This window comes from Streptomyces cavernicola (assembly GCF_029968035.1).
GTDB lineage: Bacteria > Actinomycetota > Actinomycetes > Streptomycetales > Streptomycetaceae > Streptomyces > Streptomyces cavernicola.
Window position 1 is genome coordinate 1 of sequence record NZ_JASCIQ010000001.1, and the last position, 56,183, is coordinate 56,183.

At 71.8% G+C, this 56,183-nt stretch carries 51 protein-coding genes and 1 pseudogene; 25 read left to right on the forward strand and 27 right to left on the reverse strand.

Annotated features, from left to right (window positions below; translation table 11 throughout):
- The 6 genes and pseudogenes from QIS96_RS00005 to QIS96_RS00030 form a co-directional block, all read right to left on the reverse strand.
- Window positions 1-393: pseudogene (locus tag QIS96_RS00005) on the reverse strand (chorismate-binding protein); the annotation flags it as partial.
- 129 nt (window positions 394-522) lie between these two features.
- Complete coding sequence (locus tag QIS96_RS00010; RefSeq protein WP_282540196.1) at window positions 523-1,158, reverse strand: MBL fold metallo-hydrolase; 636 nt, start codon at window positions 1,156-1,158, stop codon at window positions 523-525.
- A complete protein-coding gene (locus QIS96_RS00015; protein ID WP_282540197.1) occupies window positions 1,158-2,243 on the reverse strand; it encodes an S-(hydroxymethyl)mycothiol dehydrogenase in 1,086 nt (361 codons plus the stop codon). Before QIS96_RS00015 ends, QIS96_RS00010 begins: the two co-directional genes overlap by 1 nt.
- 164 nt (window positions 2,244-2,407) lie before the next feature.
- Window positions 2,408-3,973 (reverse strand): BCCT family transporter, encoded by a 1,566-nt coding sequence (locus QIS96_RS00020; protein WP_282540198.1) that lies wholly within the window; start codon window positions 3,971-3,973, stop codon window positions 2,408-2,410.
- A gap of 186 nt (window positions 3,974-4,159) precedes the next feature.
- Window positions 4,160-5,542 (reverse strand): MFS transporter, encoded by a 1,383-nt coding sequence (locus tag QIS96_RS00025; protein WP_282540199.1) that lies wholly within the window; start codon window positions 5,540-5,542, stop codon window positions 4,160-4,162.
- A complete protein-coding gene (locus QIS96_RS00030) occupies window positions 5,523-6,146 on the reverse strand; it encodes a mycothiol-dependent nitroreductase Rv2466c family protein (protein WP_282540200.1) in 624 nt (207 codons plus the stop codon). The genes QIS96_RS00025 and QIS96_RS00030 overlap by 20 nt, the downstream gene beginning before the upstream one ends.
- Before the next feature lie 41 nt (window positions 6,147-6,187).
- On the opposite strand from QIS96_RS00030, the gene QIS96_RS00035 reads away from it, so the two are divergent.
- On the forward strand, window positions 6,188-6,808 hold the full coding sequence (locus tag QIS96_RS00035; protein ID WP_282540201.1) for a MarR family winged helix-turn-helix transcriptional regulator: 621 nt from the start codon (window positions 6,188-6,190) through the stop codon (window positions 6,806-6,808).
- 41 nt (window positions 6,809-6,849) lie between these two features.
- Here QIS96_RS00035 and QIS96_RS00040 read toward each other — a convergent pair whose 3' ends face one another.
- From QIS96_RS00040 to QIS96_RS00070, 7 genes are all read right to left on the reverse strand, one after another.
- Window positions 6,850-8,058, reverse strand: a complete 1,209-nt coding sequence (locus QIS96_RS00040) for a D-alanyl-D-alanine carboxypeptidase family protein (protein WP_282540202.1) — start codon at window positions 8,056-8,058, stop codon at window positions 6,850-6,852.
- Window positions 8,059-8,273: 215 nt separating this feature from the next.
- Window positions 8,274-9,485, reverse strand: coding sequence for an amidohydrolase (locus QIS96_RS00045; protein ID WP_282540203.1), 1,212 nt, complete (start codon window positions 9,483-9,485; stop codon window positions 8,274-8,276).
- Window positions 9,486-9,548: 63 nt separating this feature from the next.
- On the reverse strand, window positions 9,549-10,739 hold the full coding sequence (locus QIS96_RS00050) for an ABC transporter ATP-binding protein (RefSeq protein WP_282540204.1): 1,191 nt from the start codon (window positions 10,737-10,739) through the stop codon (window positions 9,549-9,551).
- Window positions 10,736-11,776 carry an ABC transporter ATP-binding protein gene (locus QIS96_RS00055; RefSeq protein WP_282540205.1) on the reverse strand — a complete coding sequence of 347 codons (1,041 nt, stop codon included), beginning with the start codon at window positions 11,774-11,776 and terminating at the stop codon, window positions 10,736-10,738. Before QIS96_RS00055 ends, QIS96_RS00050 begins: the two co-directional genes overlap by 4 nt.
- Window positions 11,776-12,777, reverse strand: coding sequence for an ABC transporter permease (locus tag QIS96_RS00060; protein ID WP_282540206.1), 1,002 nt, complete (start codon window positions 12,775-12,777; stop codon window positions 11,776-11,778). Before QIS96_RS00060 ends, QIS96_RS00055 begins: the two co-directional genes overlap by 1 nt.
- A gap of 27 nt (window positions 12,778-12,804) precedes the next feature.
- Window positions 12,805-14,493 carry an ABC transporter substrate-binding protein gene (locus QIS96_RS00065; protein WP_282540207.1) on the reverse strand — a complete coding sequence of 563 codons (1,689 nt, stop codon included), beginning with the start codon at window positions 14,491-14,493 and terminating at the stop codon, window positions 12,805-12,807.
- A gap of 175 nt (window positions 14,494-14,668) precedes the next feature.
- Window positions 14,669-15,703, reverse strand: coding sequence for an ABC transporter permease (locus tag QIS96_RS00070; protein ID WP_408907097.1), 1,035 nt, complete (start codon window positions 15,701-15,703; stop codon window positions 14,669-14,671).
- A gap of 457 nt (window positions 15,704-16,160) precedes the next feature.
- On the opposite strand from QIS96_RS00070, the gene QIS96_RS00075 reads away from it, so the two are divergent.
- Together QIS96_RS00075 and QIS96_RS00080 are read left to right on the forward strand one after the other, a co-directional pair.
- Entirely contained in the window at window positions 16,161-17,648 is a 1,488-nt protein-coding gene (locus QIS96_RS00075) for a chlorohydrolase family protein (protein WP_282540209.1), read from the forward strand.
- Complete coding sequence (locus QIS96_RS00080) at window positions 17,645-18,349, forward strand: GntR family transcriptional regulator (protein ID WP_408907082.1); 705 nt, start codon at window positions 17,645-17,647, stop codon at window positions 18,347-18,349. The genes QIS96_RS00075 and QIS96_RS00080 overlap by 4 nt, the downstream gene beginning before the upstream one ends.
- 328 nt (window positions 18,350-18,677) lie before the next feature.
- Here QIS96_RS00080 and QIS96_RS00085 read toward each other — a convergent pair whose 3' ends face one another.
- Entirely contained in the window at window positions 18,678-20,018 is a 1,341-nt protein-coding gene (locus tag QIS96_RS00085; RefSeq protein ID WP_408907083.1) for a hypothetical protein, read from the reverse strand.
- Between the two features lie 113 nt (window positions 20,019-20,131).
- Here QIS96_RS00085 and QIS96_RS00090 point away from each other — a divergent pair, with 113 nt between their 5' ends.
- The gene (locus QIS96_RS00090; protein ID WP_282540210.1) at window positions 20,132-21,391 is read left to right on the forward strand and encodes a molybdopterin-dependent oxidoreductase; all 1,260 of its coding nucleotides are present in this window, start codon (window positions 20,132-20,134) and stop codon (window positions 21,389-21,391) included.
- Window positions 21,392-21,411: 20 nt separating this feature from the next.
- A complete protein-coding gene (locus QIS96_RS00095) occupies window positions 21,412-21,864 on the forward strand; it encodes a hypothetical protein (protein ID WP_282540505.1) in 453 nt (150 codons plus the stop codon).
- Window positions 21,865-22,450: 586 nt separating this feature from the next.
- On the opposite strand, the gene QIS96_RS00100 is transcribed toward QIS96_RS00095, so the two are convergent.
- A complete protein-coding gene (locus QIS96_RS00100; RefSeq protein WP_282540211.1) occupies window positions 22,451-23,074 on the reverse strand; it encodes a TIGR04282 family arsenosugar biosynthesis glycosyltransferase in 624 nt (207 codons plus the stop codon).
- Complete coding sequence (locus QIS96_RS00105) at window positions 23,071-23,820, reverse strand: glycosyltransferase family 2 protein (RefSeq protein WP_282540212.1); 750 nt, start codon at window positions 23,818-23,820, stop codon at window positions 23,071-23,073. Before QIS96_RS00105 ends, QIS96_RS00100 begins: the two co-directional genes overlap by 4 nt.
- Window positions 23,821-23,944: 124 nt before the next feature.
- Between QIS96_RS00105 and QIS96_RS00110 the strand changes: the two genes are divergently transcribed.
- Both QIS96_RS00110 and QIS96_RS00115 read left to right on the forward strand, forming a co-directional pair.
- Window positions 23,945-24,730: a response regulator transcription factor gene (locus tag QIS96_RS00110; RefSeq protein WP_282540213.1), complete on the forward strand. Its 786-nt coding sequence runs from the start codon at window positions 23,945-23,947 to the stop codon at window positions 24,728-24,730.
- The gene (locus tag QIS96_RS00115) at window positions 24,730-25,842 is read left to right on the forward strand and encodes a sensor histidine kinase (RefSeq protein WP_282540214.1); all 1,113 of its coding nucleotides are present in this window, start codon (window positions 24,730-24,732) and stop codon (window positions 25,840-25,842) included. The genes QIS96_RS00110 and QIS96_RS00115 overlap by 1 nt, the downstream gene beginning before the upstream one ends.
- Before the next feature lie 372 nt (window positions 25,843-26,214).
- Here QIS96_RS00115 and QIS96_RS00120 read toward each other — a convergent pair whose 3' ends face one another.
- Window positions 26,215-27,204, reverse strand: a complete 990-nt coding sequence (locus QIS96_RS00120; RefSeq protein ID WP_282540215.1) for an NAD-dependent epimerase/dehydratase family protein — start codon at window positions 27,202-27,204, stop codon at window positions 26,215-26,217.
- A 176-nt stretch (window positions 27,205-27,380) separates the two neighbouring features.
- On the opposite strand from QIS96_RS00120, the gene QIS96_RS00125 reads away from it, so the two are divergent.
- Window positions 27,381-28,346, forward strand: a complete 966-nt coding sequence (locus QIS96_RS00125) for a slipin family protein (protein WP_282540216.1) — start codon at window positions 27,381-27,383, stop codon at window positions 28,344-28,346.
- A gap of 74 nt (window positions 28,347-28,420) precedes the next feature.
- Here QIS96_RS00125 and QIS96_RS00130 read toward each other — a convergent pair whose 3' ends face one another.
- Window positions 28,421-29,011 (reverse strand): hypothetical protein, encoded by a 591-nt coding sequence (locus QIS96_RS00130; protein ID WP_282540217.1) that lies wholly within the window; start codon window positions 29,009-29,011, stop codon window positions 28,421-28,423.
- A 180-nt stretch (window positions 29,012-29,191) separates the two neighbouring features.
- Complete coding sequence (gene mgtE, locus QIS96_RS00135) at window positions 29,192-30,583, reverse strand: magnesium transporter (protein WP_282540218.1); 1,392 nt, start codon at window positions 30,581-30,583, stop codon at window positions 29,192-29,194.
- Window positions 30,584-30,987: 404 nt separating this feature from the next.
- On the opposite strand from mgtE, the gene QIS96_RS00140 reads away from it, so the two are divergent.
- Entirely contained in the window at window positions 30,988-31,902 is a 915-nt protein-coding gene (locus tag QIS96_RS00140) for a helix-turn-helix domain-containing protein (RefSeq protein ID WP_282540219.1), read from the forward strand.
- Between the two features lie 26 nt (window positions 31,903-31,928).
- Window positions 31,929-32,372, forward strand: coding sequence for a VOC family protein (locus QIS96_RS00145; protein ID WP_282540506.1), 444 nt, complete (start codon window positions 31,929-31,931; stop codon window positions 32,370-32,372).
- 85 nt (window positions 32,373-32,457) lie between these two features.
- Here the strand turns inward: QIS96_RS00145 and QIS96_RS00150 are convergent, their stop codons facing one another.
- The gene (locus QIS96_RS00150; protein WP_282540220.1) at window positions 32,458-33,198 is read right to left on the reverse strand and encodes a 4'-phosphopantetheinyl transferase family protein; all 741 of its coding nucleotides are present in this window, start codon (window positions 33,196-33,198) and stop codon (window positions 32,458-32,460) included.
- A 190-nt stretch (window positions 33,199-33,388) separates the two neighbouring features.
- Between QIS96_RS00150 and QIS96_RS00155 the strand changes: the two genes are divergently transcribed.
- Complete coding sequence (locus QIS96_RS00155) at window positions 33,389-33,823, forward strand: VOC family protein (RefSeq protein ID WP_282540221.1); 435 nt, start codon at window positions 33,389-33,391, stop codon at window positions 33,821-33,823.
- On the opposite strand, the gene QIS96_RS00160 is transcribed toward QIS96_RS00155, so the two are convergent.
- Together QIS96_RS00160 and QIS96_RS00165 are read right to left on the reverse strand one after the other, a co-directional pair.
- Window positions 33,807-34,538: a helix-turn-helix domain-containing protein gene (locus tag QIS96_RS00160; protein ID WP_282540222.1), complete on the reverse strand. Its 732-nt coding sequence runs from the start codon at window positions 34,536-34,538 to the stop codon at window positions 33,807-33,809. The genes QIS96_RS00155 and QIS96_RS00160 overlap by 17 nt on opposite strands.
- Before the next feature lie 84 nt (window positions 34,539-34,622).
- Window positions 34,623-35,834, reverse strand: coding sequence for a YihY/virulence factor BrkB family protein (locus QIS96_RS00165; RefSeq protein ID WP_282540223.1), 1,212 nt, complete (start codon window positions 35,832-35,834; stop codon window positions 34,623-34,625).
- Between the two features lie 17 nt (window positions 35,835-35,851).
- Here QIS96_RS00165 and QIS96_RS00170 point away from each other — a divergent pair, with 17 nt between their 5' ends.
- Together QIS96_RS00170 and QIS96_RS00175 are read left to right on the forward strand one after the other, a co-directional pair.
- Window positions 35,852-37,513, forward strand: coding sequence for an acyl-CoA dehydrogenase family protein (locus QIS96_RS00170; protein WP_282540224.1), 1,662 nt, complete (start codon window positions 35,852-35,854; stop codon window positions 37,511-37,513).
- 366 nt (window positions 37,514-37,879) lie between these two features.
- The gene (locus QIS96_RS00175; protein WP_408907084.1) at window positions 37,880-39,226 is read left to right on the forward strand and encodes a GAF domain-containing protein; all 1,347 of its coding nucleotides are present in this window, start codon (window positions 37,880-37,882) and stop codon (window positions 39,224-39,226) included.
- Here QIS96_RS00175 and QIS96_RS00180 read toward each other — a convergent pair.
- A complete protein-coding gene (locus tag QIS96_RS00180; protein WP_282540226.1) occupies window positions 39,223-41,229 on the reverse strand; it encodes an elongation factor G in 2,007 nt (668 codons plus the stop codon). The genes QIS96_RS00175 and QIS96_RS00180 overlap by 4 nt on opposite strands.
- A 194-nt stretch (window positions 41,230-41,423) precedes the next feature.
- On the reverse strand, window positions 41,424-42,521 hold the full coding sequence (locus QIS96_RS00185) for a M4 family metallopeptidase (RefSeq protein ID WP_282540227.1): 1,098 nt from the start codon (window positions 42,519-42,521) through the stop codon (window positions 41,424-41,426).
- Window positions 42,522-42,686: 165 nt separating this feature from the next.
- Between QIS96_RS00185 and QIS96_RS00190 the strand changes: the two genes are divergently transcribed.
- From QIS96_RS00190 to QIS96_RS00240, 12 genes are all read left to right on the forward strand, one after another.
- On the forward strand, window positions 42,687-43,250 hold the full coding sequence (locus QIS96_RS00190; protein ID WP_282540228.1) for a GNAT family N-acetyltransferase: 564 nt from the start codon (window positions 42,687-42,689) through the stop codon (window positions 43,248-43,250).
- A gap of 160 nt (window positions 43,251-43,410) precedes the next feature.
- Window positions 43,411-43,494, forward strand: a complete 84-nt coding sequence (locus QIS96_RS37785) for a putative leader peptide (RefSeq protein ID WP_408907098.1) — start codon at window positions 43,411-43,413, stop codon at window positions 43,492-43,494.
- Between the two features lie 148 nt (window positions 43,495-43,642).
- Entirely contained in the window at window positions 43,643-45,340 is a 1,698-nt protein-coding gene (locus QIS96_RS00195) for a nitrite/sulfite reductase (RefSeq protein ID WP_282540229.1), read from the forward strand.
- A gap of 88 nt (window positions 45,341-45,428) precedes the next feature.
- Window positions 45,429-45,644: a hypothetical protein gene (locus QIS96_RS00200; protein ID WP_282540230.1), complete on the forward strand. Its 216-nt coding sequence runs from the start codon at window positions 45,429-45,431 to the stop codon at window positions 45,642-45,644.
- Window positions 45,641-46,354, forward strand: coding sequence for a phosphoadenylyl-sulfate reductase (locus QIS96_RS00205; RefSeq protein WP_282540231.1), 714 nt, complete (start codon window positions 45,641-45,643; stop codon window positions 46,352-46,354). Before QIS96_RS00200 ends, QIS96_RS00205 begins: the two co-directional genes overlap by 4 nt.
- A complete protein-coding gene (gene cysC / locus QIS96_RS00210; RefSeq protein WP_408907085.1) occupies window positions 46,351-46,950 on the forward strand; it encodes an adenylyl-sulfate kinase in 600 nt (199 codons plus the stop codon). The genes QIS96_RS00205 and cysC overlap by 4 nt, the downstream gene beginning before the upstream one ends.
- Window positions 46,947-47,885 carry a sulfate adenylyltransferase subunit CysD gene (cysD, locus tag QIS96_RS00215; protein WP_282540233.1) on the forward strand — a complete coding sequence of 313 codons (939 nt, stop codon included), beginning with the start codon at window positions 46,947-46,949 and terminating at the stop codon, window positions 47,883-47,885. The genes cysC and cysD overlap by 4 nt, the downstream gene beginning before the upstream one ends.
- Window positions 47,886-49,271: a sulfate adenylyltransferase subunit 1 gene (locus QIS96_RS00220; RefSeq protein WP_282540234.1), complete on the forward strand. Its 1,386-nt coding sequence runs from the start codon at window positions 47,886-47,888 to the stop codon at window positions 49,269-49,271.
- Window positions 49,272-49,511: 240 nt separating this feature from the next.
- On the forward strand, window positions 49,512-50,645 hold the full coding sequence (locus QIS96_RS00225) for an ABC transporter substrate-binding protein (RefSeq protein ID WP_408907086.1): 1,134 nt from the start codon (window positions 49,512-49,514) through the stop codon (window positions 50,643-50,645).
- Between the two features lie 36 nt (window positions 50,646-50,681).
- The gene (locus QIS96_RS00230) at window positions 50,682-51,473 is read left to right on the forward strand and encodes an ABC transporter ATP-binding protein (RefSeq protein ID WP_282540235.1); all 792 of its coding nucleotides are present in this window, start codon (window positions 50,682-50,684) and stop codon (window positions 51,471-51,473) included.
- Window positions 51,460-52,380: an ABC transporter permease gene (locus QIS96_RS00235; RefSeq protein WP_282540236.1), complete on the forward strand. Its 921-nt coding sequence runs from the start codon at window positions 51,460-51,462 to the stop codon at window positions 52,378-52,380. Before QIS96_RS00230 ends, QIS96_RS00235 begins: the two co-directional genes overlap by 14 nt.
- A 6-nt stretch (window positions 52,381-52,386) precedes the next feature.
- Entirely contained in the window at window positions 52,387-53,244 is an 858-nt protein-coding gene (locus tag QIS96_RS00240) for a sirohydrochlorin chelatase (RefSeq protein ID WP_282540237.1), read from the forward strand.
- Window positions 53,245-53,306: 62 nt separating this feature from the next.
- Here QIS96_RS00240 and QIS96_RS00245 read toward each other — a convergent pair whose 3' ends face one another.
- From QIS96_RS00245 to QIS96_RS00255, 3 genes are all read right to left on the reverse strand, one after another.
- Window positions 53,307-54,368, reverse strand: coding sequence for a glycosyltransferase family 2 protein (locus tag QIS96_RS00245; RefSeq protein ID WP_282540238.1), 1,062 nt, complete (start codon window positions 54,366-54,368; stop codon window positions 53,307-53,309).
- Between the two features lie 677 nt (window positions 54,369-55,045).
- On the reverse strand, window positions 55,046-55,429 hold the full coding sequence (locus tag QIS96_RS00250; RefSeq protein WP_282540239.1) for a nuclear transport factor 2 family protein: 384 nt from the start codon (window positions 55,427-55,429) through the stop codon (window positions 55,046-55,048).
- Window positions 55,422-55,967, reverse strand: a complete 546-nt coding sequence (locus QIS96_RS00255; protein WP_282540240.1) for a DUF1697 domain-containing protein — start codon at window positions 55,965-55,967, stop codon at window positions 55,422-55,424. Before QIS96_RS00255 ends, QIS96_RS00250 begins: the two co-directional genes overlap by 8 nt.
- Window positions 55,968-56,183: the final 216 nt, after the last annotated feature.

The following is a 56,183-nucleotide window of genomic DNA, read 5'->3' on the forward strand; positions in this document are numbered from 1 at the left end:
AGCGGGATTGCCGCGGGCGAGCAGCGCGGTCAGCGCGTCCACGTCCGCGGCAGCCGGGTCGGGCAGCGGCGCGGACAGCACACGGCAGAGATTGGCCTGATACACCTCGCCGGCCGCGATGTGCTCGCGGATGCGGCGGACGCCCGCCGTGTACGCGGTCCGGTCGAGCGACGAGGTCCAGCCTCCGACGGGGCCGCGCCAGGCGCCGGGGGCGGGAGCGGGCACCGGCTCGCGGCGGACCGTGCCGAAGCGGGCGCAGACCAGGCGCCCCTCGAACTCGGCGGCCACGGCCCAGAAGCCGGAGGAGTCCAGAGCCGCGGGATCACTGGTGACGTCGAGCAGATCGGTGGCGACGAGCCCGCCGAAACGGGCCAGCGGGGCGGAGCGGTACACGGTCGTGATCCTGTTGCCGGAGGTTGTTCGGGGCGCGGCGTGCGAGGCGGGGCGTTCGGTAGAGGTCGTTCGGTGCAGGCGAGTGCGGGGGACGGTCACCGCCGTCCCCCGCACTCGCCAGGGAGGGGTTCACCAGCCTCGGGTCGCCCACTCCTCCAGGTGCGGGAGTTCCGCGGCGATGGTGGTCGTGTCGCCGTGCCCGGTGTGCACCACCGTCTCGCCGGGGAGCGGGAGCAGCCGGTGGCGGAGCGACGCGATGATCGTGCCGAAGTCGCTGTACGAGCGGCCGGTGGCGCCGGGACCGCCCGCGAACAGGGTGTCGCCGCTGAACAGCGCGCCCAGTTCGGGGGCGTGCAGGCAGACGGCGCCGGGGGCGTGTCCCGGCGTGTGCAGCACGCGCAGCTCCACCCCGGCCACCTTCAGCACGTCCCCGTCCCGCAGCTCGACGTCCGGCTGCCGGCCGGGGTGCACGGCCTTCCACAGCACCAGGTCGTCGGGGTGCAGCAGGACGGGCGCGCCGCTCGCGGCGGCGACCTGCGGGGCGGCGTTGACATGGTCGTTGTGCGCGTGGGTGCAGACGACGGCCGAGAGGCGTCGGTCGCCGACCGCCGCCAGGATCGTGCCGGCGTCGTGCGCCGCGTCGACGACCACGACCTCGTCGTCGTCGCCGACGAGCCACACGTTGTTGTCGACCTCCCAGCTGCCGCCGTCGAGCTCGAACGTGCCGCTGGTGATGAGCCGTTCGATGCGTACCTCGCCCGCCATCAGAGGACCACCACCGAGCGCAGGACCTCGCCGCGGTGCATCTTCTCGAAGGCTTCCTCGACCTGGTCGAGGGCGATGGTCTCGGAGACGAACGCGTCCAGGTCGAAACGGCCGCCGAGGTAGAGGTCGATGAGGGCGGGGAAGTCGCGCGAGGGCAGGCAGTCCCCGTACCAGCTGGACTTCAGCGCGCCGCCGCGGCCGAACACGTCGAGCATGGGCAGTTCGACCGTCATCTCCGGCGTGGGGACGCCGACCAGGACCACGGTTCCCGCCAAGTCCCGCGCGTAGAAGGCCTGTCGGTAGGTCTCGGGGCGGCCCACCGCGTCGACGACGACGTTCGCGCCGAAGCCGCCCGTCAGTTCGCGCACCGCCTCCACGACGTCCTGCTGCGCGCCGTCGACCGTGTGCGTGGCGCCCATGGTGCGGGCCCGCTCCAGCTTCCGCGGGTCCAGGTCGACCGCGATCACCTTGGAGGCACCGGCCAGTCGGGCCCCGGCGACGGCGGCCATGCCGACGCCGCCGCAGCCGATCACGGCCACGGAGTCGCCCCGGCGTACCCCGCCGGTGTTCACGGCGGCGCCGAAGCCCGCCATGACGCCGCAGCCGAGCAGCCCCGCGGCCGCCGCCGGGGCGGCCGGATCGACCTTGGTGCACTGCCCGGCGGCGACCAGGGTTTTCTCCGCGAACGCGCCGATGCCGAGGGCGGGCGACAGCGGGGTGCCGTCGAGCAGCGTCATCGGCTGGCCGGCGTTGTGGGTGTCGAAGCAGTACTGGGCCTCGCCCCGGCTGCAGGCGCGGCACTGGCCGCACACCGCACGCCAGTTGAAGATGACGAAGTCGCCGGGCGCGACGTTGGTGACGCCGTCCCCGACGGACTCGACGCGGCCCGCGGCCTCGTGCCCCAGGAGGAACGGGAACTCGTCGTTGATCCCGCCCTCCCGGTAGTGCAGATCGGTGTGGCAGACACCGCACGCCTCCACCTTCACCAGGGCCTCCCCCGGGCCCGGGTCGGGGACGACGATCGTCTCCACGGAGACGGGGGCGCCCTTCTTCTGGGCTACGACGGCACGAACCTCATGGGCCATGGGTGACTCCTCGAACGGGAAAGGCAGCGCGCGTGTTTCTTAATGTGGCACGCGTATCTCAATACGCAACAAGCATCGGGGAGGGTTCGTCCCCGGGTCAAGAGATCGGGAGGCTTCGGGAGGCGCTCCCAGGGGGTACCCGTAGGGCCCCCAGGGGGGGTTCCCTACGGCTCCCGTACGCCCGCCATGGCGTCCGCCGGGGCGTCTGCCGGGCCATCCGTCGGGGCATCGCCGACGGGATCCACCTTCTCCCCAACTTGCGCCTCCTGCCCAGCAGTTGAAGCAGGCTCCGCGCGCAGCGCCTTCACCAGGGACACGCACATGCCGATCATCACGAACAGGAAGGGGAAGGCCGCGATGATGGCCACCTGTTTGACGGCTTCGAGCCCGCCGGCCATCAGCAGCACCGCCGCGACGAGTCCGGTCAGCGCGCCCCACAGGATCACGACGACACGGCTCGGATGCACGCTGCCGCGACAGGAGAGCGTCCCGAGCACGAGGGACGCCGCGTCCGCGCCGCTGACGAAGAACAGCCCGACGAGCACCATCACGACCACCGAAGTGACCGGGAACCAGGGCAGGTTGGCGAGCGTGGCGAACAGCCCGGCCTCCTCACCCTTGGCGACGGCCTCGGACAGCTTCGCGCCGTGCATCTCCTGGTTCAGCGCCGTGCCGCCGAGGATCGCGAACCACACGACGCTCACCAGGCTCGGCGCGAGGATGACGCCCACGATGAACTGCCGGATCGTACGGCCGCGCGAGATGCGCGCGATGAACATGCCGACGAACGGCGTCCAGGAGATCCACCAGGCCCAGTAGAAGACCGTCCACCCGGACAGCCACTCGCCGCCGCCGAACGCGCCCGTACGGAAACTCATCTGCGGCAGCGAGGCGAGATAGCCGCCGAGGGCCTCGGTCTGGCTGTTCAGGATGAACACCGTGGGCCCGGCGACGAACACGAAGAGGAGCAGCACCCCGGCGAGGACCATGTTGCCGTTGCTCAGCCACTGGATGCCGCGGTGCACCCCGGACAGCGCGGAAAGCACGAAGAGCACAGTCAGGACGGCGATGATCGAGACCGCGAGCCCCGTCGAACTCCCCACTCCCCAGACGGAGTTGAGGCCGCTGTTGATCTGCAGCGCACCGAGGCCGAGCGAGACGGCGGAGCCGAAGAGGGTCGCGAAGATCGCCAGGATGTCGATCGACTTGCCGAGGGGCCCGTCCACCCGGTCCCCGAGCAGCGGCCGGAAGGCGCAGCTGATCAGGTTGCTGCCGCCCTTGCGGAACCCGAAGTAGGCGAGCACGAGCCCGGCCACGGCGTACAGCGCCCAGGGGTGGATCGCCCAGTGGAAGTACGAGTACTCGAGAGCCACCCGCGCGGCGCTCCCCGTGCCGGCCTCGGCGGTGCCCGGCGGCGGGCTGGCCATATGCATGACCGGTTCGCTCGCCCCGTAGAACATGAGCCCGATCCCCATGCCCGCGCTGAACATCATCGCGACCCAGGAGGCCGTACGGAACTCCGGCCGCTCGTCGTCCTTGCCGAGCCGGATATCGCCGTACCGGCTCATCGCGAGGGCGATCGCGAGGAGTACGAAGGCGGCGCTGGACAGCACGAAGAGCCAGCCGAACCGGTCGATGAGCAGCCCCAGCGTGGCATCGGCCACCGCGGCGAGGCTGCCGGTGAAGAAGACACCCCACCCCACGAAGAGGGCCGCCAGGGTCACGGACACATAGAGAACCGCTGGATCGATCTGCCGTCGTGCTTCGGATCTTGCTTTTTTAGCCATGACGCTGCTCATCCGACGCCTTTCGAAGGGGGATGCCGGGCGGGGCTCGATCGCCGCCGGTCCCATGAATTGCGTAACACGCAACTAGGACCTCAATGCGCAACACGGTCCCCTCCGGTCCACGACACGTCAAGCCCCCGTGCACGCCTCGTTCGCGACCGGGGTCGCGACCGCGGCGCCCGACCGCTCGGCGCGCAGCAGCGTCGCGGCGCCGGTCAGGACGATGAGGGCGAGGACCGTCCACAGCTGCCACGGCCCGACGTCGAGCAGCAGCCCGAGCAGCAGGGGCGCGACGGTGCGGCAGAGCGACCAGGAGAGCTGGTAGACGGAGAGGTACCGGCCCCGCAGGTGGTCGGGGGCGGCCTGGACGGAGAGGCTCTGCGCCGGCCCGGAGTGCACCAGTTCACCGGCGGTGTAGAGCACCGCGACGGCCAGTACGGCGAAGACGGCGTGCGGCCCGCTGACGAACCGGGGCAGCAGTGCGAACGCGGCGAAGGACAGCGCGAACACGCCCGCACCGAGCGCCGCGGTACGGGGACGGCGGCCGCGCAGCGTGAGCCGGGCCACCGGGACGCCGAGCAGGGCGACCAGGGCGGTGTTCACCGCGAACACGACCCCCGCCAGCGCCTCGGGCAGGCCGACGTCACGGGTGAGGAAGACCGGGAGCGCCATGGCCTGCGCCGTGTAACCGAAGGCGATCAGGAAGTTGGCGGCGGTGATGAGCAGATACGGCCGGTCCGCGAGCACCCGCCGATACCCCTCGGGCCGCCCCTCACACCCACGCTCCGCCCCCTTGCCCTCATCCCCAACAGGTGTGGCTGGTAGGGGAGTTGAGGCAGGAATCGGGATACGGGAGACCAGCACCGCGGCGATCACGAACAGCGCGGCGAGGGAGAAGGCGGCGGCCGTGAACCCGGTGCTGCCGTCGAGCGCGAGAAGCCCGGCCGCCGCGAGGCTGCCCGCCCCCATCCCGGCGTTGCGGAGGCTGCGGTCCCAGGCCAACAGCCGGTCCCGCTCCGCACCTTGAGCGATCTCCCCGATCAGCGCCTGCTGGCTGGGCGAGGCGGCCCACGCCCCCACGGCGACCAGCAGGGCGACCGCCAGGAAGGCCGCGTACGAGCCGGTGAACGGGTACGCGGCGAAGCCGACCGCCCGCAACGCGAGCGCCCCGATCGCCGCACGCTTCGCGCCGAACCGGTCGATGACGACGCCCACGACCGGCATGACCGCGAGCGCGCACAGCCCGGCGAGGGTCAGCCCCGCACCGATCGCCGTCAACGAAAGGCCGGTGAGCGCATGCACGAACAGCATGGTCAGCGGGACGTAGACGCCGTCCCCGAGGGAGCCGACCAGGCTCGCGGCGATGAGGCGGCGCCGGACGGGACGCCGGGAGGCAGCGGCCGTCGCGGCCGCGCCCGAGCCGGAGGAGCCGGAAGAGGCGGAAGAGGCAGAGGAACCGGAGGCGCCAGCGGAAGGCGAGGCCCCTGCGGCGTCAGCCGAGGTCGAGCGCACCGCGTCCCCGCTTCAACTCGGCGAACTCCCCCGCCCCGGCCAGGGCCCGTACGGCGTCGAAAAGCCGCAGCGCCCGCTCGCCTCGCGGGACCGAGGTCAGGACGGGCCCGAAGAACGCCGCGCCGTCCACGACGACGACGGGCGTGCCCACCTCCTCCCCCACGGCGTCCTGCGACGCCTGGTGCCCGGCGCGCAGGGCCGCGTCGAACTCGCCGCCGGCGGCGTCCTCGGCGAGGGTCGCGGGCAGCCTCAACTCGGCCAGGGATGCGGCTATGACGGTGTCGAGGCCCTTCTCGCCCTGTACGTGGATACGGCTGCCGAGCGCTTCGTACAGCGGGCGCAGGATCGCGTGGCCGTGGCGGGCCTGGGCGGCCGCGCACAGTCGGGCCGGGGCCCAGGCGCGGTCGTTGAACTCGCGGTACCAGGGTTCGAGTTCCTGGTTCTCGTTGAGCACCGAGAGGCTCATGGGCCGGAAGCTCAGGTCGATCGGCCGCAGCCGCTCGACCTCGATCAGCCAGCGGGAGGTGATCCAGGCGAAGGGGCAGACGGCGTCGAAGTAGCAGACGACGGGGACAGGGGGCCGGGACAGATGGTTATCTTCCACGGAAGGGAACCTATCTTCTGCGGAAGATACAATCAATGGCCATGCAGACCAGAGCCGAAGCAGCAGCCGAAGCAGCAGGCGAAGAAGCTGTCGAAGAAGCTGTCGAAGTAGCGGGCGAAGCAGCCCCCGGCAGCGACTCCACCGCCGTGATCGTCGACCAGTGGCGGCGTGAGCGGCCCGACCTGGACGCGACGCCGATGCTCGTCGTCGGACGGCTCTTCGCGCTCACGGACGCACTCGACCAGCGCCTCCGCCCGCCCTTCGCCGCCGCGGGTCTGGGCAACGGCGACTTCGACGTCCTCGCGGCGCTCCGGCGGTCCGGGAAGCCCTTCGCTCTGTCCGCGGGCGAGCTCAGCCGCACCGTCCTCGTCACGACCGGCGCCATCACCAAGCGCGTCGACCGGCTCGCCTCCCGCGGCCTGGTGAACCGGTCCGTCACCGCGAACGACTCCCGCGGCCGCCTCATCACCCTCACCGCCGAGGGCGTCGCCGTGACCGACGAGCTGATCGCCGCCCACCTGGCCAACCAGCGCCGCCTCCTCGCCGGACTCACCGAGGAGGACCAGGCCCAACTCGCCGACCTCCTCGGCAGGTTCGCCGCGCAGCTCGCAGCGGCAGAGGCAGAAGAGGCGGAAGAAGCAGACGAGGCGGAGCAGGGCTGAGCCGGGAGCTGAGCCGGGAGCTGAGCCGGGAGCTGAGCGGGCTACCACTCCCCGTACATGCCCTCCCGCCGCAGTCGTCGGCGCCGTACGACGAAGGCGGACCAGCCTGCGAGGGCGACGACGGTGACGCCCGCGGCCGCGCCCCCGGTGGCGGCCCAGGTCTCCGCCTCGCCCTCGGAGGCGCGGGCGGCCGCGGCGGCGGCGACCGCCGCCGGGGTGGTGGAGGCGCTCGCGCCCGCCGCGACCTTGGGGGCGGTCGGCTTCAGGGAGCCGACGGGACGGACGCGCCCGTCGGCGGCGAAGCCCCAGTCGAGCAGCGCCCGCGCCTCCTCGTACACCGCGAGTCCGCCGCCCTTCTGGGGGTTCATGACGGTCGCGACCAGGGTGCGCTCGCCGCGCTGCGCGGCGGCGATCAGGGTGTGCCCGGCGCCGCTCGTGTAGCCGTTCTTGACGCCGATGATCCCGGGGTACGGGTCGACCCCGTCGGCCCCGGTGAGCAGCCGGTTGGTGTTCTGGATGCCGTACTTCCAGTCGCCGTCGGGGAACTCCGCGAGGGCGGTCGAGCAGTAGCGCCGGAACTCCGGGTGCGCGAGGCCCGCCCGGCCGAAGACGGCCAGGTCGTACGCGGAGGAGACCTGGCCGGGGGCGTCGTAGCCGTCGGGTGAGACGACATGGGTGTCGCGGGCGCCCAGAGCGCGGGCCTTGGCCTGCATGCGCCGCGCGGTGGCCTTCCAGCCGCCGTTCATCTCGGCGAGGACGTGCACGGCGTCGTTGCCCGAGCTGAGGAAGACGCCGCGCCACAGGTCGGCGGCGCTGTACGTGCGTCCTGCGTCGACGCCGACGAGGCTGCTGCCCTCGCCGATGCCCTCAAGCTCGGAGTCGGTGACGGTGTGCCGCACGGTGCCGGGCACCTGGGGCAGGACGGTCAGGGCGAACAGCGACTTGAGGGTGCTGGCGGGCGGCAGCGGCTCGTGGGCGTTCTTCGCCGCGAGCACGTCACCGCTGTCGGCGTCGGCCACCACCCAGGAGAGCGCCGACACGTCGGCGGGCAGGGCGGGGGCGGAGGGCTGGGCCCTGACCTGCGTTCCGCTGCGGTACAGCCAGGAGGGCGGGGCGGCCGCCGGTCGCGGAGGGGTGGGTTCCTGAGGGCGGCCGGCGGCGGAAGCGGGGGCCGCTGCGAGGAGTTGCGCGCCGAGCACCGAGGCCAGGGCGCCGGCGAGGGCGGCACGCCTGAAGGTTGGGATGGTCATCCGTAAAACGTAGGAATCACCCTGGTCGCTCCCCGGAACCCCGGGCCGTAGGTCGGACTCCGGCACTCGGATGCCGTGCCGACCGGGCGACCGCCTCGCGGGGGCGCGGTTCATGCGGTACGGGCACCCGCGGTCGGCGTACGCGAAGGCCGCCCTCCCTCCGGCCGGGGAGGGCGGCCTTCGCACATCAGCAAAGCTCAGCGGCTCAACAGGCCTCAGCGGCCGACCAGTTCGAGGCCGTCCGCGACCACCACGCCGTCGTGCAGGACCGTGCGGTCCGTGCCGCGGTCCATCACGGCGCTCGTCGGGGTCTCGCCGTCGACCAGGAGCAGGTCCGCGCGGTCGCCGACGGCGAGGCCCGGACGGTCGGCGACGCCCGCGAGGCGGGGCACGTCGTGGCTCATGATCGAGGCGCCGCCCATCGTGGCGACCGCGAGGGACATCTCGATGTGCTCGTCCCGGCGGAAGTTGTTGGTGAACGCCAGCTGCCAGGTGCGGTCGAGCATGTCGCAGTTGCCGTACGGGCTCCAGTAGTCGCGCTGGCCGTCCTGGCCGAGGCCGACGCGTACGCCCGAATCGGTCAGGTCCACGAGGGAGAGCTGGCCGCGCGCCGATGGGGCGACCGTGGCCATGGCGATGTCCAACTCGGCGAAGGCGTCGATGAGGCGGCGGCTCTCCGACTCGGAGACCGAGCCGAGCTCGTAGGCGTGGGACATGGTGACCTTGCCCTGCATGCCGAGGGCGCGGGTGCGCTCCAGGATCAGGTCGGTGGAGAAGATGCCCAGGTGGCCGGGCTCGTGCAGGTGGATGTCGACCTCGACCTGGTACTTCTCGGCGAGCCCGAACACCACGTCCAGGTGGCCCTTCGGGTCCTTGTCGAGGGTGCAGGGGTCGATGCCGCCCATCACGTCGGCGCCCGCCTTGAGGGAGGCCTCCAGGTAGTCGGCGGTGCCCTCCTCGCGGAGGATGCCGGCCTGCGGGAACGTCATGATCTGGACCTCGGCCTGGCCCGCGAACTTCTCCTTCGCGGCGACGACGGCCTCGAACTTCTCCAGCTTGCAGTCGACGTCGACCTGCGCGTACGTACGCACCCGGGTGGTGCCGCGGGTGATCATCCGCTCCAGGGTGCCGGCGACCCGCTCCTGCAGCGGGATCTCGGCGTCGCGCCAGTTCTCGCGGTCGTTCATCATCATCGTCCACACGCCGGGGCCGCCGGTGTGCGGGCGGAACGGCAGGCCGATCCGGGTCGAGTCCAGGTGGACGTGCACATCGCTGAAGGACGGAAGCAGCAGCCGGCCGCGGCCCTCCACCACCTCGCCGGCCGGTCGCGCGGCCGGGTCGTGCGGGCGGATCGCGGTGATGCGCGCGCCGGTCAGCTCGACGTCGCTGCGCTCTCCGCCCCAGGGGCGGACGTCGCGGATCAACATGGTTCGGTCACCTTTCGCTTGCGGTCTCGCGCCGGTCCTGCGCGAGTCGTTCGTGGATCGGGGTCAGTCGGTGGCGGCGACGGCCGTACGGAGTCTCTCCCCCACGAGCTCCGTGTGGTGGCAGGCCACCGCCCGGTGCGGCACCTTCGTACGGCACAACTCCTGGTGTTCCGCGCCCAGTTGGGCGTACGCGGGGCAGCGGGTGCGGAACACGCAGCCGCTCGGCGGGTCGGCGGGGCTCGGCAGGTCGCCGGTGAGGCGGATGCGGCCGCTGCGGTCGGCGTCCGGGGCGGCCTGCGGGACCGCCGAGAGGAGGGCGCGGGTGTAGGGGTGCTGCGGGGCGCCGAAGACCTCGTGGGTGGGGCCGTGCTCCATGATGCGGCCCAGGTACATGACGGCGATGCGGTCGGCGAAGTGCTTCACCACGGACAGGTCGTGGGCGATGAACAGGTAGGCGACGCCGGTGTCCCGCTGGATGTCCTGGAGCAGGTTGATGACCTGCGCCTGCACGGACACGTCGAGGGCGGAGACGGGCTCGTCGCAGATGATCAGGTGCGGGTCGAGGGCGAGGGCGCGGGCGATGCCGACGCGCTGCTTCTGGCCGCCGGAGAATTCGTGCGGGAACCGGTTGTAGTGGTCGGGGCGCAGGCCGACCCGGTCCATCAGGTCGCGCACCTTGGCCTTGACGCCGCCGGGCGGTTCGATGCCCTGGGCGAGCAGCGGCGCGGCGATGGCGCTGCCCACGGACTGGCGCGGGTTGAGCGACGACGAGGGGTTCTGGAACACCATCTGCACGCGCCGCCGGTACTCCTGGAGCCCGGAGCGGCGCAGCTCGGCGATCTCCTGGCCGTCCAGCCTGATCGACCCGGACGTGGGGTCGAGTAGCCGCATCAGGAGCCGGCCGGTGGTCGACTTGCCGCAGCCGGACTCCCCGACGAGGCCGAGGGTCTGGCCCGCGTCGACGGAGAAGGAGACGCCGTCGACGGCCTTGATGAGGCCGCGTTGGGAGCGGAGCAGGGACGAGCCCAGGGGGTGTCGCGCCGATGTTTGCGGATCAGACCGCGGCGTCTGGTGCGTGCTCTCGGCGTGCCGGGCAGAGTCCCTCGTAGCGGAGCTACTCGGGTCTTTGCCCGGTGCGGCGAGAGTGCGTGCCAGGCGTCGTGGGCCCGCAAAGATCGGCGCGACGCTCCCTGGGGCGCCGCCGCGTACCGGGAAGTGCTTGGTGAGGTCGGTGACCTGGAGCAGCGGCGTCATCGGGCCACCTCCCTGACGGGTTCCGTGAGCGTGAGATGGCAGCGGGACGGATGGCTCGCCGAGCCCGCGCCGCCGGTGAGGGTGGGCCGGGTCGTCGTACAGGCCTGGTCCGGCACCAGGTGGGTCTGCGGGCAGCGGTCGGCGAAGAGGCAGCCGTCGGGCAGGGCGAGCAGGGACGGCGGGAAGCCGGGGATCGGGGCGAGCCGCTCGGACTTGCCCGCGAGCGACGGCATCGACGCCAACAGGCCCTGGGTGTACGGGTGTCGGGGGTCGCGGAAGATGTCGGCGACGGTGGCCTGCTCCACGCACTCCCCTCCGTACATGACGACGACCTGGTGGCAGACCTCGGCGACCACGCCCAGGTCGTGGGTCACCATGATCACGGAGGCGCCGGTCTCGGACTGGAGCTCGCCGAGCAGGTCGAGGATCTGGGCCTGCACGGTGACGTCGAGGGCGGTGGTGGGCTCGTCGGCGATGAGGAGTTCGGGTTCGCAGACGAGGGCCATGGCGATCATGGCGCGCTGGCGCATGCCGCCGGAGAACTCGTGCGGGTAGGAGGAGTAGCGGCGGGCCGGGTCGGGGATGCCGACGCGGCCGAGCATGTCGACGGCGACGGCGGCGGCGGCCTTCTTGGAGACCTTGTTGTGGACCCGGTAGGCCTCGGCGATCTGCGCGCCCACCGGGTAGAAGGGGTGCATGGCGGAGAGCGGGTCCTGGAAGATCATGGCGATCTTCTTGCCGCGGTAGGCGCGCATCTGCGCCTCGGTGAGCGGGACGAGATCCTCGCCGTCGAGGCGGATCTCGCCGGTGACGGTGGCCGAGGTGTCCTTGAAGAGGCCCATCAGGGCCTGGCTGGTGACGGTCTTGCCGGAGCCGGACTCGCCGACGATGCCGACGGTCTCGCCGCGGGCGAGGGTCAGGTCCATGCCGTTGACCGCGTGCACGACGCCGTCGTCGGTCGGGAAGGACACGCGCAGATCGCGAATGTCCAGCATGGGGGCGGGAGTTGACGTGCTCCCCTGGGGTGTCGTGGCCATCAGCTGACCCTCACTCGCGGGTCGATCACCGCGTAGGCGGCGTCGACCACGACGTTGGCGACGATGATGAAGAACGCGGCCATCATCGTGATGGCCATGGTGACGGGCAGGTCACCGGCCTGCGCGGCGCGCACCGCGGTGAAGCCGATGCCCGGTACGGAGAAGATCTGCTCGGTGAGGACGGCTCCGCCGAGGAGCAGTCCGATGTCGAGGCCGAGCATGGTGACGACAGGGGTGATGCCGGCCCGCGCCCCGTGCTTGAAGACGATGCCGGGGCGGGACAGGCCCTTGGAGCGGGCGGTGCGCATGAAGTCCTCGCCGAAGGTCTCCAGCATGTTGCCGCGGGTGACGCGGATGTACTGGGCGGAGAAGAGCACCGCCAACGCCACCCACGGCAACAGGTAGTTGAGGAACCAGCCGCCGGGGCCGGCCTCGCCGAACGGCGAGGAGATCTCGTTGGTGGTGAACGGCAGCACGTCGAAGGTGCTGACGAACACCAGGAGGAGCAGCAGACCGGTCACCGGGATGGGCAGCGAGACGCCGACGGAGGCCGCGCCCACGATCAGCTTGTCGGTGAACTTGTCCTTGCGGAGCGCCGCGAGCAGTCCGAGGCCGACGCCGACCACGGTCCACAGCACGATCGCGCCGCTGGCCACCGACAGGGTGTACGGCAGGGCCCGCTCGATGATGGCGGTGACGTCCTCGTTGGTCTGGAAGGACTTGCCGAGGCACGGCCACTCGCACACCGTCTGTGCGCCGGGCGCCCCGACGAGACGGCTGTCGAGGAGCCCGGACATGTAGCTGACGTACTGGGACAGGAACGGCTTGTCCATGCCGAGCGCCACCCGGGCCTCGGCGACGCGGGCCGGGGTGCACTCCTGCCCGCAGGCCGCCGACGCCGGGTCGGCGGGCCCCAGTTGGAACAGGCTGAACGTCACGAAGCTGATGACGAGCAGCAGGGCGATCATCGCGGCGAACCGCCGCATCAGGAAACCGGTCATGGGCGCGTACTCCTCAATGACCCTCGGTCAGCGCTCGACGCCGACGATCGACAGGTCGATGGAGCCGAAGAAGTAACCCACCTGCGCGTTACGGACGTTGGAGCCGACGACGCTGTTGGTGAAGGAGCGGACCAGCGGCACGAGTGGGTAGGACTGCATGGCCTGGTCCATGAGGGTGGCCCACTTCTTGCCGAGCTCTTCGCTGGTGCCGTTCTCACCGCGCAGCTTGTACATGGCGCCGGAGATCTTCTTGTCGTAGTAGCGCTGGCTGTTGGAGAAGCCGTACGTCTTACCGTCCAGGCTCGGGCCCAGGTTCGGGTCGACGGTGGTGCGCACCGAGCCGCTGTCGGCGCCGCCGCACCAGCCGCTGCGGGCGATGTCGGGCAGCTTGTCGCTGGCGAGGACGGTGTAGTAGTTGGCGGCGGGGATGGGCCGCAGTTCGAGGTCGATGCCGATCTTCTTCAGGTTCTGCTGCAGCGTGGTGCCGATGTTCTTGTAGCGGGGGGTGGCGTCCGCGTACCCGTAGACCAGCTTCTTCGGGACCTTCTTGCCTTCGAGGAGCTTCTTCGCCTCGGCCAGCTTCGGCTTGCCCGACGGGTCGAGGTCGGTGTGCTGCTCGACGTAGCCGCGCTGCGAGGAGTTGATGAAGGACTGGGTGAGCTTGCCGAAGCGGTTGCCGCCGTACTGGATCTGCATGGCCTTGCGGTCCATGGCGAGGGCGATCGCCTTGCGGACGTCCGGGTCGGTGATCGACTCGGTGTTGAAGCCGAGGACGTCCGTGCAGCCGAGCAGTCCGGCCGCGGTGCGCTTGGCGATCTTCGGCTCGTTGAGCTTGGCGGCGTCCGAGGCCTGCAGTCCGCCGGCGCTGTCGAGGGTGATCGCGTTCGGGTCGGAGTCGGCGAGCAGCTGCTGGCTGATGGTGGCCTGTGCGGTGGAGAGGCTGAACGTGAAGGTGTCGGGCAGCGCGGTGCGGTTGGGGTCGGTCTTCGGGTCCCACTGGTCGTTGCGGACGAGCTTCATGGAGCGGCCGCGCTGGTACGACTTGATCTTGTACGGGCCGGTGGAGACCGGGTGGTTGGTGTAGTCGAGCTTGGTGTCCTTGTCCTTCGGCACGGGGGCCGTGTTGGAGCGGGAGACCAGCGCGGGGAACTCGGCGAAGGGCTGCTTCAGGTGGAAGACGATGGTGCGGTCGTCGGGGGTGTCGATGCCCTTGAAGTCGCCGTCGGAGTACGGGCCCTTGTAACCGTCGTCCGTGAGCGCGGAGTTGAGCTCCTGCGGGGCCTGCGTGTAGACGTCGCGGGCGTAGGTGCGCTCGACGCTGTACTTGATGTCCTTGGACGTGATGGGCTTGCCGTTCTCGAACTTCAGGCCCTTCTTCAGGGTGTACGTCCAGGTCAGGCCGTCCTTGGAGACCTTGCCGAGGTCGGTGGCGAGGTCCGGGACGATCTTCGGGGGCTGGCCCGCGGTCTCCTTGGCCATGGTGAGGGTGCGGTAGTAGAGCTGGCCGACGTTGGCGGTCTGGACGTAGTTGCTGTTGCCCGGGTCGAGGGTCTGGAAGTCCGTGGACATCAGGACGTTGACGTTGCCGCCCTTGCCGGTGAAGCCCTTGCCGATCGTGACGGGCTTGAACGCGTCGGCCTTCGCCCCGGAGCCGGAGCCGGGGGCGGGCTTGGGGCCGCCGCAGGCGGTGAGGGCGAGCCCGGCGCTCACGGCCATGGCTATTGCGGCTTTGGTGCTTCTGTTCACTGCGTCTCCAAGCGGATGGGAGGTGGAAGGAGTGCGCGTGGGGGTGTGGGGTGGAGCGGGGGTGTGGTCGTACGAGGGGGCGTGGGGTGCTGCGGGTGGGGTCGTACGAGGGGGGCTGTGGTGGCCCGCGGGGTCAACGTGCCTGTCAGCGCGACGACTTGGGGTCGAGGGCGTCCCGTACGGCGTCGCCGAGGAGGTTGAAGGCGAGCACGGTGATCACCAGTGCGCCGGCCGGTACGGCCAGGAACCAGGGGTCGGAGAGATACCAGTTGCCGGCCTGCGCGGCGTTGAGCATCTGGCCCCAGGACGGGGTGGGGTCCTTCACGCCGACACCCAGGAAGGACAGGGCGGCCTCGGCGGTGATGTTGGTGGGGATCATCATCGTCGCGTAGACGAGGACGACGCCCATGACGTTGGGGATGATCTGCCGCAGGATGATCGACCGGCGGGAGGCGCCGTAGGCGCGGGCGGCCTCGACGAACTCCTGCTCCCGCAGCGAGAGCACCTGGCCGCGCACGACGCGCGCCAGATACGCCCAGCCGAAGAAGCCCAGGATGATCACCAGTGAGGCGATCGGCAGCAGGCTCCCGTTGTCGAGGGCGGTGCCGCCGAGCCGGGACTGCATGATCGGGGTCAGGGACAGCACCAGAAGCAGGTGCGGGAAGGCCAGGAAGAGGTCCATGATCCGGCTGATCACCATGTCGACCTTGCCGCCGAAGTAGCCGGCGGCCGCGCCGAGGACGGTGCCGAGCACCACGGACACGAGGGTCGACAGGAGCGCGATGGTCAGCGAGATCCGGGCGCCGTAGGCCATGCGCGCGAAGATGTCGCGGCCGAGGCCGGGTTCGATGCCGAGCCAGTGCTCGGTGGACGGGAAGCGGTAGTACTCCAGGGGCAGTCCGGGTGTGTAGAACTCGTCGAGGTAGTCGCCGCCGGTGCGGGAGGTGAACGGGTCCTGGCCCTCGATGGCGGTGAGGACCGGGGCCAGTACGGCGAACAGGACGATCAGGCAGACCACGACGAGGGCGGCGACGGCGATCCGGCTGCGGCGGATGCGCAGCCAGGCCGTGCCGAGGAGCGAGCGCCCGGTGTCGATCTCGGCCGCCTTCACGGGGGCGGCCTTCTCGGCTCGGGCCTTCTCGGTCCCGGTGGACGGGGCCCCCGCGGGCGGCGGGGACAGGGTGGCCACCTGCGCGTCAGCGGGCTCCGAAGGGCTGACGCGAGGTGTCTGGCTCGGCGACTCATGCGGATCCGTCACGTCGGTCCTTCGGCGCTCGAGGGGCTGGGATGGCCGGGACGGTATACCAACAGGGCGAGCTGTCACCAGAGTCCTGACCGAATAGAAATATTCAGCAGGCCGGTTTCTGACTGCATTCCACCACAGGCGGATCACCCGGCCCGGACCTGCCGAGAATTCCATCCACCCAGGTCAAACCCCCTGATCAGACCCTCCTACACACCCCCGGAAACCCCTCCGAACGCCCGACCACACCCCCGAGAACACCCCGAAAAACCTCGCCCCGAAGCCCCCACGAAAAGCACCGCCCGAACCGTCCAAGAGATCTCCGCGCACCGCCTTCCGCTTTGGTATGCCATTCCTTACGATGACGTCCCGCTCTGACTCCCCTGGAGGTCGAATGCGCATCCGCTGGCGTGCCCGCCACGTACTCGCTCATCAGGACGGCGGCCATGTGCTGCTGCGGGACGGGGAGTTGGTGTGGGAGGACGACGTCATCGTGTACGTCGGACCGCGCTACGAAGGCCCCGTCGACGAGCTCGACGAGGACCGCGACCTGGGCGAGGCCCTGATCATGCCGGGCCTGATCGACCTGGACGCGCTCACCGACATCGACCACCTCGTCCTCGACTCCTGGCACGGCCCGGAGCACGGCCGCGGACTCCAGTGGTCCCTCGACTACTTCCAGAACCGCCGCCGCGACGTCTTCACCCCCGAGGAGCGGGCCGCGGTACGCGAATACGCCCTGGTACAGCTGGCGTTGCACGGCATCACCACCTACATGCCGATCGCCTCCGAGGTGCACAGCTCCTGGGCCGAGCCCTACGACGAGCTCGTCGCCATGGCCGAGACCTCGCGCCGCATCGGCCTGCGCGGCTACCTCGGGCCCGCCTACCGCTCCGGCGTCAACGTGGCCCTGCCGGACGGCGGCCGGGACGTGGCCTTCGACGAGGAGCAGGGACGGGCGGGCCTCCGCGACGCGGTGCGGTTCCTCGACCACCTCGACAAGCTCGACGACCCGCTGCTCACCGGCGTCCTGCTCCCCTGCCGGATCGAGACCCTCACCGAGGAACTCCTCCGCGAGACCGCTGCCACGGCCCTCGACCGGGAGGTGCTCGTACGGCTGCACGCGCTGCAGGGCACCACGGAGCGGGACATCGTGCAGCGCCGGCACGGCGTGACGCCCCTTCAACTCCTTGACGACACCGGCCTGTTGGACCCAGACCTGCAACTCCTGATCCCGCACACCGACGTCATCGACCGGCACCCGGACGTGCACGGCGAGGACCGCGGCGACGTGGCTCGGCTCGCGCGGGCCGGGGTGTCCGTCGTGCACTGCCCGCTGACGTCGCTGCGGTACGGCTCGGTCCTGCACTCCTTCGACGCCTACCGGGAGGCCGGGCTCAACCTGTGCCTCGGCACCGACTCGTTCCCGCCCGACCTGGTGCGCGGCATGGACGTCGGCGTGCACCTCGGGAAGCTGGTCGACGGCCGGATGGACGCCGCGCCCGCCGAGGCGTACGTCGAGGCCGCCACCCTCGGCGGGGCGCGTGCCCTCGGCCGCGGCGACCTCGGACGCCTGGAGGCCGGGGCGCAGGCCGACGCCGTCGCCTTCGCGATCGGCGACATCCGCGACGGCGTCCAGGACGACCCCGTCCGCACGTTCCTGCTCAGCGGCACCGCACGCCAGGCCACGAACTCCGTGGTCGCCGGCCGGCCCGTCCTCGTCGACGGCTCCATCCCCGGCGTCGACCTGGCCGCCCTGCAGGAACGGGCCCAGGCCCTCTTCGCCCGGATGCGCACGGCGTACGCGGGGCGCGACGGGGAACGCCGGGACGCGGACGCCCTGTTCCCGCCGACGTTCCCACCCTTCCGGGCGCAGGCGTGACCACTCGGCGCACCACCGCAGCCCGCCGTGCGACTCCTCCTGAGCCCGGTGCTGTCACGCATGTGGACCGCATCGAGGCGCTGGTGCGCGCCGGGATCCACGCGGGCACGTACCCGCAGGGGTCACGGCTGCGGGAGCGCGAACTCTCCGACGCGCTCGGGGTGTCCCGCATCCCGGTGCGCGAGGCCCTCGTGCGGCTCGCCGCGGAGGGGCTCGTGGAGCTGTCGCCGCGGCGGGGGGCGACGGTGCGCCGGCTCACCCTCAGGGACGTCGACGAACTCTTCGACCTGCGCCTCAGCCTGGAGGTGTTCGCGGCCCGGCGGGCGGCCGAGCTGAGCTGGCAGGGGCATGCGCTGCCGGGGCTGCGGCGGGTCATGGACGAGGCGGAGTCCGCGACACGGCGGGACTGCCCCGCCGACATCGCCGCCGCCAACACCGCGTTCCACGCCGAGCTGATCACGATGACCGGGAACCGGCTCCTGCGGGCCTCCCTGCAACCCTCGCTCGGCCTGATGCACTGGCTGTTCCGGCTCACGTCGACGGCGGGGAGTCCGCGGCTGCACTGCGAGGAGCACAAGAACATCTGCGCTGCGGTGTACGCGGGCCGCCCGCAGCTCGCCGAGGCCCTGGCCTACGCCCACATCGACTCCCGCCGAGAGGCCACGCTGCAACGCCTCAGCGCGGTACTGCCTGCGGAGTAGCCCGCTTCCTCCCCCACCCCGCCCCTTCCCGAAAGACCTGCGGCCGGCTCCTGGGGGCCAGCCCCCGGAACCCCCGCTCCTCAAACGCCGGAGGGGCTGGATTTGGGGGGGGTGCCCCGTCAGGGCCGCGGGGAACGGCGCGACCAGCCACGACGGCGCGGCAGCCGAACAACAACCGGGGCACGGGGCGGAGCCCCGACAGGGGCGCGGGGAACGGCGCGACCAGCCACGACGGCGCGGCAGCCGAACGACGGCCCGGGGGTGCGGGGGCGGAGCCTCCGGGGGCCGTCCGGCGAGGACTTCGGGAAGGGGCGGGTCAGGGGAAAGCTCACCAGCCCGTCAGCAACAGGTGGTTGACCGTAAGCGCCAGCACCCCCTGCACGGCGAGCCAAGGCCGGGCCCGGGGCAGGAATGCCCCGGCCGCAAGCAGCCATGTCGCGAACGGCAGCCAGATGCGTTCCGTCTCCGCCTTGCTCATGCCCGAGAGATCGGCGATCAGAAGGGCGAGCAACGCCCCGGCGAGGAGAAGCCCGAGCGCCCCCCGCCCCCGCCGCAACCCCGCCACCGTCGCGAACCCCACCACAAGCACCGTGCATGCCAGGTTGGCCCACACCCAGTACACGTAGGGCCGCACCCCCGCCGCCCCCTGGTAGTAGCGCTCGACCAACAGCCGGTATCCCTCCCACCAGTTGAACCCGTACGCCGTGAACAGCGCGGGCACGACCGCGAGTCCGAGGACGGCGTACGGGAGCACCCGCAGCCGTGCCCCGAGCCGGCCGAGGAGCAGCACCGCCGCGCCGATCACGGCGATCAGGGTCAGGCCGTAGGAGAGGTAGCAGGTCAGGCCGAACAGCAGACCGGCGGCGCAGGCTGCCGTGCGCCGGCCTCGGTCCGTGGTGACCGACAGGGCGAGGAGTGCGAGCGACCACGCGGCGACCGCCGCGAAGTAGCCGTCGGCGGACGTGCCGGCCCAGACCGCCGCCGGGGCCAGGGCGAGGAACGGGGCCGCGCGGCGCGCCAGTTGCTCCCCGGCGAGCGCACGCACCGTGACAAGGACCGCCACACAGCTCGTCGCGCCGACCACCAGACACCACACTCCCGCCCAGCCGCCCCCGCCGAGCCCGATGCGGTCGAGGAGGACGAAGGTGAGGGGCGCGGCGGGCGGATGCCCCGCGGTGTGCGCGGGCCAGGGGGCGGGCGAGTCGGCCAGGATGTGGCCCGTGAACCCCCGCAGTGCCTCCGGGATGTTCTGGAAACGGTCGATGACCTGCAGATACTCGTACTTCGTGGTGAGCCTGCGGGCGATGCCCCAGTGCCAGCCGTCGATCAGCGCGAGGGACCAGACCCACGCCGACGCGGCCGCGTACGTCGCGCCGAGCAGCCCGCGCCACGGGAGCCGCGCGGCCAGCGGCGGCCCGTACGCGACGATCAGCACCGCGACGGCGACGGCGGCCGGGGTGCCGGGGCCCACGTGCGGCAGCCAGTTGGCGTAGAGGGGCGGCCGGCTGACCCGCAGCGTGCCGTCGCGCCGCTCGACGGCGTGGCCGATCACGACGGCGGCCGCCACGAGCAGCGCGGCGGCGGCCACGGCGTACAGGTCACGACGGGCACCGAGCCGGTCCTGGCCACGGTCGCGTTCGCGGTTCTCGGGGCGGGGTTCGCTGCGCACGGAGGGAACGCTAGGCGGGGCGGCGGCCGGTCGGGCGGTCACCGGCCGCGACGTCCGCGTTTCGTCATCGTCGCTTCGCCGGCCGCCGCACCCGCGCGGCCTACCGTCGTGCCATGGCCCGCTTCCCCTCCTCCCCCGCGTTCTGGCGCAGCCCGGTGCGTGGCCCCCGGTTCACCTCGGTGCTCGGTCTGGTGCTGCTCGCCGGGATGAGCGTGCTGTTCGTGACGGGGCTCCTGTCGTACGCCGCGTACAACCCCGACCTGTCCCAGGTCAACGACCAGACGCCGGACAAGGGCCTGTTGGGCTTCTACCTGTTCGCGTGGCCGACCGACCCGCACTGGCTGTACCGGCTCACGCAGGGTGTGCACGTCACCCTCGGCCTCGCGCTCGTGCCGGTGCTGCTCGCCAAGCTGTGGTCGGTGGTGCCCCGGCTGTTCGCGCTGCCGCCCGTACGCTCCCTCGCGCACGCCCTGGAGCGGCTCTCGCTGCTGCTTCTGGTGGGCGGCGCGCTCTTCGAGTTCGTCACGGGCATCCTCAACGTCCAGCTGGACTACGCCTTCCCCGGCTCCTTCTACCCGCTGCATCTGTACGGGGCCTGGGTGTTCCTCGCCGCGTTCCTCGCCCATGTCGTACTGAAGTTGCCTGCGGCGCTGCGGAACGTACGGGCCCTGCGGGCCGGGCTTGAGGAAGGGGAGGAACAGCAGGCCGTGTCCGGCACGCTCCTCGCCCCTGATCCCGATCCGCCCACCATGTCGCGGCGGGGCGCGTTCTGGCTGGTCGGAGGCGGCTCGGCCGTACTGTTCGGCACCTCCGTGGGGCGCAGCTTCGACGGGCCGCTGCGCGAGACCGCCGTGCTCTCCCCGCACGGCGGACCCGAGCCGGGCACGGGACCGAACGGCTTCCAGATCAACAAGACCGCCGCGTACGTGGGCATCGACCCGCGGGAAGCGGCCCCCGAGGCATGGCGGCTCGTCGTCACCGGGCGCTCCGGCACCGTACGCCTGAGCCTCGCCGAGCTGCGCCGACTCCCGCTGCACAGCGCGGCGTTGCCCATCGCGTGCGTGGAGGGCTGGTCGACCGCCGACCAGTGGTGGCGGGGCGTACGGCTGCGGGACCTGGCCGCGCTCGTCGGGTACGACGGGCCCGAGGACCCGCCGGACGTCCTCGTGGACTCGCTGCAGCGGCGCGGTGCGTTCCGGCGGGCGGCGCTGCGCGGCAACCAGGTGGGCGACGCGCGCTCGCTGCTCGCCCTCGACGTCAACGGCGAGCCGCTGAGCGCCGACCACGGGCGACCGGCCCGCGTCATCGTGCCCGCCGCGCCCGGCGTCCTGAACACGAAGTGGGTCACCCGGCTCGACTTCGGAGCGCTGTGATGCGCCGCCATATGTCTCTTATGTCCCTTGGTCGGCTACGCGCCGTCGTCGGCAATCCGTTCCAACTCCTGCTGCTGGCCTGCTCGTTCGCGCTCGCCGGGTACGCGGGCGTGCGACTGCTCGCGGGCGAGACGCTGCAGGTGGCGCTCTGGTTCGTCGGCTCGGCGCTGCTGCACGACCTGGTGCTGCTGCCGCTGTACGCGACCGTCGACCGTGCGGCCGTCCGCTTGCTCGGCGCGTGCGGCAGACGGGACTGGACGCCGTACGTACGGGTGCCCGCGCTGTTGTCGTGCCTGCTGCTGCTCGTGTGGTTCCCGCTGATCAGCGGGCGGGTGGATGCGCGTTACGCGGGGGCGACGGGGTTGTCCGCCGACGGGTTCCTGGCCCGCTGGCTCCTCGTGACAGCCGCGCTGTTCGCTGCTTCAGCACTGCTGCTCGCGCTACGACTCCGTCCACGGCGACGCCCCCGGTGACCGGCTTTTCCTTCTCCCCTCCCCGCCCCTTCCCGAAAGTCCTCAGCAGACAGCTCCGGGGGCTGCACCCCCGGCCCCCGCTCCCTGGGGCTGCCGCCCCAGAACCCCACCACGGGCTCCGCCCCGGACCCCATCCCGGGGGCCAGCCCCCGGAACCCCCGCTCCTCAAACGCCGGAGGGGCTGAATTGAGCGGGCAAGGGGTGGATTTGCGGGGCAGGGGGTGGGTTTAGCGGTGCAGGGACTGGATGTTGCAGGGCAGGGGCTGAGCCTTGCGGGCTAGGGCTGGGCCGAGTGCCCCGACAGGGGCGCGGGGAACTGCGCGACCAGCCACGACGGCGCAGCAGCCAAACGACGGGCCCGGAGGCACGGGGCGGGGGCGAAGCCCCGACAGGGGCGCGGGGAACTGCGCGACTAGCCACAACGGCGCAGCAGCCGAACGACGGCCGGGAGGTGGGGCCTGGGGCGGCAGCCCCGGAGAAGGGGGTCCGGGGGCAGAGCCCCCGTAGCCGTCCGTCAGGCCACGCGGCGGCAGCCGCATATCGGGCACAGCCGGGAAGGTGCGGGGAGGGGACAAGCACGGCGCGCTCAGCGATCGCGCCGCACCCCACCCCGCACCCGCGACAACTCCGCCGCAAAACGCCCGCTCGGCGCGCGCGCCGCGACAGCGACCGCGTCGGCGGCCGTGTCGACGTCCCGCAGGCACGGCAGATCCCGGACCCGCAACCCCGCCCCGACCAGCCGCGCACGCTGCACGACCCCGGTCTCGGCGGCCGACATCGGCACGCCCCGTACGAGCGAGGGATCGGGCTCCGCCATACCCAGCGCCCAGAAGCCCCCGTCCTCCGCAGGCCCGAACACCGCCTCGCCGTAGGTGAGTTGGACGTCGAGGAGCGCGGGCGTGACCTGCGGGGTGTCCATCCCGATGAGCAGCGCGGGACCCGTGCAGGCGGCGAAGGCCCCGGCCAGGCGCTCGTCGAGTCCGCCGCCGCACTGCGGCACCACGTCGAAGCCGGGCGGCAGCCAGCGGCCGGGGCGCCCTTCGAGGACGAGCAGGCGTCGGCGGGCCGGGGTCGCGGCGACGGCGTGCAGGGTGTCGGCGAGCGCGGCCTCGGCGAGGAGTGCGGCCTGCGCGGGCGTGAACGGCGGGGTGAGCCGCGTCTTGACCCGCCCAGGCAACGGCTCCTTGGCGATGACGATCAGGGTGTTCACCGTCCGGCTCCGTTCCCGCGGGTCTGCGAGGGCGACGGGGGCGGTTCGGCGAGGACCTTGCGCATGTCCCGTACCGCCTGCCAGGTCCCGCGCCAGGTGCCGGTCACCTTGGAACGGCCGGCGCGCGGCAGGTACGGCACGTCGTGCTCCGCGATGCGCCAGCCCGCGTCGGCGGCGCGGACGACCATCTGCAGCGGGTAGCCGCTGCGCCGGTCGGTGAGGCCGAGGCCGAGCAGCGGCGTGCGGCGGGCGGCGCGCAGCGGCCCGAGGTCGTGCAGGCGCAGGCCGGTGCGGCGGCGCAGCGTGCGGGCGAGGGCGAGGTTGCCGAGGCGGGCGTGCAGCGGCCAGGCGCGCCGGGACGACGGGCGGCGCCGCCCGAGCACCAAGTCAGCCTCTTCCGCGTGCAGTTGGCGTACGAACGGGACGAGCAGCGACGGGTCGAGCGAGGCGTCGCAGTCGCAGAAGCAGACGACGTCGGCGGTGGCGGCGGTCAGGCCCGCGTGGCAGGCGGCGCCGAAGCCGCGGCGCTCCTCGCGGACCACGGTGGCCCCGTGCGCGCGGGCGATCTCCGCCGAGCCGTCGGTGGAGCCGTTGTCCACGACGAGGGCGCGCCAGCCGGCCGGGATGCGGGCCAGCACCCAGGGCAGGGCCTCGGCCTCGTTCAGACACGGCAGGACCACGTCGACGTCGGCGACCGATGCGGCAGCGGGGACGGCGGCGGCGCTGTGCGGGGATGAGGGCGTCACGTCGGCCACCCTACGGAGCCGAATCCGGCATAACGGGCAGCTGCTCCTTACGGAACGCGGACGTCCACCCCGGCCCCGCCCTCCGCGGGCGACGCCCGCCCGCGCCCGGTGCGAGGCTGTGGGCATGCAGCAGCCGTACGAACCCGCCTCGGGCCCGGCCACCGGCGACCGGCCCCTGGTCCTGGTGGTGGACGACGATCCGACGGTCGCCGAGGTCGTCGCCGGCTACCTGGACCGCGCCGGATACGCCGTGGACCGCGCCGCCGACGGGCCCACGGCCCTCACCCTGGCCGCCGCGCGCCGCCCCGACCTGGTGGTGCTCGACCTGATGCTGCCCGGCATGGACGGCCTGGAGGCGTGCCGCCGGCTGCGCGCGCACGGGCCGGTCCCGGTCGTCATGCTGACCGCGCGCGGCGACGAGGACGACCGCATCCTCGGCCTCGAAGTGGGCGCCGACGACTACGTCACGAAGCCGTTCAGCCCGCGCGAGCTGGTCCTCAGGGTCGCGTCCGTGCTGCGCCGGGCCCGGCCCGCCGAGGGCGCGCGTCCGCTGAGCGCGGCCGGCCTCACCGTGGACCCGGCCGCGCGCCGCGCCACCAAGGACGGCGCCGAACTCGCCCTGACGCTACGGGAGTTCGACCTGCTCGTGCACTTCCTGCGGCACCCGGGCCGGGCCCACAGCCGCGAGGAGCTGATGCACGAGGTGTGGGGCTGGGAGTTCGGGGACCTGTCCACGGTGACCGTGCATGTGCGCAGGTTGCGCGGCAAGGTCGAGGAGGACCCGGCCCGGCCGCGGCTGATCCGGACGGTGTGGGGCGTCGGTTACCGCTTCGAGCCGACGGAGACCACGGCGACCACGGCGACCGTGGCGACCGTGGCGGACTCCGACTCGCCGCTGGGGGACGAGTGATGCGCGAGATGCTGCTCATCGCCCTGTTCGCCCTGCTCGGCGCGGGCGCGGCCGGACTCCTCGGGGCGGCGGCGCTACGGCTCCTGAGGCACCGCTCGCTGACGGTGTCCGTCGCCGTGGTGGCCGTGGTCGCCGTGACCGCGATGCTCGCCGGGACACTGGCCGTGGCGTGGGCGATGTTCCTCTCCCCGCACGACCTGACCGTGGTCACGACGGTGGTCGCGATGGCCGCCGTCGTGTCCCTCGCGACGGCCCTGCTGCTCGGCCGCTGGGTCGTCGCCCGCAGCCGTGCCCTGCAGCTCGCCGCCCGCTCCTTCGGCGACGGCGGCGAGTACGCCGCCCCCGAGGGCCCGGTGCCCGGCGAACTCGCCCTGCTCAGCCGCGAGTTGGCGGCCACCAGCGCACGGCTCGCCGAGTCCAGGGAGCGCGAGCGGTCCCTGGAGGCGTCCCGGCGCGAGCTGGTCGCCTGGATCTCGCACGACCTGCGCACCCCGCTCGCCGGTCTGCGGGCGATGGCGGAGGCCCTTGAGGACGGGGTCGCCGCGGACCCGGAGCGCTACTTCCGGCAGATGCGCACCGACGTGGAGCGGCTCAACGACATGGTCGGCGACCTCTTCGAACTCTCCCGCATCCACGCGGGCGCGCTCACCCTCTCGCTCTCCCGGCTCTCCCTGTACGACCTCGTCGGCGACGCGCTCGCGGGGGCCGCGCCGCTCGCCCGCGAGCTGGGCGTCCGGCTCGTCGGCGAGCGGGTCGAGGCCGTGCCCGTGGAGGTCGACGCCAAGGAGATCAGCCGCGTCCTCGGCAACCTCCTGGTCAACGCGATCCGGCGGACCCCGGCGGACGGCACGGTCGAGGTGGCCGTCGAACGCCGCGCGGACGGAGCGGTGCTCTCCGTCTCCGATGGCTGCGGCGGCATCCCCGAGCGGGATCTGCCGCGCGTCTTCGACACGGGCTGGCGCGGCTCCGACGCCCGTACGCCGCCGGCGGGGGCGGGCCTCGGCCTCGCCATCGTCCGCGGCATAGTCGAGGCCCACCGGGGCCACGCCACGGTGCACAACATCCCCAACGGCTGCCGCTTCGAGGTGACCCTCCCCACCGCCGAGCCCTGAGCCGCCGTGCCTCTTCTCTCTCCCCTCCCCGCCCCTTCCCGAAAGACCTGCGGCCAGCCCCTGGGGGCCAGCCCCCAGACCCCCGCTCTTCAAACACCGGAGGGGCTGAGTTTGGCGGGGCGGGGGGCCTGAATTTGGCGAGGTGGGGGGCTGAACCTTGCGAGCCAGGACTGGGCCGAGCGCCCCGACAGGGGCGCGGGGAACTGCGCGACCAGCCACGACGGCGCAGCAGCCGAAAAACAGCCGGGATCCGGGGCACAGCCCCGAGAGGCGGGGGCCCGAGGGCGCAGCCCCGGGAGGCGGGTCACGGGGCGCAGCCCCGGGAAGTGGGGGCTCGGGGGTGGCAGCTCCCGGAGCGGTCCGCGGAGTGCTTCACTCCGCGCACGCGAACTCCCGCACCCCGTCCACGAACCGCACCTCCGCCCGCCAGCCGAGCCCGGCCCGCAGCCGACCCGAGTCGGCGGTGACGTGCCGAACGTCGCCGAGCCGGTACGCGCCCGTGACGCGCGGCGCCGGGCCGCCGTGCGCCGCCGCCAGCTCCGCGGCCAGCTCGCCGACGGTGTGCGGCTCCCCGCTGCCGGTGTTGTACGCGGTGAGCACCCCGCCCGCCGCATCCGCCTCCAGGGCCACGGCGTTGGCCGCCGCCACGTCCCGTACGTGCACGAAGTCCCGCCGCTGCGCCCCGTCCTCGTACACCGTCGGCGCCTCGCCGCGGGCAAGGGCCGAGCGGAAGAACGAGGCCACTCCCGCGTACGGGGTGTCGCGGGGCATCCGGGGTCCGTACACGTTGTGGTAGCGCAGCGAGACCGCCGCTCCCCCGGTGTCCCTGGCCCACGCCGCCGCCAGGTGCTCCTGGGCGACCTTGGTCGCGGCGTACACGTTCCGCGGGTCGACCGGCGCGTCCTCGGTGACGAGTCCCGGTGTCAGGAACGCCCCGCACCGCGGGCACCTCGGTTCGAAGCGGCCGGCGTCCAGGTCCTCGACGCTCCGGGGGCCGGGCCGTACCCGCCCGTGCCGTGCGCAGTCGTAGCGGCCCTCCCCGTACACGACCATCGAGCCCGCGAGGACGAGGCGGCGCACGCCCGCTTCGGCCATGGCGGCGAGCAGGACGGCGGTGCCGACGTCGTTGTGCGAGACGTAGTCGGGGGCGTCGGCGATGCCCGTGCCGAGGCCGACCATCGCCGCCTGGTGGCAGACCGCGTCCACGCCGGACAGGGCGCGGGCCACAGCTTCCGGGTCCCGTACGTCCGCGCCGGGGTCGAGGCGGACGTCGTACGCGACGGGCTCGTGGCCGCGCGCGGCGAGCGCCTCGACGACATGGGATCCGATGAACCCGGCTCCGCCGGTGACCAGTACGCGCATGCCGGGCACGCTAGGCCGTCGCGCTCGGTTCCAGCCGGGGGCGCGGCCCGCCGTCACGCTTCCGTAAGACGCAAGACGTAAGGCGTAAGTGAAGGATCTTGGCCAGGCCCTCGACCATCGGACATAACAGCCATACCGTGGTAAAGAGGAGCGACTCGGACCCTAGGGGGTTCGCCATGCTTGAAGAACTCGCCATCGCTGCCGTAACGGCCGGATCCGCCGTGACCGTCTACTTCATGGCGGCGGCGAAGGTCGTGAAGCAGTACGAGCGGGGCGTGGTGCTGCGCCTTGGGCGGCTGCGCCGCCAGATTCGCGAGCCCGGGTTCACGCTGATCATCCCGATCGTCGACAGCCTCCGTAAGGTCAACATGCAGATCGTCACGATGCCCGTGCCGGCCCAGGAGGGCATCACGCGGGACAACGTCACGGTCTGTGTGGACGCGGTCGTGTACTTCAAGGTCGTCGAGGCCGACAAGGCCGTCGTGAACGTCGAGGACTACCGTTTCGCGGTCTCGCAGATGGCGCAGACCTCGCTGCGGTCCATCATCGGCAAGAGCGACCTGGACGACCTGCTGTCCAACCGCGAGAAGCTCAACCAGGGCCTGGAGCTGATGATCGACAGCCCGGCCGTGGGCTGGGGCGTGCAGATCGACCGCGTCGAGATCAAGGACGTGTCCCTGCCGGAGACCATGAAGCGGTCGATGGCCCGCCAGGCCGAGGCCGACCGTGAGCGCCGCGCCCGTGTCATCAACGCCGACGCCGAGCTGCAGGCCTCGAAGAAGCTCGCCGAGGCGGCGCACCAGATGGCGGACGAGCCGGCGGCGCTCCAACTCCGGCTGCTGCAGACCGTGGTGGCCGTCGCCGCCGAGAAGAACTCCACGCTCGTCCTGCCCTTCCCCGTCGAGCTGCTCCGCTTCCTGGAGCGCAGCACCCAGCAGGCAGCCGCACAGCCGGAGGCCGCACAGCCCGAGGCGCCGCACGCCGTGCCTCCGGGCCTCGTCCCCGAGGAGGTCCTGGACCAGATCAGGGACCAGGTCGGCGCCGCGGCCGCCGACGTGGACCCGCCGCGCAGCCTGACCCCGGTGCGCGACTCCGCCGACAGCTTGCCGGCCCCCGACCCCGGGACCACGTCCCGGACGTGAACACCCCGTCGTACGGCGGCGATCGGGCCGACGTACGACGGCGGCCAGGCGACAGAGACCACCGTGGGCGCCGGTCAGTACCGGCCGCCTCCGCCGAACCGCTGCGCCACGGCCTGTTCGAGGGTCAGGCCGCTCGCGTCGTCGTCCGGTTCGAGGAAGGCGTGAATGACGGCGAGGGCGAGGGTGCCCATCAGGGAGCGGCCGCGGGCGTGGTCGACGACGCCCGAGTCCGGGTCGCCCATAGCCCGCAGCGTCGTGCCGTCGTTGGTCGCGGACAGCGCGTCGGCCAGGTCGTCCAGGGTGAGCCCCGGACGCAGCCGCAGCCCGCGCTGCTTGAGGACGTCCGCGTACAGCTCCTTCCACGAGCCGAGGTAGTCCCGGTAGATCCCGGCGACGATCTGCGCCACCTCCTCGTCGCCGTCCGCGGCGGGCATGAGGGCGAGACCGAGGCGTACGGAGGGCAGTTCGACGCCGTCGGCGGCGTGCCGGTAGGAGATGTCGTGGACGGCGCGCACGAACTCGGCGCCGCTGCGCCCGTGCACCAGCCGGCGCAGGGTCTCGGCGCGCTGCGCGCGGAACTCCGGCCGGTAGTTCTCCTTCCACACCGCGAAGTTGATGAGGTCGACGACGAAGTTCGCGTGCGGGTCCCAGCGGTCCCTGAGCATCGACTCCGCGCGGCCGTCGCGCGGGAACGGCGCCCGGAGGGGCGCGAGGAACTGCGCGACCAGCCACGACGGCGCGGCAGTCGAAAGACGGGCCGGGGGCCGGGGCGGAGCCCCGCAGCCGACGGCAGCCGCATATCGGACACAGCCGGGAAGGGGCGGGGTGGGGAAGAGAAAGGTCGTTCAGACGCCGAGGACCGCCTTCGCAGTGAGGAAGTACAGGATCAACCCCGTCGCGTCGACCAGCGTCGTCACCATCGGAGCCGACACCACCGCAGGGTCGATCCTCAACCGCTTCGCGAGCAACGGCATCGTCCCCCCGATCGTCGCCGCCCACCCACAGATCAGCACAAGCGTGATCCCCACGACGACCGCCACGTCCGCCCCCACGAACAGCGTGCCCACGATCACGCCGAGGACCGCGAGCAGTCCGCCGAGCACCAACCCCACCCGGCACTCCCGCCAGATCACTTTCAGCAGGTCGGACCCGCGGACCTCCCCGACTGCGAGGGCGCGTACGCAGGCCGTGGCGGCCTGGGCCCCCGCGTTGCCGCCCGCGCCGATCAGCATCGGGATGAACACGGCGAGCGAGGCGACCTGTTCGAGGGTGCCCTCGAAGGCCTGCGTGACGCTGACCGTCAGCGTCGCGGCGACGAGCAGCAGGCTCAGCCACAGCGCCCGGTAGCGGGCCAACTGCCAGACGGAGGCGGCCATGTAGTGCCCGGCCCAGGGCGCGGACCCGGACTGCCGCGCGACGTCCTCCGTGTCGGCGGCCTCGATCACCTCGACCGCGTCGTCGATGGTGAGCAGCCCCACGAGCCGCTGCTCGCTGTCGACGACCGGCAGGTTCAGGTCGTTCGTCTCGCGCATCAGGCGCGCCGCCTGCTCGGCGGAGTCGGTGGCGTACGCGTACGCGGGCTCGGTGACGACGAGTGCGGAGACGAGCGTCTCGGGCGGGTTGAGGACGAGTTCGCGCAGCTCGACGATGCCGGTGAGGCGGCGCGTGTGGTCGACGACGGGCAGCGTGTAGACCGTCTCCGCCTCGTTGCCCTCGGCGAGGACGACGCCCAGGGCCTGCCCGACGGTGAGGTCCTGGCCGAGCGCGACCACCTCGGGGGTCATGTAGCGGCCGGCGGAGCCCTCCGGATAGCCGAGGAGCGCGGCCGTCATACGGCGCTGGTGCGAGCTGAGCCCGGCGAGGACCCGCTTGGCGACCTTCGCCGGGGCCTCGCGGAGCATCCGGGCCCGGTCGTCGGGGTCCATGGCCTCGACGAGTTCGAGGAACGACTGGTCGCGCAGGCCCTGCAGGATCTGCTGCTGGTCGACCGGCTCCAGCTCCTCGAAGACCGTCAGGGCGCGGTCCTTGTCGAGCAGCCGGAAGGCCATGCCGGCGGCGGGTGCGTCCATGCGGGCCAGTTCGTCGGCGATGACGTGCGGCGGGTTGGTCTCCAGCCACTCCAGGGCGGCGTGCAGCTCCTGGTTCTGCACGAGGTCCTGCAGGGAGCGCTCGTCCAGCCGCCCGTCGAACTCGGGGCGCTCGGGGCGCGGCTCTTCGGGCAGCGAGGTGTGCGGCATGCCAGATCCTCAGGAGAGACAAGTCCTCGGCGGGACAAGGGAGTTCGGGGCAGATCGGGGCAGATCGAGGAAGTTCGGGAAGGCGCGCAGAAGCGCCGGGCAGGCACCGCACGCGCCGCCCCGCGGCGCGCTCAGCGCAGGCCGGGGGCCGGGTTCTGGAGGAGGTGGGCGCCACGCCTCGGGTGACCGGTCGGGTGACTGGGAGGTTCGCCGCGCATCGCAGCACCACCTCCGTATCCCGCGTCCGACGCATTCCACGCGCGCCGGCCGCAGCGGACGCGCCGGTGCAGCGTACATCGAGCGGCTGAACACCCCGCAGACCGGGTCTTTCGGGCACCCGCTCCCGCACCCGTTCCGGTAGCCGCGGCAAGCGGGGCGCGTCCCCGCCGTCCCATACTTGACGCATGGCGTCCCGCAAGAAGGCCGTACGGGAGGAGCAGGGGACCGTGGACGGCGAGTCCCTGGAGTTCGTACGGGCCTCGCCGGGGGTCGAGGGGGTCGTGTCGGCGGTCGGGTACCGGGCCTCGGGCCTGACACCCGGGCTGCACATCGGGATGCCGTCCCCGTATCTGACGCTGATCTTCTCCTTCGACGGGCCGGTGACGACCGGGCTCACCCCGCAGCAGGCCGTCGGGGGCGACGCGGCGCGGACCGACATCGTGGTGGGCGCGCTGCAGCAGGGCCCGGCGTACGTGGTGCAGCCCGAGCGGCAGGCCGGCATCCAGCTCGCCGTGCACCCGCTGGCGGCCCGTGCGCTGTTCGGGGCGCCCGCGGCGGAGCTGACCGATGAGCCGGTGACCTCGGGGGCGGACCTGCTTGGCGCACGGGCCGAGGCGGTGCGGCAGCAGCTGGCGGAGCAGGCCGACTGGGCGGACCGGTTCGCGACGCTGTCGGCGTACCTGCGGGCGCGGGCGGCCGGAGCCGGGCGTACGGAGCGGGTACGGCCCGAGGTGGCGGAGGCCTGGGCCTGGCTGGCCCGGCACCGGGGCGCGGGCACGCTGCACGGTCTTGCCGGGCACGTGGCGCTCAGCCCGCGCCGCCTGACGGCGCTGTTCCGCGCGGAGACCGGGGTGACGCCCAAGCAGGCGGCGGGCCTGATGCGGTTCGAGCACGCGAAGGCGGCCCTGGTGCGTGCGGTCGTACGGGGCGAGGCCCTCGACCTGGCGGGCGTGGCGGCGGACTGCGGCTACTACGACCACTCGCACCTGGTACGGGATTTCCGCCGCTTCGCGGGGGCGAGTCCGACCGCCTGGTTGGCCGAAGAGTGCCGGAATATCCAAGCCGGGGGCCATAGGAACGGTGAAGGCTTGGAGCCATGAACACTACACAGAGCAGTTCGCAGAGCATGTCGGAGAGCGCGTCGGAGACCCCTTCCGCGGATGGACGGCCCGCGCCCACCGTGTGGCCCACACTCCAGGCACACGACGCCCCCGCCCTGATCGACTTCCTCGTCGACACCGTCGGCTTCGAGCGCACCGCCGTCTACGAGGACGGCGGCAAGGTGGCCCACGCTCAGCTCGACTGGCCGGAGGGCGGCGGCATCATGCTCGGCTCGTACGACCCGGAGCACAAGCAGTGGTCGGTGGAGCCGGGGACGCTCGGCGCGTACGTCGTGACGGAGCGCGTCGACGAGCTGTACGAGCGGTTGACTGCGCCCGGTTCCGGGGTGCGGATTCTGCGGGAGATCGAGGATCAGCCGTACGGGAGCCGGGAGTTCGCGATCACCGATCCGGAGGGCAACAAGTGGTCCTTCGGCACGTATCGGGGGGCGCCTCGGCGGTCCGCGTAGCGTGCGGTGCGGGCTGATTCTCTCGTTCGCCCCTCCCGCCGTCGTGGCTGGTCGCGCAGTTCCCCGCGCCCCTGTCGGGGCTGATTCAGCCCCTCCGGTGGGTCCGGCTGAGCTGCACCGCGCAGGCTGCCGCGTACCCCTCGGGTGGCTCCACGTCCGCGAGCGCCCAGCCGGGCACGGGCTCCGGGGCCGGGTCCGGGCCGGTTCCGACGAACGTGTCGCGCAGGCCGTCGGCCGTGACGCCCTCGCCCGTGCCCTTCAGGCAGGCCTCCTTGCGGGTCCAGCAGCGGGTGAACGCCGTGCTGCGCGGCGGGCCCGGGGGCAGGCCGGCCAACTCCGCGCGCTCGCGCGGGTGCAGGGACGCCGCCACGTCGTCCACGAGCCCGTCGTCCGCGAGGAGTTCGAGGTCGACGCCGACGGGACGCTCGGCGAGGGCGACCAGGGCGCGGTCCCCCGAGTGCGAGAGCGAGAAGTGAACGGGCGCGCCCGGCAGGGCCGGGCGGCCGTGCGGGGCGCCGCAGCCGGCGCAGGGTTCGCGGACGAAGCGCAGGGCGGCCGGATCGCGGTCGAGACGCGCGCCGAGCCGCCGCCGCAGCAGGGCGTGCGCGGCGACGTAGAGCAGCCGGTCGGCGGGACGGCGCAGCCGCTCGGCGCGGGCCCGCTCACCGGCGTCGAGCAGCGCGTGGCCATCGGACCCCTCGGCCGCCTCCGTGAGCCACAACTCCACGCCGCCGTCGGCGCGTTGGAGGCCAGAGGGCACGCGCAGCCGCCGGTCCTCGAAGGGACCGGGGACGGGAGCGGGGGCGGGTCCGGCTGTGGCGGTCATCGGTCGAGCTCCTTGAGGCAGGTCAGTCAGTCAGTCAGTCAGTCAGTCAGTCAGTCAGTCAGTCAGTCAGTCAGTCAGTCAGTCAGTCAGTCAGTCAGTCAGTCAGTCAGTCGACAGCGTGCCACCGTCGGCTGCCGCGGTGTCCGTTTCCTTCAAGACCGGTACGGGCGCCCGGCCCTAGCGTCACCCCATGACCACAAGCACAAGCACACCCACGCCCCGATTCGACCTCATCGGACTCGTCGTCTCCGATATGGCCGCGTCCGTCGCCTTCTACCGCAGGCTCGGCCTCGCGTTCCCCGAGGGCGCCGAGCAGGCACCGCACGTGGAGGCGGCGCTCCCCGGCGGGCTCCGCTTCGCGCTCGACACCGAGGCCACCGTCCGCTCCTTCGCCCCCGACTGGCGGCCGCCCGTCTCCGCGGGCCGCGCCGGCCTCGCCTTCCTGTGCGCGGACCCGGCGGCGGTCGACTCGACGTACGAAGAGCTGGTCGACGCCGGGTACGACGGCGCCCTGAAGCCCTTCGACGCGTTCTGGGGGCAGCGCTACGCGACCGTGCTCGACCCCGACGGCCAGAGCGTCGACCTGTTCGCACCGCTGCCGGGTGCGGTCACGGACGGCGGCTGAGCAGCTCGGTGAGGCGCAGCCCCGTCAACTCCCGCACGTCGCGCGCCAGATGGGCCTGGTCCGCGTACCCGGCGACGGCGGCCGTCTCCGCGTCCGGCAGGCCGGAGCGGGCCAGAGCCAGGGCGCGCTGCAGTCGGAGCACCCTGGCGAGGGTCTTCGGGCCGTAGCCGAACGCGGCGAGGGCGTGCCGGTGCAGGCGGCGCGCCCCGAGCCCGAGGGCGTCGGCGGTCGCGCCGACCGTACGGCCCTCGGCCAGGGACGCCACGACGCGGAGCAGAACAGGGTCCGGGTGCGGGCGGTCCGCGCCGTGTTCCAGGGCGAGCGCCTCCAGGGCCGAGGCGGGGTCGGGGGCGGCGTCGACCCGCGCGGTCAGGTTCCGTACCCGCGCGGCCGGCCACAGGTCAGCCAAGTCGACCCGCCGGTCGCGGAGTTCGTGGGCGGGCACGCCGAGCAGGGCGGGCGCCGTGCCGGGTGCGAACCGGAGTCCGACGATGGTCGGCCCGCCTTCCCCGGCCGGGGCGTACGCGCGGGTGTCGGGGCCCGCGACGAAGAGCCGGCCCTCGGTCCAGAGCAGGTCCATGCAGCCGTCGGGCAGGACGGGGTACGGCGCGGTCCACGGACCCCGTGGGGGTTCTTGCCGTGAACCCGGCGGGGGCACAGGCCGCTTGCTCCACAGCACCGCGCCCTCGTACCGCGAGGGGCGCTCCTCGTACATGCCGCCGAGGCTACGCCGCCGAACGGACCGGGCAGGCGGATCGGGTCGGGTCGGGTCGCGCAGCCGGGGCGGGGCTAGGGGACGTCAGTCCTGCGCAGGGCCGTCGTGCGGAGGCCGGTCGTGGTGCGGGCGGTCGTGCCGGGGGCGGTCGCCGGGCAGGGTGGACTCGCCGTTCCTGCGGTGGTGCGTGCGCAGCCGACCGGTGACGTCCTCCGGGGGCAGGAACTGGGCCCAGCGCTCGGGGAATTCGGAGGGCATCTCGGGGTTGTCCGGGTCGTCCTGCGCGGCCCGCGCGGCGGCGGCCCGAGCGACGACCTCGGCGGCCCGCTGCTCCCTGACCCGCTCGTTCGCGGCGCGCGCCGCGGCCGTGGCGACGGACGGCCAGACCCGGTCGATCGCGGCGTTCACCGCGGCCCCCACGAGCACCGCGAACGCGGCGACGCCGATCCACAGCAGTACGGCGATGGGCGCGGCAAGGGAGCCGTAGATGGTGGGGCGTCCGCTCGGCCCCTCGATGGTGTTGGTGAGGTAGATGCGGAGCAGGAAGCTGCCGAGCACCCACATCCCGAGTGCCACCAGCGCACCGGGAGCGTCCTCCACCCAGGGCGAGCGCACCGGCACGGACACGTGGTAGAGCGTCGTCAGGAAGGCGATGCTCAGCAGGATCACCACCGGCCAGTAAAGGAACCGCACCAGGGTCTCGGACCACGAGAAGATCCCGATCACGGCGTCCGGGCCCGCCACCATCAGCGGCAGCGCCACCGAGCCGATCAGCAGCGCCGCGATGAAGAGCAGGAACGCGAGCAGTCGGGTCTTGACGATGCCGCGCACCCCGTCGAGCCCGTACATCACGGTGATGGTGTCGATGAAAACGGTCACCGCGCGGGAGCCCGACCAGAGGGAGAGGACGAAGCCGATGGAGATGACGTCGGGTCTGCCGCCCTTCATGACGTCGTCGAGGATCGGCTGCGCGATCTCCTTGACGCCCTGGTCGGAGAGGACGGTCCGGGAGGCCTCCAGGATGTTCTCCCGCACCGACGCGATGGTCTCCGCGCCGGTCCAGGTGTCGACGTAGCCGAGGAGGCCGATGAGGCTGAGGAGCAGCGGCGGCACGGAGAGCAGCGTGAAGAAGGCGGCCTCGGCGGCGAGACCGAGGATGCGGTACTCGACGCAGGAGTCGACGGTGTCCTTGAGGAGCAGCCAGGCGGTCTTGCGCTTCGACATGTTCCGGTAGAGGACCCGCGCGCGGTGGAGCCGCCCTGAGGTCTCCTCAGGAGTTTCTTTTGCCTGGTGCACGTCCTTACCGTATCCGCATGGCAGCCAGCACCCACACCGTGACCAACCAGGCTCCTCCCCTGCAGGGATACGACGTCTTCGCCTCCGACCGCGCCCTGTCCGAGGCGGTCGAGCGGCACCTCGACCCGGAGCTCCTGGACGAGGCCCGCGCGGAGCTGTCCGCGCTCGGCACGGCGGCGGGCTCGGCCGAGGTGCAGGAGTGGGGCGCGCTCGCGAACGACCATCCGCCGAGGCTGCGTACGCACGACCGGTACGGCCACCGCATCGACGAGGTCGACTTCCACCCGGCCTGGCACAGTCTCCTCGACCGTGCCGTCTCCGCGGGCCTCACCTCGGCGTGGACCCGGCCGGGCGGACATGTGCGGCGGGCCGCCGGGTTCTTCGTCTGGACGCAGGCGGAGGCGGGGCACGGCTGCCCGGTGTCGATGACGCACGCGGCGGTGCCCGCGCTGCGCGCCGAGCCGTCCCTTGCCGCCGCGTGGGAGCCGAAGCTGACGTCCACGGTGTACGAGCCGGGGCTCAGGCCCGCCGCGCGGAAGGCCGGCGCGCTCCTCGGGATGGGCATGACGGAGAAGCAGGGCGGCAGCGACGTCCGCGCCAACACGACGTCGGCGGAGCCGCTGTCGGAGGCCGACGCCTATGCACTCCGCGGCCACAAGTGGTTCTGCTCGGCCCCGATGTCGGACGGCTTCCTGGTCCTGGCGCAGGCCCCGGACGGACTGACCTGCTTCCTCGTGCCCCGCGTCCTGGACGACGGTGCGCGCAACGTATTCGCGATCCAGCGGCTCAAGGACAAGCTGGGCAACCGCTCCAACGCCTCCGCGGAGGTCGAGTTCGACGGGACGTGGGCGCGCCGGGTCGGCGAGGAGGGGCGCGGGGTGCGGACCATCATCGAGATGGTCGCGGCGACCCGCCTGGACTGTGTGCTCGGCTCGGCGGCCCTGATGCGCCAGGCCGTCGCGCAGGCCGTGCACCACACCACGTACCGCGGTGCGTTCGGCGGCCCGCTGATCGACAAGCCGCTGATGCGGAACGTCCTCGCGGACCTGGCCCTGGAGTCGGAGGCGGCGACGACACTCGCGCTGCGGCTCGCGGCGGCGTACGACGACGGGGGCGAGCAGGAGCGGGCGTTCCTGCGGCTCGCGCTTCCGGCGGCGAAGTACTGGGTGACGAAGCGCTGCACGCCGGTCGCGGTGGAGGCCCTGGAGTGCCTGGGCGGCAACGGCTACGTGGAGGAGTCCGGGATGCCGCGCCTCCTTCGCGAGTCACCGCTCAACTCGATCTGGGAGGGCGCGGGCAACGTCCAGGCCCTCGACGTCCTGCGCGCCCTGCAACGCGAACCGCTCGCGCTGGACGCGTTCCTGCGCGAGGTGGGCCGCTCCCGCGGCGCGGACCACCGCCTCGACGCCGCGATCAAGGCCCTGCTCACCGAACTCGCCGACCTCTCCGGCATCGAGGCCCGCGCCCGCCGCGTCGTGGAACGCCTGGCCCTCGTCCTCCAGGGCTCCCTCCTGACCCGCTTCGCCCCACCGGACGTCGCGGACGCCTTCTGCGCGTCCCGCCTGGGCGGCGACTGGGGCTCAGCTTTCGGCACACTGCCGCACAGCTTGAACTTGGGGGCGGTGGTGGACAGGGCGGCACCCCAATTCAGCCCACAATCCAACCCCTCCGGCGTTTGAGATGGGGGTCCCCCCTGCTCCAGCGAAGCCGAGAGCTTGGGGGAGGGGGTCCGGGGGCCGGCCCCCGAAGCGGGGTCCAGGGGTGGCAGCCCCGGGCGGGGGGCCGGGGGCGGAGCCCCCATAGCCGTCCGCCAGGACTTTCGGGAAGGGGCGGGGAGGGGATCAAAAAAGACAGGAACAGGGGTGATGCTGCGCCGACACGGCACCACCCCCGCCCCTTGGCCCCGTAGAAGAACTTGGAGCACGAACACCGCAGAAGCGGCGTCGACCACAGTTTCGGTCAACTGCTCGGTTGTTGGCGAGGGTTGCAGACCGTTGCATCGACTCCCACCGACCCACCCCCATTCCCGCCGCTCCGAAGGCACCATGGGTCCACCCACGCACTGGCGTTTCGGGGAGGCACCGGTGACGAACTCGACGATCGACCTGCTCAGGCTCGCGGCCACGGACTCGGTCCGCGCGGCCCGGCTGCTGAAAGGCGTACGCGACGCCGCCCTGGCGGGCCAGGCACCGCCGGTCGGGCCGCGGCCCGTGATCGAGGCCTCGTGGGACCGGATGCTGCGCGGCGGCGTGGACCCGGACCACGACTACCGGGCCGGGCTCCTCGCCCTGGAGGACATCGAGGCGCGCCGCCGCGCGTCCCCGCTGCACGAGATCATGCCGGTGCTCCGCGACGGCCTCGTCTCGATCGCGGACGCGGCGCAGCACATCATGGTCGTCGCCGACGCAGACGGCCGGGTGCTGTGGCGCGAGGGGCACGCCTCGGTGCTGCGCAAGGCGGACGGCCACGGCTTCGAACTGGGCGCGGACTGGCGGGAGTCCACGGTCGGCACGAACGGCGTGGGCACTCCGCTGGTCGTGCGCAGGCCGGTGCAGGTGTTCTCCGCCGAGCACTTCGTACGGACGCACCACTCGTGGACCTGCGCGGGCTCCCCGGTGACGGACCCGCGCGACGGGCGGCTGATCGGCGTGGTCGACCTGAGCGGGCCGGTCGACACGATGCATCCGGCGACGCTCGCCCTGGTCCACTCGGTGACGCGGCTCGCGGAGGCCGAGCTGCGCAACCGGCATCTGCAGTCCCTGGACCGGCTGCGTTCGGCGGCCGTGCCGCTGCTCTCCCGCGTCCCGGGCCGGGCCCTGGTCGTGGACGAGAACGGCTGGACGGCCGCGGTCACGGGCATGCCGCACGTCGACCGGGTCCCGCTGCCCCGGTCGGTGACGGCGGGCCGCAGCTGGCTGGCGGCGCTCGGCGAGTGCGAGGTCGAGCAACTCCCGGGCGGCGGGCGGCTGTTGCGCCTCGGCTCGGCCTCGGACGCCCCGCACCCCGCGGAGGGCCTGACGGTGGTCCTCGACCTGTCCGGCGCCCGGCGCAGCACGCTCACCGTGGCCGGCGGCGCGGGCACCTGGACACACGACCTCTCGCCCCGGCACGCCGAGCTCCTCTACGTCCTCGCCGCGCACCCCTCGGGCCGTACCGCCGCCGAGCTGGCCGCGGACCTGTTCGGCGACCCGGACCGCGCGGTCACCGTCCGCGCCGAACTCTCCCGCGTACGCCGGTACTCGGCCGGCCTGATCGAGCACCGCCCGTACCGCTTCCGCGACGGCGCCCACCTGCGCGTCCTCCTCCCCGACGCCCCGTCCGACCTCCTGCCGCACTCCCTCGCGCCCGCGGTGGTGCGGGCGCGCGGGATCCCCCTGGGCGACCGGCCCTAGCGCACCCTCCGCGCCACCCGCAGGAGGTACTCCTTCCGGTTGAGCGGGTCCTGGTCGGTGCGGGGGCGGGTCGGGGGTGGGGTCGTGCGGGTGGGGGCGTAGTGCGAGAAGGAGGTCTCCAGGACGCCTTCTCCCCTGGTCAGTCCGGGCAGTCGCTGCTCCAGGGCGTGCACGTGGGCGGCCGGTACGTCGCCCTCGACCGTCCACTCCGCGCCGTGCTGCCGCTGCTCGCGGGGTACGGCGCCGAGGCGGGCCAGGGTCGAGAGGAGCGGGGCGGACGTGTCGTCCGGGGCCTCTATGCGGAAGCGGTGCATCGGTTCGTGGACGCGGGTGCCCGCCTCCTGCAGAGCGCTCATCAGGACCAGCGGCGTGAGCTGGCGGAAATCGCGGGCCGTGCTCGACATGCTTTTGTCGAAGACGGCATGGGAATGGCTCTGCCGCGGCCAGTATCCGGAATGCGTCATCGTGACCGTGCAGTCCGCGACCTGCCAGCCGTGAAGGCCTTCCCTGAGGGTTTCTCCGACGGTTTCCTCGACCGCTTTGAAGAACGCGTAAGGCATGGAGCCGAGTTCGACCTCCAGGCGGAATCGGATTCCCGATCCGACGGGTGCGGGTTCGACGCGCAGGCCGACCGTGCCGAGAAAAGGATCGAGATCCTTCTCGTAGCCGTGCCCTGTTCCGACCGGTCGTTCGACGCAGATCGTCGTCGTCTCCCGGAAAGTGACGTCGACCCCGAACTGCTCGGCGAGCGTGGCCTGTACGACCTCCTTCTGGACCTCCCCGTACAGCGAGACGGAGACCTCGCCGCGCACATCGTCCTGGCGCAGGTCGATCAGCGGGTCCTGTTCGGCGAGCCGGGTCAGGGCGAGGTGAAGTGGCCCTCGGTCGGCGGGAGTTGCGGGGACGACCACGGTCTCCAGGGTGGGCGGCGCGAAGTGGTGCTGCGCCGCACCCTCGGGCGGTACGCCGACGGAGTCGCCGATGCGGAGGTCGCCGAGGCCCCACAGCTTGCCGATGCGGCCGGCGGTCACCTCGTCGGCACGGCCGGCCGCGCCCCGGTCGAACACGGCGATGCCGGTGACCTTGCCCTCGGCGGTGCGCCCGGCGCTGCCGAAGGTGAGCACGTCACGTACGCGCACGGTCCCGGAGAAGAGCCGTACGTACCCGATCTTCTCGCCCGCCGGGCCGCGTTCGACCTTGAAGACGGTGCCGGACAACGGCCCGTCCGGGTCGCCCGTCGCGGCGGGCAGCAGCTCGCGCACGCCGTGGATCAGCGCCGGCACTCCCGCGCCGGTGATCGCCGAGCCGAAGTACACCAGGTGCGCCTGGGCGCGTGCGGTCTGTGCGCGCAGTGCGGTGTGCAGCCGGGCGGGCGGCAGCGGCCGCGCGTCGTCCACGTACGCGGCGAGGATCTCGTCGTCGTGCTCGGCGAGCGTCTCGACCAGCCGGGCGGTGAAGCGCGGATCGTCGGGCTCGTACGGGCGGACGGTCGCGGCCCGTGTGCCGGGGGCCGTGACTTCGCCGGTGGGGACGACGGCCGGGGTGAGCTTCGCGGCGATCTCGCGCAGCACGTGCTCGGGCCGGGCCCCTGCGCGGTCGACCTTGTTCACGAAGATCAGGACCGGGATGCGGAGCCGGCGGAGCGTGCGCATCAGGATGCGGGTCTGCGCCTGCACGCCCTCCACGGCGGAGACCACGAGCACGGCCCCGTCGAGGACGCTCAGCACCCGCTCGACCTCGGCGATGAAATCGGGGTGGCCGGGGGTGTCGATGAGGTTGACGGTGGTGTCGTCGTCGAGCGCGAACGAGACGACGGCCGATTTGATCGTGATGCCGCGGCGGCGTTCGAGGGCGAGGGAATCGGTCTGTGTGTTTCCGTCGTCCACACTGCCGATCTCGTCGATCACTCCGGCGGAATGCAGGAGCCTTTCGGTCAGGCTCGTCTTTCCGGCGTCAACATGCGCCAGGATTCCCAGATTCAGGGTGCGTTGCGTTTCGTGCACTGAACGTCATGTCCTTCGGGTTGATGGGCATTCCCTTCGGGTGGGACATGAACGTTCCGCGCATTGCTGTTCTCCTCGGGTCGGAGTTCTGGGGTGGAGCGAGTACAGCGGCGCGGCCCGGTGACGTGCAACCGAATTACGTCTCGGTCGCCGTCACCGGGCCGCGCCCGTGCATACGTGTGTGCGGGTGGGTGTCAGACCCCCGGAATCTCCCGGCCCTGGAACGCCGCGCGCACCGTGGCCGCGGCCGCCTTGCCGTACATCGACTCGGCGGTGGCGATCGTCTTCAGGGCGGCGTCCTTGAAACTGGTGTCGGGCGCGAACCCGAACTGCGCGTTCACGATGATCCGGTCCGCGGTCCGCGCGCCGAGGTCGCGCCGGATGTCGTACAGCGCCCGCGACCAGATCTCACCGTCCGCGTGCACCTCCCCCACCTTGTCCGCGTAGGTCTTGTCGGAGTCGATCCGCCGCAGACAGTGCGGCGTCTCGCTGTACGAGACGGAGTCCCAGTCCGCGACACAGGCGAGCTCGGCCTCGGCGGGCCAGCCGTACTTGTCGTCCGCGTACGCCCCGACGCTCACCGCCAGGTAGTCGCCGAAGGACTCGCCTATCGCCCCGGCCTCCGGCGAGGTGCCGAAGCCGGGCACCTGGGCGTGGTGCACGGCGTGGCCGTACTCGTGGACGACCACCTCGGCGTCCTCCGCGTCGTCGACCCCGCCCTTGCCGAAGCGGATCTCCGCCTTCTTGTCCGTGAAGAAGGAGTTGTCGCCGCCCCACTGGTTGATCCGCACCGGCTGGGCGCGATCGTTGGCACCGGGCAGCTCGCCGCCGAAGCCGAGGCTCTGCAGATACTCCTGCGACTCGTTGACCCAGAAGTACGCCATGACCTGCTCGAACTGGTCGTCCGCACGGCCGTACCCGGACGCGTCCGCGGCCTTCGCGGGCTCGCCCGTCTCGGATCTCACATAGGCCCACTTGCCGTTCAGGCCGCCACTCGCGTCGAGGTTGCGCAGCGGGGCGAGGGCGTACGCGGAGTCAGGCACGGCGGCGGCCGCGTCCTTGCCGTCGACGAGCGACTGGTCGCCCGAGGACTGCACGGGGTTGACCATGAACAGCCGGGCCTGCGCGGCCGTGGCGTCACTCTGCGCGGACGACGCTTGTCCGGACGGTGCTTGCGCGGATGAGGCTTGCGCGGAGGGCGCTTGCGCGGCCGTCGCCGGGGCGGCGAGAGCGGCCAGGGCCACCGTTGCTGTGGCGGCGGCGATCAGACCGCGGGGTGTGCGGCGAACCATGGGTCCTCCAGGTCGGAGTACATGACAAGGGGTGTGGCGCGGCGTGATCTTCCCGTACGGCTGCGGCCTTGAACAGAGGGCGGACACGGCCGTCCCGCACGGGCCCGGGGCCACCCGGTCTGACCAGGCCTTGGCCGCCGCAGACGCCCGTGATTCCCTGACCCCATGAGCACCATCACCGTGACCACCTGGTCCCTGGAGCAGACCTCCCCCGACGACCTCGCCCCGGCCGCCGAGCCGGACGGCGATGTGCGCATCGTGCGCGCCGAGGTCCCGTCGCCGGAGTTCAGCCGCTTCCTCTACACCGCGGTCGGCGGCGACATCCTCTGGACCGACCGGCTCTCCCTCACCTATGCGCAGTGGCAGGAGGAGCTCGACCGGCCCGGCACCGAGACCTGGGTCGCGTACGACCGGGGCACTCCCGCCGGATATGTGGAGTTGCAGGCACAGGACGAGGGATCCGTGGAGATCGTCTACTTCGGCCTGATCCCGGCCTTCCGCGGCCGCCGCATCGGCGGCCATCTGCTCTCGTACGCCACCGCCCGCGCCTGGGATCTGGCCGAGCGCTGGCCGGAGCTGCCGGCGACGAAGCGGGTCTGGCTGCACACCTGCAGCAAGGACGGCGAGCACGCGATGGCCAACTACCAGCGGCGCGGCTTCCGCCTCTTCGACACGAAGGTCGACGAGGAGCCGGCCGTCGAGACGCCCGGCCCGTGGCCCGGAGCCTGACCGCTTCCTCCCCTTTACTGCGCCTGGGTCGCTCGCCCCGCCGAGCGGCGATGAACCCCGTCGAGTGACCCAGGCCACAATAGTCCGCGATACGAGACGATCTCGTCCAAATAACGGACGTAGCTGGACTGGGTCTAAAGGCCCATGCAACGCTTCCGTCATGTCTCGAGCTGGAATTGCCTTGGTGAGTCGGCGGCACGTCGACCTCGGCCGCATGTCCAGCGCGATCTGTCTGCCGCGCTGAGCTCTCAGCACAACGCCGCTTTCCCTTTTCCTGATCTGACACCACCCCTTACGCGCAAGGGCGCGCGCATCCGTCGAAATGCGCCGCCCGCATGCCCGTATGCGCTGGTCAGAGCCGCTTTCCCGTAGTCCCGAAGGACGTAGCAACCATGGCCGCAACCCCTGAGAAGCCCGTCTCAGCAGCGCCCCGACGCAAGGCGAGCCGTCACCGTGGTGAGGGCCAGTGGGCCGTGGGGCACTTCACCCCGCTCAACGGCAACGAGCAGTTCAAGAAGGACGACGACGGTCTCAATGTGCGGACACGCATTGAGACGATCTACTCCAAGCGTGGCTTCGACTCCATCGACCCCAACGACCTTCGGGGCCGCATGCGTTGGTGGGGCCTCTACACCCAGCGCAAGCCCGGGATCGACGGCGGCAAGACCGCGGTCCTGGAGCCGGAGGAGCTGGACGACAAGTACTTCATGCTGCGCGTGCGCATCGACGGCGGCCGCCTCACCACGCAGCAGCTGCGCGTGATCGGCGAGATCTCCGAGGAGTTCGCCCGCGGCACCGCCGACATCACCGACCGGCAGAACATCCAGTACCACTGGATCCGCATCGAGGACGTGCCGGAGATCTGGCGTCGCCTCGAAGAGGTCGGCCTGTCCACCACCGAGGCCTGCGGTGACACCCCGCGCGTGATCATCGGCTCGCCCGTCGCGGGCATCGCCGAGGACGAGATCATCGACGGCACGCCCGCCATCGAGGAGATCCACCGCCGCGTCATCGGCAACCCGGCCTTCTCCAACCTGCCGCGCAAGTTCAAGTCCGCGATCTCCGGCTCGCCGCTCCTCGACGTGGCGCACGAGATCAACGACGTGGCCTTCGTCGGCGTCGAGCACCCCGAGCACGGGCCCGGGTTCGACCTCTGGGTGGGCGGTGGCCTCTCCACCAACCCGAAGATCGGCCAGCGGCTCGGCGCCTGGGTGCCCCTCGACGAGGTCCCGGAGGTCTTCGAGGGCGTCATCTCGATCTTCCGCGACTACGGCTACCGCCGTCTGCGCACCCGCGCCCGCCTGAAGTTCCTCCTCGCCGACTGGGGCACCGAGAAGTTCCGCCAGGTCCTTCAGGACGAGTACCTGAAGCGGGAGTTGATCGACGGCCCCGCGCCCGCCCAGCCCGTGGCCAAGTGGCGCGACCACGTCGGCGTGCACCGCCAGCAGGACGGCAAGTTCTACGTCGGCTTCGCGCCGCGCGTGGGCCGGGTCGACGGCGCGACGCTCACCAAGATCGCGGAGATCGCCGAGGCCCACGGCTCCGGCCGCCTGCGCACCACCGTCGAGCAGAAGATGATCGTGCTCGACGTGGACGAGGAGCAGGTCAAGCCGCTGGCCGAGGCGCTCGAAGCCCTCGACCTGACCGTGCGCCCCTCAGCGTTCCGGCGCGGCACCATGGCCTGCACCGGCATCGAGTTCTGCAAGCTCGCCATCGTCGAGACCAAGGCCCGCGGCTCCCAGCTCATCGACGAACTGGAGCGCCGCGTACCGGACTTCGACGAGCCGATCACCATCAACATCAACGGCTGCCCCAACGCCTGCGCCCGTATCCAGGTCGCCGACATCGGCCTCAAGGGCCAGCTCATGCTCAACGACCAGGGTGAGCAGGTCGAGGGCTACCAGGTGCACCTCGGCGGCGCGCTCGGCCTCGAGGCCGGCTTCGGCCGCAAGGTCCGCGGCCTGAAGGTGACCGCCGACGAACTGCCCGAGTACATCGAGCGGGTCGTCAAGCGCTTCCAGGCGGAGCGCGAGGACGGCGAGCGCTTCGCCACCTGGACCGCGCGCGCCTCCGAGGAGGCCCTCAAGTGAGCGACGCACACGCGGCCGCCGGGCTGCGCCCGACGACGAATCCCGCACCTCTGCGCCGCGTGGGCGGAGAAGCGAACAAGGAGACACCGTGAGCGAGCGCGCCGCGCCGTTCTACTGCCCGTACTGCGGCGACGAGGATCTGCGCCCGCACGAGTCCGGACCGGGCGCGTGGGAGTGCGCGTCCTGCAACCGGGCCTTCCAGGTGAAGTTCCTGGGGCTGCTCACCCGGGGTCTCACACAACAGGACAGCCTCGCGCAACAGGACAGCCGCACGCACAACGACGGTGGAGGGGACGAGATATGACGACTGCTCAGACTCAGCGACGTACCGCCGACGAACTCAGGGAGCTCGCCGAGCGGGCCGGCCGTGAGCTGGAGGACGCCTCCCCGCTCGAGATCCTCGGGTGGGCCGCGCACACCTTCGGCAAGCGGTTCTGCGTGACCTCGTCGATGGAGGACGCGGTGGTCGCCCACCTCGCCTCGCGCGCCATGCCCGGCGTGGACGTGGTGTTCCTCGACACCGGCTACCACTTCCCGGAGACCCTGGGCACCGCCGACGCCGTGGACGCCGTCCTCGACGTCAACCTGATCACGCTCACGCCCCGCCAGACCGTCGCCGAGCAGGACGCGGAGTACGGGCCGAAGCTGCACGACCGCGACCCCGACCTGTGCTGCGCGCTGCGCAAGGTCAAGCCCCTCGAAGAGGGCCTGGCCGACTACGAGGCCTGGGCCACCGGACTGCGCCGGGACGAGTCGCCGACCCGCGCGAACACCCCGGTCGTCGGCTGGGACGAGAAGCGCCAGAAGGTCAAGATCGCGCCGATCGCCCGCTGGACCCAGGACGACGTGGACGCCTACGTGGCCGAACACGGCGTACTCACCAACCCGCTGCTCATGGACGGCTACCCGTCCATCGGCTGCGCCCCCTGCACCCGCCGCGTGGCGGAGGGCGCGGACGCCCGCTCCGGCCGTTGGGCCGGCCGCAACAAGACGGAATGCGGGCTGCACGGATGACCGACAACCAGGAGACCAACGTGACCGCCGGCGCAGCCCCCGCTGCCACCGCCGCGCCCGCCACGACCGGGGCCACCATCTGGCTCACCGGTCTGCCGAGCGCCGGAAAGACCACCATCGCCCACGAGTTGGCGGGCCGTCTGCGCACCGAGGGCCACGCCGTCGAGGTGCTCGACGGCGACGAGATCCGCGAGTTCCTCTCCGCGGGCCTCGGCTTCAGCCGCGAGGACCGGCACACCAACGTGCAGCGCATCGGCTTCGTCGCCGAACTGCTCGCGTCCAACGGCGTGAAGGCCCTCGTGCCCGTCATCGCCCCGTACACCGACAGCCGCGAGGCGGTGCGCAAGCGCCACCAGGGCGAGGGCACCGCGTATGTCGAGGTGCATGTCGCCACTCCCGTCGAGGTGTGCTCGGAGCGGGACGTGAAGGGGCTGTACGCCAAGCAGGCCGCCGGTGAGCTGTCCGGCCTGACCGGTGTCGACGACCCGTACGAACAGCCCGAGTCGCCGGATCTGCGGATCGAGTCGCACCAGCAGACCGTGCAGGAGTCAGCGGCGGCGCTGCATGCGCTGCTCACGGAAAGGGGTCTGGCATGACGACCACCGCAACCTCCCTGTCGGAGGAGACCGACAGCCCGTACGCCCTCAGCCACCTGGACGCCCTCGAGTCCGAGGCCGTGCACATCTTCCGCGAGGTGGCGGGTGAGTTCGAGCGGCCGGTGATCCTCTTCTCCGGCGGCAAGGACTCGATCGTCATGCTGCACCTGGCGCTGAAGGCCTTCGCCCCCGCGACCGTCCCCTTCTCGCTGCTCCACGTGGACACCGGGCACAACTTCCCCGAGGTCCTCGACTACCGCGACCGTGTCGTCGCCCAGCACGGGCTTCGGCTGCACGTCGCGTCCGTGCAGGAGTACATCGACGCGGGCAAGCTGCGCGAGCGCCCCGACGGCACCCGCAACCCGCTGCAGACCGTGCCGCTGACCGAGGCCATCCAGCAGCACCGCTTCGACGCCGTCTTCGGCGGTGGTCGCCGCGACGAGGAGAAGGCCCGCGCCAAGGAGCGGGTGTTCTCGCTGCGCGACGAGTTCTCCCAGTGGGACCCGCGCCGGCAGCGCCCCGAGCTGTGGCAGCTCTACAACGGCCGGCACGCCCCCGGCGAGCACGTCCGGGTCTTCCCGCTGTCCAACTGGACCGAGCTGGACGTGTGGCAGTACATCGCCCGCGAGCAGATCGAGCTGCCGGAGATCTACTTCGCGCACGAGCGTGAGGTGTTCCGGCGCTCCGGAATGTGGCTGACCGCAGGCGAGTGGGGCGGCCCGCGCGAGGACGAGCCGGTCGAGAAGCGCCAGGTGCGCTACCGCACGGTCGGCGACATGTCCTGCACCGGCGCCGTCGACTCCGACGCCACGACTCTGCAGGCCGTGATCACCGAGATCGCCGCGTCCCGGCTCACCGAGCGGGGCGCCACGCGCGCCGACGACAAGATGTCCGAGGCCGCGATGGAAGACCGCAAGCGCGAGGGGTACTTCTAAATGAGCACGCACGCCGAAAACGCCGGCCCTGCGGACAACGCGGCTGACGTGGCGCAGTTGGGCGGCCTGGCCGACCTGTCGGCGACGACCCTGCTGCGCTTCGCGACGGCCGGTTCCGTCGACGACGGCAAGTCCACCCTCGTCGGGCGCCTTCTGCACGACTCCAAGTCGGTCCTCACCGACCAGCTGGAGGCCGTGGAGCTCGCCTCCCGCAACCGCGGCGCGGCCGAGCCCGACCTGGCGCTGCTCACCGACGGCCTGCGCGCCGAGCGGGAGCAGGGCATCACGATCGACGTGGCCTACCGATACTTCGCCACGCCCCGGCGGCGGTTCATCCTCGCCGACACCCCCGGGCACGTGCAGTACACGCGGAACATGGTCACCGGCGCCTCCACCGCCGAGCTGACCGTGATCCTCGTCGACGCCCGCAACGGTGTCGTCGAGCAGACCCGGCGGCACGCCGCCCTGGCCGCGCTCCTCCGTGTGCCGCACGTGGTGCTCGCGGTGAACAAGATGGACCTCGTCGATTACGCCGAGCCTGTCTTCGCGAAGATCGCCGAGGAATTCACCACCTACGCCTCCGAGTTGGGCGTCCCGGAGATCACCGCCATCCCGATCTCCGCGCTCGCCGGCGACAACGTGGTGGAGCCGTCCGCCAACATGGACTGGTACGGCGGGCCGACGGTTCTTGAGCACCTGGAGACGGTGCCGGTCAGCCACGACCTGGCGACCTGCCACGCGCGGTTCCCCGTCCAGTACGTGATCCGGCCGCAGACCGCCGAGCACCCCGACTACCGCGGCTACGCGGGCCAGATCGCCGCGGGCACGTTCCGCGTCGGCGAGTCGGTGACCGTGCTGCCCTCGGGCCGGACGTCCAAGATCAGCGGGATCGACCTGCTCGGCAAGCCTGTTGATGTGGCGTGGACGCCGCAGTCGGTGACGCTGATCCTCGAGGACGACATCGACATCTCCCGCGGCGATCTGCTCGTGCCGTCCGGGGACGCCCCGGCGACCAGCCAGGACATCGAGGCGACCGTCTGCCACGTGGCCGACACCCCGCTCACGGTGGGCCAGCGGGTACTGCTCAAGCACACCACCCGCACGGTCAAGGCTATCGTCAAGGAGATCCCCTCGCGGCTGACCCTCGACGACCTGTCGCAGCACCCAGAGCCGGGCGAGCTCGTCGCCAACGACATCGGCCAGGTCCGCGTCCGCACCGCCGAGCCGCTCGCCCTCGACTCGTACGAGGACTCGCGCCGCACCGGTTCGTTCCTGCTGATCGACCCGGCCGACGGCACTACGCTCGCCGCCGGCATGGCGGGCGACTCGTTCGCCTCGAAGACCGTGCCCAGCGCCGAAGTGGACGACGAGGGCTGGGACTTCTGATGCGTACCGACGTGTTCGCGACGTTCGCGAAGGAGGGCGGCCGCATCGGCAGCGGCGCCCTCGGCGCGGGCTCGGGCGGTGTCGCGCGATGTGCGCGATGACGTACGCGCACCGCATGCGCGCCCCGCTGCACGCCCAGCACACCTCGTCCCCGCGACGAAGACCTGCCGATTTCCCGGCCTGCGCCCCCACCGTTCCTCGGGGGACGTGAGGGCCGGGCCGACGAGAGGACCACCTCCCGTGCCTGCCAACCGCCCGACCGATACTGCGCGTCGGGGTTCGCGCGCACTGCGGCGCACGATCACCGCGGCCGTCGTCCTGCCGCTCCTCGCCTTCGCCGCCACGTCCTGCGGCTACGGCTCGCAGGCCAAGGACGACCCGCAGAACGTCGCCAAGGGCAAGCCGATCGACGGCCTCTCCGATGTGAAGGTCGGGTACTTCCCGAACCTCACACACGGAACGGCGCTCGTCGGCCTGGAGAAGGGCATCCTGCAGAAGGAGTTGGGCGGCACGCAGATCAAGCCGTCCGCGTTCAACGCCGGTCCGTCCGAGATCGAGGCGCTGGTCTCCAAGTCGATCGACATCGGCTTCATCGGCCCTTCCCCGGCGATCAACGGCTACACCAAGTCGGCGGGCAAGGGGCTGCGCATCATCTCCGGCTCGGCTTCCGGTGGCGTGAAGCTCGTGGTGAACCCCGACAAGATCCAGTCCGTCGAGGACGTCAAGGGCAAGAAGATCGCCACGCCTCAGCTGGGCAACACCCAGGACGTGGCGTTCCTCAACTGGATCGCCGAGCAGGGCTGGAAGGTCGACTCGCAGAGCGGCAAGGGCGACGTGTCCGTCGTCCGCACCGACAACAAGATCACGCCGGACGCCTACAAGTCGGGCTCCGTCGACGGCGCCTGGGTGCCCGAGCCGACCGCGTCCAAGCTGGTCGCCGAGGGCGCGAAGGTGCTGCTCGACGAGAAGGACCTGTGGCCTGACAAGCAGTTCGTGATCACCAACGTCGTCGTGTCGCAGAGCTTCCTCAAGGAGCACCCGAAGGTCGTCGAGGCCTTCCTGCGCGGCACGGTGAAGACCAACGCCTGGATCGCGAAGAACCCCGACGCCGCCAAGGCCGCCGCCAACGACCGCCTGGCGCAGGAGTCCGGCAAGGCGCTTCCCGCGAAGGTCGTCGACCCGGCGTGGAAGTCCATCGAGTTCACCGACGACCCGCTGGCCGCCACCCTCGACACCGAGGCGCGGCACGCGGTGAAGGCCGGTCTCCTCGAGAAGCCCGACCTGCACGGCATCTACGACCTGGAGCTCCTCAACAAGGTGCTGCAGCAGGAGAGCCAGCCCGGCGTCGACGACTCCGGCCTCGGCGTCAACTAGCCACCGCAACCCGACCGTTCCCAGGAGGTGACGATCATGGCCGTCAGCACCCTCACCAAGGCCGAGGACCGCACAGCGGTGTCGCACGCCGCTCGTATCCAGCACGTGTCCAAGTCCTTCGGCCGGCCCGGCGCGCAGCAGCTCGTGCTCGACGACATCAGCCTCGATGTCGCTCCGGGCGAGTTCGTCACGCTCCTGGGGGCCTCGGGCTGTGGCAAGTCCACCCTGCTCAACCTCGTCGCGGGACTCGACGCCCCGACCGTCGGCTCCATCGAGACGCCCGGCGGTCGGCCCGCCCTGATGTTCCAGGAACACGCCCTGTTCCCCTGGCTCACCGCGGGCAAGAACGTCGAACTCGCCCTGCGCCTGCGCGGCGTGCCCAAGAGCGAGCGGCGCGACGAGGCGGAGCGACTCCTCGGCCTGGTCCGCCTCTCCGGCGCCTACGGCAAGCGCGTGCACGAGCTTTCCGGCGGCATGCGCCAGCGTGTGGCGCTGGCCCGCGCGCTCGCCCAGGACAGCCAACTGCTCCTGATGGACGAGCCGTTCGCGGCACTCGACGCGATCACCCGTGACGTACTGCACGACGAACTGACCCAGCTGTGGCATGAGACCGGCCTCTCCGTACTCTTCGTGACCCACAACGTGCGCGAGGCGGTCCGCCTCGCCCAGCGCGTGGTGCTGCTGTCGTCCCGCCCCGGGCGCATCGCCCGCGAGTGGACCGTGGACATCCCGCAGCCGCGCCGTATCGAGGACTCCGACGTCGCGGAGCTGTCCCTCGAGATCACCGAACAACTCCGTGGGGAGATCCGCCGCCATGGCCAGCACTAAGACCTCCACCGAGACCTCCGCGTCCAAGGACCAGGACGGCGCGGCCGGCCTGTCCGGGCTCGCCGGCCTGGAGGCGGGGCTCGACGCCCTGGAGACCTCGGTGACCGCGCGCACCCCGCGCAGTGAAATCTTCCGCAACAAGATCGTTCCCCCGGTCGTCGCGATTGCTCTGGTCCTGGTGGTCTGGCAGGCCCTGACCTGGGCGCATGTCGTCGACCCGTACAAGCTGCCGTCGCCGTCGGCCGTGTGGGCCGAGGTCCGGACGGCCTGGCTGCAGGGCACGCTGTTCGACTACATCTGGACGAGCCTCTGGCGCGGTATCTCCGGCTTCCTGCTCGCCCTCATCATCGGCACGCCGCTCGGTCTGCTCGTGGCCCGGGTGCGGTTCGTGCGCGCCGCGATCGGACCGATCCTGTCGGGTCTGCAGTCCCTGCCGTCGGTGGCGTGGGTGCCGCCCGCGGTGCTGTGGCTCGGCCTGAACGACTCGATGATGTACGCGGTGATCCTGCTCGGCGCCGTCCCGTCCATCGCCAACGGCCTGGTCGCCGGCGTCGACCAGGTGCCGCCGCTGTTCCTGCGGGCCGGCCGCACCCTCGGCGCCACCGGGGCCCGCGGCACCTGGCACATCGTGATGCCGGCGGCACTGCCCGGATACCTGGCCGGTCTGAAGCAGGGCTGGGCCTTCTCCTGGCGCTCCCTCATGGCCGCCGAGATCATCGCGTCCTCGCCCGAACTCGGCATCGGCCTCGGCCAGTTGCTGGAGAACGGCCGCACCAACAGCAGCATGTCCATGGTGTTCCTCGCCATCTTCCTCATCCTGATCGTGGGCATCGCCATCGACCTGCTCGTCTTCAGTCCCCTGGAGCGCCGCGTGCTGCGCAGCCGCGGTCTCCTCGGCAGGAGCTGACCCGTCATGCGCCACCTGAGCCTTCCGCCGCAGCCCTCCCGTTCACTGCGGGGCGAGCCCGCGCCCGTCCTGCTCGTCGTCGCCCACGGCAGCAGGGACCCGCGCCACGCCGCGACCGTGCACGCCCTGGTGCGACGCGTGCGGTCACTGCGGCCCGAGCTCCGGGTGGAGACCGGCTTCCTGGACTTCAACGCCCCCTCCGTGACAGGGGTCCTCGAAGGCCTCGCCGCCGACGGTGTGCGTGACGTGGTGGCCCTGCCGCTGCTGCTCACCCGCGCCTTTCACGCCAAGGCCGACATCCCCGCCGTCCTGCACGAGGCGACCGTCCGCCTGCCGCAGCTGCGGATCCGCCAGGCCGAGGTGCTCGGCCCCTCCCCGCTGCTCCTCGACGCCCTGGAGCAGCGGCTGTACGAAGCGGGCCTCGAGCCCGGTGACAAGAGCACGACCGGGGTCGTCCTGGCCTCGGCGGGTTCCTCCGACCCGGAGGCGATCGCAGTGATCGCAGAAATCGCGCGGGAGTGGCGGCGCACCGGTTGGTGTGCCGTGCGGCCTGCGTTCGCCTCCGCATCTCTGCCCCGCACCGAGGACGCCGTACGCGCGCTGCGCGCGGAGGGCGTCCACCGGGTGGCGGTGGCCCCGTACGTCATCGCGCCCGGCTTCCTGCCCGACCGGATCGCGCGCGGCGCTCGCGAGGCCGGCGCGGACGTCCTCGCGGATGTCCTCGGCCCCGCACCGGAACTGGCGCGGCTCCTCCTGACCCGGTACGACGCGACGGCTGCGGTCTCGGCGTACGGCGCGACGGTGCCGGGCTCTGCGGCGGTGCCGGGCTCGGCCAGGGCTGTCGTGGTGGCGATGTCGGCCTAGAGGAGGCCCCTCTCCGGCGTCGTCGGCCACTGCCTGGCCTCGCCGATCTCGCCCGGCGGCTCTCAGGCGGGGGCTGCGAGCTCGGGTCGCCCCTTCTCGTAGATCGTGAGTCCCTTCGCCAACTTCAGGGGGACCAGGATCAGTTCGACGACGAGCGCCTTCCACGCGTAGACCAGGTTGACCGCCTTCGTCGCGTACACGCACGGGACGTTCCGCAGCACGGAGAGCAGGGGCAGTCGTCGTCTGCGTGCCGCGTAGACCAGCGGCGGCAACGTCAGCAGGGTTTCCGCGCCCAGCCACCACGCGAAGGCCTCGGCGAACGACTGCGTGCCTGACGCGGCCACCAGGAACGGCGTGGCCAGCCACAGCGGGGCGGTGACGATCTCTGCCAGGGCTAGCAGCACCCACAGAGCCAGCATTGGCTTCGCCTTCGTCAACCTGGGCAGATGCAACCGGACGTTCTGGCAGAAGCCCGCCATCCACCGCCAGACCTGCTTACGCAGATACGTGAGCGTCTCCGGATCGGCAGCCCAGGCGACCGCATCGCTCACGTAGACCGCGCGGCGTCCCGCGATCTGCCGGGACCAGGTGAAGTCCATGTCCTCCACGATGGTGCGTTCGGGGAAGCCTCGCGTGGTCTGCAGGTCGCTCCAGCGGAACATCGAGCAGCAGCCCGAGCACACCATGGGGCTGCCCGCCGCGTGCTGGATGGGTCGATGCCAGTGGAAGCCGAACAGATACTCCACCGACCTCCCGCGCTCCCAGATGGTGCGGGTGAATCGTGTCTGGACGTTGCCGGCCGCGATCGCCACGTCGGGGTCGTCGAAGGCTGCCGTGATGCGCTCGATGTAGTCCGGCGCGAGGACCGTGTCCGCGTCGACCGCGAGGATCAACTCCGTTGTGCAGTAGGGCAGGGCATAGTTCTGCGCTTTGGCCTTGCTGCCCTGGTTCTGCGGTGGGCGCAGGACCCGGGCGCCGTACGCGGCGGCGACCTCGCCCGTGCGGTCGTCCGAGGCGTCGTCGACCACGATGACCTGCTCCGGCTGCATCGTCTGCGCGGCCAGCGATTCGAGCGTTGCGGGCAGTCCTGCTTCCTCGTTGTGCGCGGGCACCACGACGGTCACGCCTGGAGAGCGGGTCGTAAGCCTCTGGCCGCCGGGCGCTGAGTTGCCTCGCCGGTGCTTTCCGGTTGCCCTGGCTGTCCTTGTCCTGGCTGTAGTTGTCTCGGTCGCCCTCATCGCGTCATGCCCCCGCTGACCGTCACGTAGCCGGCCGTGCCGCTGCCTCGGGGCCGGGACCGGGACCGCGTCCCCGCGGTGGCCCTCCTCGATGGCGAGCTGGACCGGGACTCGGACCGGTACCCGGGTGGCCGGAACCTGAACCGAAACCTCGGCCGATCTGCAGTCGTGGCCCAACTGGGCGTCGGCGGCGCTGTGTTGCCTGGCACCTCCGCGAACGTCCCTGCCCTCCGCGCCCGTACGTCGGCGTCCGCCTCTCCCGTTCGCATCCGGACGACGCCGGCTGCCAGGACGACGACCAGTCCGACCAAGCCGTAGACAAGCGTGCTGATGCCGATGAACGGCAAGCCCCCGTGCATCTCCTCACCCCCGTAAGGAATTTCGTGCTGCGTGAATTTCGTGCGTGGAAGGTCGGGAGGGCCGAGTGTCGGCCGCTCCCGTTCCAGGCATCGCTCACGCTAGACCGAATCGCGATTTCTATCCGGAATCACGAATTCCTGTGGATAACTCGTCGGCGGCACGATGCGGGGGAGCCGGCGCGGACGAGCTCGCGGCGCCGCGGCCTACTCCGACCCACCCCGCTCATCGACGAACGGCGTGCCCTGGTGGAACCAGAGGAGCCAACCCTTTCGAGTGAGCCTCCACAAGGAACTCCGGTGCGCCGTCCGCCCGTTGTCGTCAGTGTCGAAAGTCAGATGGACCAGATCGTCCGCAAGCTGGACGCCCCGCATCCGGGAGGTGGTGATGGGTCGGTGCCCCGGTTCCGGCTGCGCGGCGAGCGCAGCGACGATCGCCGCGCGGTCCCAGCAGCGCCCCGATGCGCCGATCTCCGAGAATTCGGGGTGGAGCAGCTCGCCGAGGAGCTCCGGCGAGCTGCGCACTTCGGGGGCGAGCAGGCGCAGTTCCCCCTCGATCGCGGCCTGCACTGCGGGCGAGGTCTCAGTCATCGGTGAGCTCCACAAGTTTGAGGACCGTGTTCCAGTTCCGGCTGGTGGCTACGGTGCCCTTCAGGACCGAGGGCCGGGCCAGCGCGTCGGCCAGCTTGGAACGGCCGAGTCCCTCCGGGGCGTAGAGGTACAGCGCCCGGTCGCCGAGCTTGAAGTCCTCCGGCGCGTACGCCGACGGGTCCACGGCGGCGAACCGTTCGGGCCGGACTGACTCCGAGAAGTAGGTGACGTGCAGTTGCTTCGCTTCGAGGGTGTCGGCGGGGTAGGGGCAGGCCTCGGCGACGGCCCGCAGATAGTCGCCGTCGCGGACCAGGACGTCGACGGCGAAGCCGAAGTGCTTCGCGAGCGCGGTGGAGATCTCGGCGGCGAGAGAGTCCTCGTCCCCGTGGTCGCTGTCGAAGACGGCGTTGCCGCTCTGCAGGTGTGTGCGTACGCGTTCGAAGCCCAAGTCCGTGAGAAGGGCGCGGAGTTCTGCCATCGGGACCTTCTTGTGACCGCCCACATTGATCCCGCGGAGCAGCGCCGCATACATCGTCATGGCCACACCCTAGACAAGGCCCCCAGAAGTCTCGCCGAAGGCGGCGCTCAGCCCGCGCGGAGAAGGGACGCTCAACTCGCGCGGAGAAAGGACGCTCAACTCGCGCGCAGAAAGGCGGCCGTCGTGCCCCGTGGGGGTTGGCACGACGGCCGCCGGTCCTGAGAAAGGCTCCCGGAGCCCGGGGAAGCAGGCCCCGGGAGCCTTCACCGCAGTGTG

Bases quoted from the DNA above. Each gene is read 5' to 3' on its own strand.
- QIS96_RS00010 (WP_282540196.1), bottom strand. From the start codon at position 1,158: ATGGCGGGCGAGGTACGCATCGAACGGCTCATCACCAGCGGCACGTTC.
- QIS96_RS00015 (WP_282540197.1), bottom strand. From the start codon at position 2,243: ATGGCCCATGAGGTTCGTGCCGTCGTAGCCCAGAAGAAGGGCGCCCCC.
- QIS96_RS00035 (WP_282540201.1), top strand. From the start codon at position 6,188: ATGCAGACCAGAGCCGAAGCAGCAGCCGAAGCAGCAGGCGAAGAAGCT.
- QIS96_RS00040 (WP_282540202.1), bottom strand. From the start codon at position 8,058: ATGACCATCCCAACCTTCAGGCGTGCCGCCCTCGCCGGCGCCCTGGCC.
- QIS96_RS00045 (WP_282540203.1), bottom strand. From the start codon at position 9,485: ATGTTGATCCGCGACGTCCGCCCCTGGGGCGGAGAGCGCAGCGACGTC.
- QIS96_RS00050 (WP_282540204.1), bottom strand. From the start codon at position 10,739: ATGACGCCGCTGCTCCAGGTCACCGACCTCACCAAGCACTTCCCGGTA.
- QIS96_RS00055 (WP_282540205.1), bottom strand. From the start codon at position 11,776: ATGGCCACGACACCCCAGGGGAGCACGTCAACTCCCGCCCCCATGCTG.
- QIS96_RS00060 (WP_282540206.1), bottom strand. From the start codon at position 12,777: ATGACCGGTTTCCTGATGCGGCGGTTCGCCGCGATGATCGCCCTGCTG.
- QIS96_RS00065 (WP_282540207.1), bottom strand. From the start codon at position 14,493: ATGGCCGTGAGCGCCGGGCTCGCCCTCACCGCCTGCGGCGGCCCCAAG.
- QIS96_RS00075 (WP_282540209.1), top strand. From the start codon at position 16,161: ATGCGCATCCGCTGGCGTGCCCGCCACGTACTCGCTCATCAGGACGGC.
- QIS96_RS00090 (WP_282540210.1), top strand. From the start codon at position 20,132: ATGGCCCGCTTCCCCTCCTCCCCCGCGTTCTGGCGCAGCCCGGTGCGT.
- QIS96_RS00095 (WP_282540505.1), top strand. From the start codon at position 21,412: ATGTCCCTTGGTCGGCTACGCGCCGTCGTCGGCAATCCGTTCCAACTC.
- QIS96_RS00110 (WP_282540213.1), top strand. From the start codon at position 23,945: ATGCAGCAGCCGTACGAACCCGCCTCGGGCCCGGCCACCGGCGACCGG.
- QIS96_RS00115 (WP_282540214.1), top strand. From the start codon at position 24,730: ATGCGCGAGATGCTGCTCATCGCCCTGTTCGCCCTGCTCGGCGCGGGC.
- QIS96_RS00120 (WP_282540215.1), bottom strand. From the start codon at position 27,204: ATGCGCGTACTGGTCACCGGCGGAGCCGGGTTCATCGGATCCCATGTC.
- QIS96_RS00125 (WP_282540216.1), top strand. From the start codon at position 27,381: ATGCTTGAAGAACTCGCCATCGCTGCCGTAACGGCCGGATCCGCCGTG.
- QIS96_RS00130 (WP_282540217.1), bottom strand. From the start codon at position 29,011: ATGCTCAGGGACCGCTGGGACCCGCACGCGAACTTCGTCGTCGACCTC.
- mgtE (WP_282540218.1), bottom strand. From the start codon at position 30,583: ATGCCGCACACCTCGCTGCCCGAAGAGCCGCGCCCCGAGCGCCCCGAG.
- QIS96_RS00140 (WP_282540219.1), top strand. From the start codon at position 30,988: ATGGCGTCCCGCAAGAAGGCCGTACGGGAGGAGCAGGGGACCGTGGAC.
- QIS96_RS00145 (WP_282540506.1), top strand. From the start codon at position 31,929: ATGTCGGAGAGCGCGTCGGAGACCCCTTCCGCGGATGGACGGCCCGCG.
- QIS96_RS00150 (WP_282540220.1), bottom strand. From the start codon at position 33,198: ATGACCGCCACAGCCGGACCCGCCCCCGCTCCCGTCCCCGGTCCCTTC.
- QIS96_RS00155 (WP_282540221.1), top strand. From the start codon at position 33,389: ATGACCACAAGCACAAGCACACCCACGCCCCGATTCGACCTCATCGGA.
- QIS96_RS00160 (WP_282540222.1), bottom strand. From the start codon at position 34,538: ATGTACGAGGAGCGCCCCTCGCGGTACGAGGGCGCGGTGCTGTGGAGC.
- QIS96_RS00170 (WP_282540224.1), top strand. From the start codon at position 35,852: ATGGCAGCCAGCACCCACACCGTGACCAACCAGGCTCCTCCCCTGCAG.
- QIS96_RS00175 (WP_408907084.1), top strand. From the start codon at position 37,880: ATGGGTCCACCCACGCACTGGCGTTTCGGGGAGGCACCGGTGACGAAC.
- QIS96_RS00185 (WP_282540227.1), bottom strand. From the start codon at position 42,521: ATGGTTCGCCGCACACCCCGCGGTCTGATCGCCGCCGCCACAGCAACG.
- QIS96_RS00190 (WP_282540228.1), top strand. From the start codon at position 42,687: ATGAGCACCATCACCGTGACCACCTGGTCCCTGGAGCAGACCTCCCCC.
- QIS96_RS37785 (WP_408907098.1), top strand. From the start codon at position 43,411: ATGTCTCGAGCTGGAATTGCCTTGGTGAGTCGGCGGCACGTCGACCTC.
- QIS96_RS00195 (WP_282540229.1), top strand. From the start codon at position 43,643: ATGGCCGCAACCCCTGAGAAGCCCGTCTCAGCAGCGCCCCGACGCAAG.
- QIS96_RS00205 (WP_282540231.1), top strand. From the start codon at position 45,641: ATGACGACTGCTCAGACTCAGCGACGTACCGCCGACGAACTCAGGGAG.
- cysC (WP_408907085.1), top strand. From the start codon at position 46,351: ATGACCGACAACCAGGAGACCAACGTGACCGCCGGCGCAGCCCCCGCT.
- cysD (WP_282540233.1), top strand. From the start codon at position 46,947: ATGACGACCACCGCAACCTCCCTGTCGGAGGAGACCGACAGCCCGTAC.
- QIS96_RS00220 (WP_282540234.1), top strand. From the start codon at position 47,886: ATGAGCACGCACGCCGAAAACGCCGGCCCTGCGGACAACGCGGCTGAC.
- QIS96_RS00230 (WP_282540235.1), top strand. From the start codon at position 50,682: ATGGCCGTCAGCACCCTCACCAAGGCCGAGGACCGCACAGCGGTGTCG.
- QIS96_RS00235 (WP_282540236.1), top strand. From the start codon at position 51,460: ATGGCCAGCACTAAGACCTCCACCGAGACCTCCGCGTCCAAGGACCAG.
- QIS96_RS00240 (WP_282540237.1), top strand. From the start codon at position 52,387: ATGCGCCACCTGAGCCTTCCGCCGCAGCCCTCCCGTTCACTGCGGGGC.
- QIS96_RS00250 (WP_282540239.1), bottom strand. From the start codon at position 55,429: ATGACTGAGACCTCGCCCGCAGTGCAGGCCGCGATCGAGGGGGAACTG.
- QIS96_RS00255 (WP_282540240.1), bottom strand. From the start codon at position 55,967: ATGACGATGTATGCGGCGCTGCTCCGCGGGATCAATGTGGGCGGTCAC.